This is a genomic window from Arthrobacter sp. C152 (assembly GCF_054890965.1).
In genome coordinates, this window is the sequence record NZ_JBTZSU010000003.1 from 114026 (window position 1) to 169763 (window position 55738).

55 protein-coding genes and 1 pseudogene (2 of these 56 cut by a window edge) are annotated in these 55738 nt (G+C 67.6%); 34 read left to right on the plus strand and 22 right to left on the minus strand.

Going from position 1 to position 55738, the window contains the following annotated elements:
* The 4 genes from ACYSM9_RS03215 to ACYSM9_RS03230 all read right to left on the minus strand — a co-directional run.
* Positions 1-63, minus strand: partial view of an FAD-dependent oxidoreductase gene (locus ACYSM9_RS03215; protein ID WP_461855560.1) — the 5' end (the start) only. Its footprint begins 1638 nt before the window's first position; 63 of the gene's 1701 nt are visible here — the first part of the coding sequence; it begins with the start codon at positions 61-63; its stop codon lies off the left edge, out of view.
* Positions 60-1142, minus strand: coding sequence for an alcohol dehydrogenase catalytic domain-containing protein (locus tag ACYSM9_RS03220; RefSeq protein ID WP_461855561.1), 1083 nt, complete (start codon positions 1140-1142; stop codon positions 60-62). Before ACYSM9_RS03220 ends, ACYSM9_RS03215 begins: the two co-directional genes overlap by 4 nt.
* A 6-nt stretch (positions 1143-1148) precedes the next feature.
* Positions 1149-1439, minus strand: coding sequence for a YciI family protein (locus ACYSM9_RS03225; protein WP_461855562.1), 291 nt, complete (start codon positions 1437-1439; stop codon positions 1149-1151).
* 175 nt (positions 1440-1614) lie between these two features.
* Positions 1615-2511, minus strand: a complete 897-nt coding sequence (locus ACYSM9_RS03230) for a LysR family transcriptional regulator (protein WP_461855563.1) — start codon at positions 2509-2511, stop codon at positions 1615-1617.
* Positions 2512-2654: 143 nt separating this feature from the next.
* On the opposite strand from ACYSM9_RS03230, the gene ACYSM9_RS03235 reads away from it, so the two are divergent.
* The 9 genes from ACYSM9_RS03235 to ACYSM9_RS03275 all read left to right on the plus strand — a co-directional run bounded on the left by ACYSM9_RS03235 (position 2655) and on the right by ACYSM9_RS03275 (position 13209).
* Entirely contained in the window at positions 2655-3557 is a 903-nt protein-coding gene (locus tag ACYSM9_RS03235) for a LysR substrate-binding domain-containing protein (protein ID WP_461855564.1), read from the plus strand.
* A 158-nt stretch (positions 3558-3715) separates the two neighbouring features.
* The gene (locus tag ACYSM9_RS03240) at positions 3716-5095 is read left to right on the plus strand and encodes an MFS transporter (RefSeq protein WP_461855565.1); all 1380 of its coding nucleotides are present in this window, start codon (positions 3716-3718) and stop codon (positions 5093-5095) included.
* A gap of 4 nt (positions 5096-5099) precedes the next feature.
* Positions 5100-6038, plus strand: coding sequence for a shikimate dehydrogenase (locus ACYSM9_RS03245; protein WP_461855670.1), 939 nt, complete (start codon positions 5100-5102; stop codon positions 6036-6038).
* Positions 6035-7159, plus strand: a complete 1125-nt coding sequence (locus tag ACYSM9_RS03250; RefSeq protein ID WP_461855566.1) for a Gfo/Idh/MocA family protein — start codon at positions 6035-6037, stop codon at positions 7157-7159. Before ACYSM9_RS03245 ends, ACYSM9_RS03250 begins: the two co-directional genes overlap by 4 nt.
* Positions 7160-7168: 9 nt before the next feature.
* Positions 7169-9235 (plus strand): oxidoreductase, encoded by a 2067-nt coding sequence (locus ACYSM9_RS03255; RefSeq protein ID WP_461855567.1) that lies wholly within the window; start codon positions 7169-7171, stop codon positions 9233-9235.
* A complete protein-coding gene (locus ACYSM9_RS03260) occupies positions 9232-10101 on the plus strand; it encodes a sugar phosphate isomerase/epimerase family protein (RefSeq protein WP_461855568.1) in 870 nt (289 codons plus the stop codon). The genes ACYSM9_RS03255 and ACYSM9_RS03260 overlap by 4 nt, the downstream gene beginning before the upstream one ends.
* Entirely contained in the window at positions 10098-10934 is an 837-nt protein-coding gene (locus tag ACYSM9_RS03265) for an aldo/keto reductase (RefSeq protein ID WP_461855569.1), read from the plus strand. The genes ACYSM9_RS03260 and ACYSM9_RS03265 overlap by 4 nt, the downstream gene beginning before the upstream one ends.
* A 12-nt stretch (positions 10935-10946) precedes the next feature.
* Entirely contained in the window at positions 10947-12725 is a 1779-nt protein-coding gene (locus ACYSM9_RS03270; protein WP_461855570.1) for an FAD-dependent oxidoreductase, read from the plus strand.
* Between the two features lie 4 nt (positions 12726-12729).
* Positions 12730-13209 (plus strand): nucleoside deaminase, encoded by a 480-nt coding sequence (locus ACYSM9_RS03275; RefSeq protein WP_461855571.1) that lies wholly within the window; start codon positions 12730-12732, stop codon positions 13207-13209.
* Between the two features lie 134 nt (positions 13210-13343).
* On the opposite strand, the gene ACYSM9_RS03280 is transcribed toward ACYSM9_RS03275, so the two are convergent.
* The 5 genes from ACYSM9_RS03280 to ACYSM9_RS03300 all read right to left on the minus strand — a co-directional run bounded on the left by ACYSM9_RS03280 (position 13344) and on the right by ACYSM9_RS03300 (position 16189).
* Positions 13344-14126: an ABC transporter permease gene (locus tag ACYSM9_RS03280; RefSeq protein WP_461855572.1), complete on the minus strand. Its 783-nt coding sequence runs from the start codon at positions 14124-14126 to the stop codon at positions 13344-13346.
* Positions 14126-14863 (minus strand): ABC transporter ATP-binding protein, encoded by a 738-nt coding sequence (locus ACYSM9_RS03285; protein WP_461855573.1) that lies wholly within the window; start codon positions 14861-14863, stop codon positions 14126-14128. Before ACYSM9_RS03285 ends, ACYSM9_RS03280 begins: the two co-directional genes overlap by 1 nt.
* The gene (locus ACYSM9_RS03290) at positions 14860-15429 is read right to left on the minus strand and encodes a TetR family transcriptional regulator (RefSeq protein ID WP_461855574.1); all 570 of its coding nucleotides are present in this window, start codon (positions 15427-15429) and stop codon (positions 14860-14862) included. Before ACYSM9_RS03290 ends, ACYSM9_RS03285 begins: the two co-directional genes overlap by 4 nt.
* Positions 15430-15524: 95 nt before the next feature.
* Positions 15525-15926: a type II toxin-antitoxin system VapC family toxin gene (locus ACYSM9_RS03295; protein ID WP_461855575.1), complete on the minus strand. Its 402-nt coding sequence runs from the start codon at positions 15924-15926 to the stop codon at positions 15525-15527.
* Positions 15923-16189, minus strand: coding sequence for a type II toxin-antitoxin system Phd/YefM family antitoxin (locus ACYSM9_RS03300; RefSeq protein WP_461855576.1), 267 nt, complete (start codon positions 16187-16189; stop codon positions 15923-15925). The genes ACYSM9_RS03295 and ACYSM9_RS03300 overlap by 4 nt, the downstream gene beginning before the upstream one ends.
* A gap of 251 nt (positions 16190-16440) precedes the next feature.
* Between ACYSM9_RS03300 and ACYSM9_RS03305 the strand changes: the two genes are divergently transcribed.
* Genes ACYSM9_RS03305 through ACYSM9_RS03320 form a run of 4 tightly spaced genes read left to right on the plus strand, consistent with a single transcriptional unit; the run spans position 16441 to position 18775 of the window.
* On the plus strand, positions 16441-16788 hold the full coding sequence (locus ACYSM9_RS03305; RefSeq protein WP_461855577.1) for a PadR family transcriptional regulator: 348 nt from the start codon (positions 16441-16443) through the stop codon (positions 16786-16788).
* 2 nt (positions 16789-16790) lie between these two features.
* Positions 16791-17165, plus strand: coding sequence for a DUF1048 domain-containing protein (locus ACYSM9_RS03310; protein WP_461855578.1), 375 nt, complete (start codon positions 16791-16793; stop codon positions 17163-17165).
* Between the two features lie 3 nt (positions 17166-17168).
* Positions 17169-18014 (plus strand): ABC transporter ATP-binding protein, encoded by an 846-nt coding sequence (locus ACYSM9_RS03315; RefSeq protein ID WP_461855579.1) that lies wholly within the window; start codon positions 17169-17171, stop codon positions 18012-18014.
* Positions 18011-18775 carry an ABC transporter permease gene (locus tag ACYSM9_RS03320; RefSeq protein ID WP_461855580.1) on the plus strand — a complete coding sequence of 255 codons (765 nt, stop codon included), beginning with the start codon at positions 18011-18013 and terminating at the stop codon, positions 18773-18775. Before ACYSM9_RS03315 ends, ACYSM9_RS03320 begins: the two co-directional genes overlap by 4 nt.
* 12 nt (positions 18776-18787) lie before the next feature.
* Here the strand turns inward: ACYSM9_RS03320 and ACYSM9_RS03325 are convergent, their stop codons facing one another.
* Together ACYSM9_RS03325 and ACYSM9_RS03330 are read right to left on the minus strand one after the other, a co-directional pair.
* The gene (locus tag ACYSM9_RS03325) at positions 18788-19090 is read right to left on the minus strand and encodes a YciI-like protein (RefSeq protein WP_461855581.1); all 303 of its coding nucleotides are present in this window, start codon (positions 19088-19090) and stop codon (positions 18788-18790) included.
* 247 nt (positions 19091-19337) lie between these two features.
* Positions 19338-20000 carry a TetR/AcrR family transcriptional regulator gene (locus ACYSM9_RS03330; RefSeq protein WP_461855582.1) on the minus strand — a complete coding sequence of 221 codons (663 nt, stop codon included), beginning with the start codon at positions 19998-20000 and terminating at the stop codon, positions 19338-19340.
* Positions 20001-20098: 98 nt separating this feature from the next.
* On the opposite strand from ACYSM9_RS03330, the gene ACYSM9_RS03335 reads away from it, so the two are divergent.
* Together ACYSM9_RS03335 and ACYSM9_RS03340 are read left to right on the plus strand one after the other, a co-directional pair.
* On the plus strand, positions 20099-20548 hold the full coding sequence (locus ACYSM9_RS03335) for a nuclear transport factor 2 family protein (protein WP_461855583.1): 450 nt from the start codon (positions 20099-20101) through the stop codon (positions 20546-20548).
* Entirely contained in the window at positions 20545-21426 is an 882-nt protein-coding gene (locus ACYSM9_RS03340) for an SDR family oxidoreductase (protein ID WP_461855584.1), read from the plus strand. The genes ACYSM9_RS03335 and ACYSM9_RS03340 overlap by 4 nt, the downstream gene beginning before the upstream one ends.
* 43 nt (positions 21427-21469) lie before the next feature.
* Here ACYSM9_RS03340 and ACYSM9_RS03345 read toward each other — a convergent pair whose 3' ends face one another.
* Together ACYSM9_RS03345 and pdxA are read right to left on the minus strand one after the other, a co-directional pair.
* On the minus strand, positions 21470-22243 hold the full coding sequence (locus ACYSM9_RS03345) for a DeoR/GlpR family DNA-binding transcription regulator (protein ID WP_461855585.1): 774 nt from the start codon (positions 22241-22243) through the stop codon (positions 21470-21472).
* An 84-nt stretch (positions 22244-22327) separates the two neighbouring features.
* Positions 22328-24691: a 4-hydroxythreonine-4-phosphate dehydrogenase PdxA gene (gene pdxA / locus ACYSM9_RS03350; RefSeq protein ID WP_461855586.1), complete on the minus strand. Its 2364-nt coding sequence runs from the start codon at positions 24689-24691 to the stop codon at positions 22328-22330.
* A gap of 191 nt (positions 24692-24882) precedes the next feature.
* Here pdxA and ACYSM9_RS03355 point away from each other — a divergent pair, with 191 nt between their 5' ends.
* From ACYSM9_RS03355 to ACYSM9_RS03405, 11 genes are all read left to right on the plus strand, one after another.
* Positions 24883-26457 carry an ABC transporter substrate-binding protein gene (locus ACYSM9_RS03355; protein ID WP_461855587.1) on the plus strand — a complete coding sequence of 525 codons (1575 nt, stop codon included), beginning with the start codon at positions 24883-24885 and terminating at the stop codon, positions 26455-26457.
* Positions 26458-26460: 3 nt separating this feature from the next.
* Entirely contained in the window at positions 26461-27396 is a 936-nt protein-coding gene (locus tag ACYSM9_RS03360) for an ABC transporter permease (RefSeq protein ID WP_461855588.1), read from the plus strand.
* Complete coding sequence (locus ACYSM9_RS03365; RefSeq protein ID WP_461855589.1) at positions 27393-28325, plus strand: ABC transporter permease; 933 nt, start codon at positions 27393-27395, stop codon at positions 28323-28325. The genes ACYSM9_RS03360 and ACYSM9_RS03365 overlap by 4 nt, the downstream gene beginning before the upstream one ends.
* Positions 28326-28327: 2 nt before the next feature.
* A complete protein-coding gene (locus tag ACYSM9_RS03370) occupies positions 28328-29257 on the plus strand; it encodes an ABC transporter ATP-binding protein (RefSeq protein ID WP_461855590.1) in 930 nt (309 codons plus the stop codon).
* Positions 29254-30081: an ATP-binding cassette domain-containing protein gene (locus ACYSM9_RS03375; protein WP_461855591.1), complete on the plus strand. Its 828-nt coding sequence runs from the start codon at positions 29254-29256 to the stop codon at positions 30079-30081. The genes ACYSM9_RS03370 and ACYSM9_RS03375 overlap by 4 nt, the downstream gene beginning before the upstream one ends.
* A 34-nt stretch (positions 30082-30115) precedes the next feature.
* Entirely contained in the window at positions 30116-31105 is a 990-nt protein-coding gene (locus ACYSM9_RS03380; protein ID WP_461855592.1) for an aldo/keto reductase, read from the plus strand.
* A 35-nt stretch (positions 31106-31140) separates the two neighbouring features.
* Entirely contained in the window at positions 31141-31923 is a 783-nt protein-coding gene (locus tag ACYSM9_RS03385) for an HpcH/HpaI aldolase family protein (protein ID WP_461855593.1), read from the plus strand.
* Positions 31924-31925: 2 nt separating this feature from the next.
* Entirely contained in the window at positions 31926-33164 is a 1239-nt protein-coding gene (locus tag ACYSM9_RS03390) for a sialidase family protein (RefSeq protein ID WP_461855594.1), read from the plus strand.
* On the plus strand, positions 33161-33841 hold the full coding sequence (locus ACYSM9_RS03395) for an SDR family NAD(P)-dependent oxidoreductase (protein WP_461855595.1): 681 nt from the start codon (positions 33161-33163) through the stop codon (positions 33839-33841). The genes ACYSM9_RS03390 and ACYSM9_RS03395 overlap by 4 nt, the downstream gene beginning before the upstream one ends.
* Positions 33842-34145: 304 nt before the next feature.
* Positions 34146-34349 (plus strand): antitoxin MazE-like protein, encoded by a 204-nt coding sequence (locus tag ACYSM9_RS03400; RefSeq protein ID WP_461855596.1) that lies wholly within the window; start codon positions 34146-34148, stop codon positions 34347-34349.
* Positions 34346-34672, plus strand: a complete 327-nt coding sequence (locus ACYSM9_RS03405) for a type II toxin-antitoxin system PemK/MazF family toxin (RefSeq protein ID WP_461855597.1) — start codon at positions 34346-34348, stop codon at positions 34670-34672. Before ACYSM9_RS03400 ends, ACYSM9_RS03405 begins: the two co-directional genes overlap by 4 nt.
* Positions 34673-34695: 23 nt before the next feature.
* On the opposite strand, the gene ACYSM9_RS03410 is transcribed toward ACYSM9_RS03405, so the two are convergent.
* From ACYSM9_RS03410 to ACYSM9_RS03430, 5 genes are all read right to left on the minus strand, one after another.
* The gene (locus ACYSM9_RS03410; protein WP_461855598.1) at positions 34696-35937 is read right to left on the minus strand and encodes a Wadjet anti-phage system protein JetD domain-containing protein; all 1242 of its coding nucleotides are present in this window, start codon (positions 35935-35937) and stop codon (positions 34696-34698) included.
* Entirely contained in the window at positions 35927-39334 is a 3408-nt protein-coding gene (locus ACYSM9_RS03415; protein WP_461855599.1) for an ATP-binding protein, read from the minus strand. The genes ACYSM9_RS03410 and ACYSM9_RS03415 overlap by 11 nt, the downstream gene beginning before the upstream one ends.
* Positions 39331-39963, minus strand: a complete 633-nt coding sequence (locus ACYSM9_RS03420) for a DUF4194 domain-containing protein (protein ID WP_461855600.1) — start codon at positions 39961-39963, stop codon at positions 39331-39333. The genes ACYSM9_RS03415 and ACYSM9_RS03420 overlap by 4 nt, the downstream gene beginning before the upstream one ends.
* A complete protein-coding gene (locus ACYSM9_RS03425; protein WP_461855601.1) occupies positions 39960-41402 on the minus strand; it encodes a DUF3375 domain-containing protein in 1443 nt (480 codons plus the stop codon). Before ACYSM9_RS03425 ends, ACYSM9_RS03420 begins: the two co-directional genes overlap by 4 nt.
* 163 nt (positions 41403-41565) lie before the next feature.
* A complete protein-coding gene (locus tag ACYSM9_RS03430; protein ID WP_461855602.1) occupies positions 41566-42786 on the minus strand; it encodes an MFS transporter in 1221 nt (406 codons plus the stop codon).
* A gap of 264 nt (positions 42787-43050) precedes the next feature.
* Here ACYSM9_RS03430 and ACYSM9_RS03435 point away from each other — a divergent pair.
* Positions 43051-43587 (plus strand): annotated as a pseudogene (locus ACYSM9_RS03435) (S8 family serine peptidase); the annotation flags it as partial.
* Between the two features lie 149 nt (positions 43588-43736).
* Here the strand turns inward: ACYSM9_RS03435 and ACYSM9_RS03440 are convergent.
* Entirely contained in the window at positions 43737-45032 is a 1296-nt protein-coding gene (locus ACYSM9_RS03440; RefSeq protein WP_461855603.1) for a right-handed parallel beta-helix repeat-containing protein, read from the minus strand.
* Positions 45033-45290: 258 nt separating this feature from the next.
* Positions 45291-46094: an alpha/beta fold hydrolase gene (locus ACYSM9_RS03445; RefSeq protein WP_461855604.1), complete on the minus strand. Its 804-nt coding sequence runs from the start codon at positions 46092-46094 to the stop codon at positions 45291-45293.
* A 139-nt stretch (positions 46095-46233) separates the two neighbouring features.
* Here ACYSM9_RS03445 and ACYSM9_RS03450 point away from each other — a divergent pair, with 139 nt between their 5' ends.
* Positions 46234-47220, plus strand: a complete 987-nt coding sequence (locus tag ACYSM9_RS03450) for a metallophosphoesterase family protein (protein ID WP_461855605.1) — start codon at positions 46234-46236, stop codon at positions 47218-47220.
* A gap of 24 nt (positions 47221-47244) precedes the next feature.
* On the opposite strand, the gene ACYSM9_RS03455 is transcribed toward ACYSM9_RS03450, so the two are convergent.
* On the minus strand, positions 47245-47973 hold the full coding sequence (locus tag ACYSM9_RS03455; RefSeq protein WP_461855606.1) for a hemerythrin domain-containing protein: 729 nt from the start codon (positions 47971-47973) through the stop codon (positions 47245-47247).
* Positions 47974-48160: 187 nt separating this feature from the next.
* Here ACYSM9_RS03455 and ACYSM9_RS03460 point away from each other — a divergent pair, with 187 nt between their 5' ends.
* Positions 48161-49420: a S8 family peptidase gene (locus ACYSM9_RS03460; RefSeq protein WP_461855607.1), complete on the plus strand. Its 1260-nt coding sequence runs from the start codon at positions 48161-48163 to the stop codon at positions 49418-49420.
* Positions 49421-49442: 22 nt separating this feature from the next.
* On the opposite strand, the gene ACYSM9_RS03465 is transcribed toward ACYSM9_RS03460, so the two are convergent.
* Positions 49443-51032 carry an alkaline phosphatase D family protein gene (locus ACYSM9_RS03465; RefSeq protein WP_461855671.1) on the minus strand — a complete coding sequence of 530 codons (1590 nt, stop codon included), beginning with the start codon at positions 51030-51032 and terminating at the stop codon, positions 49443-49445.
* A 185-nt stretch (positions 51033-51217) separates the two neighbouring features.
* Here ACYSM9_RS03465 and ACYSM9_RS03470 point away from each other — a divergent pair, with 185 nt between their 5' ends.
* From ACYSM9_RS03470 to mgtA, 5 genes are all read left to right on the plus strand, one after another.
* Complete coding sequence (locus ACYSM9_RS03470) at positions 51218-51997, plus strand: SDR family oxidoreductase (protein WP_461855608.1); 780 nt, start codon at positions 51218-51220, stop codon at positions 51995-51997.
* Positions 51998-52131: 134 nt separating this feature from the next.
* Complete coding sequence (locus ACYSM9_RS03475; protein WP_461855609.1) at positions 52132-52806, plus strand: hypothetical protein; 675 nt, start codon at positions 52132-52134, stop codon at positions 52804-52806.
* Between the two features lie 17 nt (positions 52807-52823).
* Positions 52824-53435, plus strand: a complete 612-nt coding sequence (locus tag ACYSM9_RS03480; RefSeq protein ID WP_461855610.1) for a hypothetical protein — start codon at positions 52824-52826, stop codon at positions 53433-53435.
* Between the two features lie 15 nt (positions 53436-53450).
* Complete coding sequence (locus ACYSM9_RS03485; protein ID WP_461855611.1) at positions 53451-54089, plus strand: class I SAM-dependent methyltransferase; 639 nt, start codon at positions 53451-53453, stop codon at positions 54087-54089.
* Positions 54086-55738 carry the 5' portion of a magnesium-translocating P-type ATPase gene (gene mgtA, locus ACYSM9_RS03490; RefSeq protein WP_461855612.1) on the plus strand. The gene runs 1071 nt beyond the window's last position, so only the first 1653 of its 2724 coding nucleotides appear in the window; it begins with the start codon at positions 54086-54088; its stop codon lies off the right edge, out of view. Before ACYSM9_RS03485 ends, mgtA begins: the two co-directional genes overlap by 4 nt.

Genomic DNA, 55738 nt, shown 5'->3' on the forward strand with positions numbered 1-55738 from the left:
GCCAGCCACTACCACGTCGTAGGAGCCGGCCAGATTCTCCACGGGAGTGGTCACGGAGTTCATGCCGTAACCGCTTCCCGGGCATTGGCAGCCGCTCCGGCAGCCTGCGCAGCGGGCATGTCGATGACGATCTTGCCCACCTTTTCGGTGCGGTTGCCCATCAGCGCAAAGGCCTCCGGCAGCTCCCTGAAGCCAAAGCGGTGCGTCATGAGCGCCCACGCCTGGCCGGGGTGCCGGGCCAGCAGCGCCAAACCGTCGGGAATCAGGTTCAGGCTGTTGCGGCTGCCCATGATGTCGAGTTCCTTGAAGGGGATGTCTTTCATGGAAAGCGTGACCGCGCGCGGCGAGATGCCCACCTGGACAATGCGGCCGGCGCTGGCTACGAGCCGGATGGCGTTTTCGAACGAGGACGGCACGCCTGTGGCCTCAATGACCAGGATGGGGCCGTTGCCGTCCGTCAGGGCATCCAGCCGCGCGCTTTGTCCGGCGTCCGGGAAAGGTCTGGCGGGATCCACCAGGAGGGTGTCGGCGGCACCGAAGGCAGTGGCGAGCTCCAAACGGTCCGGTTCCGTGTCGGCGGCAATCACCTGCACTCCCAGATCGGCCAGGTACAGGGTGGCAAGGAGCCCGATGGGTCCGCTGCCCAGCACCAGCGCAGTTTCCCCCGCCGTTGCCCGGCCGCGGTTCACGGCCTGCATGGCGATCGAGGCAGGTTCCCCCATCGCGGCGATCTCCAGCGGCAGCCCGTCAGGAACAGGGCACAGTTTCTCCGCGGGAACGCTGAGCAGTTCCACCAGGGCGCCGTCGGAATAGCAGCCGAGGCAGCCAATGCTGCGGCAGACGTTGGGCCGGCCCAGCCTGCACGGCTGGCATTGTCCGCAGTACGTCACGGGACTGACGGCCACCCGGTCGCCCACACTGATGCCGGCGCGGTTGTCGCCGATGGCCTCGACGACGCCGGAGAATTCGTGGCCCTGCACGATGGGCAGCTCGGTGGGATAGTCGTCCTCCCAGATGTGCAGGTCCGTCCCGCAGAGGGCGACGTGGTGGACCCGGACCAAGGCATGGCCTGCCTCCAGGGAGGGTTCGGCCACTCCCTCGTAGCTGATGGTTTCCTTGGCGATGGTGCGTGCGGTCAGCATCTTTCCCTACTTCCCGTCCGCGCCGAAGAAGATGTTCCACTGCCGGATGCTGCGTTCTTCGACCATGTTGTTCCGGAAGAACGGGTCCTGGTCCATCAGGGCCTCAACATCGGCCTTGGACTCACCTTCAATGACCAACAGCGCGCCAGGTGCCTCCTCCGGGCCGAAGGGGCCGCTCTTGAGGAGCCGGCCGCCGTCGAACTGCGTTTGGAGGAACTCCACGTGGCTGGGACGGTGCGTGTCGCGGGCGGCGGCGGTCCCGTTCGCGTAGGAGTAGGTGACGGCGAAAGTGGCCATGGAAAGTTCCTCTTCATTGAGTCGGGACGTGTGCCGGCTTGTCGGGCCGGTCCGGGTGATTCCATGGTGCTGACCCGATTGAGACAAGTCCAATACTTATTCGGTCAATGACTATGTGCAGGAATTGCATAGTCGGGGCCCCGTGTGGGAAGAGTCCCTGGGCCCCGCCCGGGCTCTAGGCTGAGGGCGTGGGAAGGACTTCTTTCGCCACTTGCAGCGCCAGCTTGAGGGCAGGGGAGACGAGGGCTGGATTCCAGGCAATGCCGGATTCCAGCCGCGGCGCATTGCCTGAGAGCGGAATGAACACCGTGCCGCCGGGCATGATCGCGGCGACCGACCGGGGCATGAGGCTTACCCCCACGCCGCCGGCCACCAGGGAGAGGGCCGTGTAGGGATCCGACACTTCCTGCGCGATGCGTGTGCGGAACCCGGCGGCCGTGCATGCCGACAAGATGGCTTCCCGAAGCGTGGAACCTTGTGCCTCGGGCATGGTGACGAAGCCATCCGCGGCCAGTTCCTGCAAAGCCACTGTTGACCGTCCGGCGAGCGGGTGGTCCACCGGGACGGTGGCGCCCAGCGGCTCCACCGCGATGCGCCTAGTCGAAAGGGCGGGCGCGTCCACCGGCAGGCCGATGAACGCCAGATCCATCGAGCCATTGTGCAGATGGCCCAGGGCGTCCTGCGTCAGCAGTCCGCCGCTGAGGGTGAGGTCCAGTCCGGGGTAGCGCTGGCGCAGGGCGCGGGTCAGCGGCGGTAACGTGGTGTGGTTGAGCGCGCCTGAGAACCCGATGGCCAGACGGCCGTAAACCGTCCCCGTGTCAGCGGTTGCGGCCCGCCGGGCGAGGTCCAGCTCCTCGAGGATCTTCCGGGCGTGGGGCAGGAACGACAGTCCTGCCGTGGTCAGCGAAACGGCCCGGGTATTGCGCTCGAACAGCTCCGCACCCAGGCTCTTTTCCAGCTTCTTGATGGTCTGGCTCAGCGGTGACTGTGCCATGCGCAGGCGGCTGGCCGCCCGGCCGAAGTGGAGCTCTTCGGCGACCGCCAGGAATGCCTCAATCTGCCGCAGTTCCATGTGCCTCCCGGTGGGCCGAGGCCCTGGCCCGATTGAGCGCTGATTCAACCTAGTTGCCCCGCTACTATAATCCCAGTGCACTTAAAGCATTCCCATGGATCCGGGTGGCCAGCCACAGCAGGCTGCCAGCAAGGGGCGCGTGTATGACCGAAATCCGGTGGCTTGAAGCCTTCGTCGCGGTTGCCGAGGAACTCCACTTCGGCCGCGCCGCGCTCCGCCTCCATACTTCCCAGTCCCCGCTGAGCCAGACCATTCGGAAGCTCGAAAACGACCTGGGCACCCGCCTGTTCGAGCGGAACACCAGGAGCGTGGCGCTCACGCCGGCGGGCCACGCCCTCCTTCCGCGGGCCTACCGCGTGCTCCAGGACATGCGCCTGGCGCGCGAGGCCGCACTGGCTGAAGTGGAGGGTATCCGCGGAAAGATTCTGATCGGATTTTCCGGGGCCGTGAACCATTTGACCCTGCCGCCGCTCACGCGCGCAGTGCGGCGGCGCCACCCCGACATTGAACTGGACCTCACCAGCAGGGTGCGTACCAGGGACGGCCTGGCAAGCGTTGCCAACGGAACCCTTGACCTGGCGTTCGTCGGCGTTGCCGAATCCCCGGATCCGTCAGTTGTGGCCCGGCTGGTTGCCCGGGAAGAAATCGGTGCGGTGCTTCCCCTGGACCATCCGTCGGCCCGGGAGAAGTCAATACCGTTGCAGAGCCTCTCGGGCGACGACTTCATTTCGCCGCCCACGGACGGCTCGTCCTCCATGACGGAAGTGCTGCTGGCGTCCTGCATGGCGGCGGGGTTCCGGCCGCGCATCGTCCAGGAACTGTCGGACCCCTACATGGTGCTGACGTTCGTGGCCGCCGGGGTCGGCGTCACCCTGATGAGCAGCGGAATCTCGAGCATCATTCCTTCCGGCGCAACCTATGTGCCGCTGGACGCTCCGCACCACTACATGAACCACGCGATTGCCTGGTCCGCCGACAATGACTCGGCCGTGCTGAAAGCCGTGCTCGACGTCGTCGAGGAGGTCTTCCCGCCCGTCACAGCCTGACCGGATATAGATCGATCGCAGCATAGTGCTAGATCAATTTAGTCGTGGACTAACTAAGTGATGGCACCCACACTGGATGGAGAAGCCGCCCCATGCGGCCACCCGGTTGCAGCGCACGCACTGCCTGCACAACCGTTCCAGTCCATGAAGGGAAGACCATGTCAGTGTCGACATCGGTGCCAGCACACCCAAAGAACAACGCCAAGATCGCAGCCGTTTCCGGATTCGTCGGCAGCGCGCTCGAATACTACGATTTCTTCATTTTCGGCTCGGCCGCCGCCCTGATCTTCGGAAAGCTCTTCTTCGCACCCGGCCCGTCCGCCATGCTGCTGTCCTTCGCCACGGTCGGTGTAGCGTACGTCGCCCGCCCGCTTGGCGCCGTGATCTGCGGACACCTCGGCGACAAGTTCGGCCGCAAGAAGGTCCTCCTGCTCACCCTGCTGCTGATGGGAACCTCCACCTTCCTGATCGGCTGCCTGCCTACGTACAACCAGATCGGCATGGCTGCGCCGATCCTCATCGTGGTGCTGAGGCTTCTCCAGGGGCTCTCCGCCGGCGGCGAATCGCCGGGCTCGAGCTCCCTGACCCTCGAGCACGCCCCCGACAGGAAACGGGCCTTCTACACCAGCTGGACCATGAGCGGGATCATGTTCGGCATCGTGCTCTCCACCCTGGTCTTCATCCCTGTGGCCTCCATGCCCGAGGAGCAGCTCCTGGCCTGGGGCTGGCGCATCCCCTTCCTTGCCAGCGCGGTGGTCACCGTCATCGCCTTCGTGCTCCGCAGGCTCCTCGAAGAGCCCGCGGTGTTCCAGGAAGTCCAGGCCCACGATGAAGTGGTCAAAGTACCGCTGGTCACGCTGTTCCGCCACCACTGGGTAACTGTCCTCCGCGTCACCGCCATGTCGCTCTTCACCATCATCAACACCATCATCAACGTCTTCGCCCTCAGCTACGCAACCTCCGTCGTCGGGGTGGAAAAGGGTTTGATGCTGACGGTGATCGCAGTGGCCAACCTGGCCGCAGTGGCCATGGGCCCCGTGGCGGGAATCCTTGCCGACCGCATCGGGCGCAAGCCTGTGTTCATCTCGGGGCTGGTCCTGCAGATGGGCATGATCTTCGTGTTCTTCGCGGCACTGACGGCCGCGAACGTACCCCTGATCTTCCTCACCGGAATCGTCCTGATCGGCCTTGCCTACACAGCAACCAACGCCATCTACCCCGCCTACTTCCCGGAGCAGTTCCCGGTGAAGGTCCGGTACTCCGGAATGGCCGTCAGCCTGATGTTCGGCCTGCTCCTGGCCGGCTTCGCCCCGGTGATTTCCGAGCTGCTGATCGGCGGCGACAAGGCAAACTGGGTTCCAGTCGCCATCTTCGCCGTGGCAGCCTGCGCCGTCTCCGCAATCGCTGCGCTGACGGCACCCGAGACAGCCAGGACTCCAACACCGCTGCTGGGGCTGAAGAATGCCGGCTCCCGGCTCCACGCGCCGTCGGCGCCGGCAGCAGACAAGGTCCAGGCAGCAGACAAGGTACAGGCCTGAGATGCTGCAAACCCTGGCAGGTCCGCAGGTGCTCCAGCCGCGTAAGCCTGATGTCCACCGCCGGTTCGTCGTGGGGCTGCTCGGCGCGGGCATCGCCGGCTCGCTCACTCCCGGCCTGCATGAAGCGGAAGCGGACAGGCTGGGCCTGGCCTACACCTACCGCATCATCGACCTGGAAGCCCTGGGCGGCCAGGCCGGACGGTCCGCGGAGCTGGTCCGGAGCGCAGCAGAACTCGGATACGACGGGCTCAACGTCACGCACCCGAGCAAGCAGCTGGTGCAGGAAGGGCTGGACGAGCTCTCGCCCGATGCCCGCATTCTCGGCGCCGTCAACACCATCACCTTCCACGGCGGGAAGGCCGTCGGCCACAATACCGACCACACCGGCTTCATCGGCGGCTTCCGCGCCGGGCTCCCCTCGGCGCAGATCAACTCCGTCGTGCAGGTCGGAGCCGGGGGAGCAGGGGCGGCCGTGGCCTATGCCCTCCTCAACGCCGGCGCTGCCCGCCTGGTCATTGCGGACATCGAACCCGCCAGGGCCGAAGGCCTCGCCGCCCGGCTGGCCCCCCACTTTCCCCACAGTGAGGTGGTGGCTGCCCGCACCGATTCCATCGCCGGACACCTCCGCACCGCCGACGGCCTGGTCAACACAACGCCCATCGGCATGACCGGCCATCCCGGGATCCCGGTGGATCCCGACCTGCTGCACCCGGGGCTTTGGGTGGCGGACGTCATCTACCGGCCGCTCGAGACCGCGCTGGTCATGGCCGCCAGGGAGAAGGGGTGCGCGGTCCTGGACGGCGGACGGATGGTGGTGGGGCAGGCCGCCGCAGCATTCGAACTTTTTACGGGCATCCTTGCGGACCCGGACCACATGCTGGCCGCGTTCCACCGGGCAGCGTCCGCCCCCCACTCCGACCAGAAAGATGGCATTCGCCGATGACCACCCCCTCACCCGCCACCTCCCGCCCGCTGCGCGTTGGAATCGCAGGATGCGGAGCGATTTCCCACAACCACCTGACTGCATTCCGTTCCATCGAGGACCTCGAAATCGTGGGTGTCTGCGACATCGACCCCCAACGTGCGGAGGCGACGGCACGGGAGTGGGGGATTCCCCACGCCGTCGGCACCGTGGATGCGCTGCTGGCACTGGATCTGGATATCGTCTCCGTCTGCACGCCGCATCCCACCCATGAGGAGGTGGTGCTGCAGGCGGCCGCAGCGGGAGTGCATGTGCTGTGCGAGAAGCCGATCGCCGTCGAGCTGGCGTCGGCGGAGCGCATGGTGCAGGCGTGCGAGGATGCGGGAGTGAAGCTGGGCGTCCTGTTCCAGCGGCGGTTCTGGCCGGCGGCCCAGCGCATCCGCGCCGCCATCGACGACGGGACCCTGGGCCGGCCCATCCTGGGCCAGTGCTCCGTGATGCTGCACCGCGACCCGGAGTACTACTCCCGGGACGCCTGGCGCGGGACCTGGGCGAATGACGGCGGCGGGGTCCTGATGACGCAGGCCATCCACTACATCGACCTGCTGCAGTGGTTCATGGGCGACGTTGCCGAGGTGTTCGGCAGGATCAACACCTACAAACACGGCGACCACATCGAGGTGGAGGACTCGGCGACAGCAGTCATCACCTTCAGCTCCGGCGACATGGCCACGCTTGAAGCGTCGACGGCGGTGTCCCCCAGCCTGGGCGTGCAGGTCCGCATCACGGGGGAGACGGGTGCCTCCGCCTCGCTGACCGAATTCCCGGAAGGCAGCGACGGCCGCGTGGACCTGTGGGCAGTGGGCGGCACCGTCAGCACGGAGCCCGCCCACCCGGAAGGAACGGAGCCAAACGTCCCCCTGGCCACGATCAACGGCCAGCTCATCCCGCACCACACCACCCAGGTCTGCGACTTTGTCCGGGCCCTTCGTGAAGGCGGCGAACCGGCCATCACCGGCCGCGATGCCACCAAGGCGCTGCGGATCCTGCTGGCGGTCTACGAATCATCCCGGACAGGCAGCCCGGTCCGCTTCACACCGCTGCCCGAAAGCGCACAATCCCTCGCACAGGTTGGGGGCTGAGGAAGAACTATGGAACAGAACACGCGCTACGCCGCCCGCCCCCTGACACTGGGGCGCAACGGCCGCACCCCCAGGACCCTCCGTAACCGGCTTGCTTCCGCTCCGATGGAACGCAACTACGGCACCACGGACGGGCGCATCACCGAGCAATACATCGACTACCTCGTGACCCGGGCCAAAGCCGGGCTGGGCATGGTCACCACGGAAGCCACCTACGTCCGTGCCGACGGCAAAGGCCGCACCCACCAGCTGGGCCTGCACAGTGACGCCATGATCCCGGGGCTGCGGAAACTCACGGACGCGCTGCACCGGGAAGGCGCGCTGGCCGCCGTCGAACTCAACCATGGCGGCCGGACCGCCCAGGCCGCCGTGTCCGGGTTCAAGAACGTGGCGCCGTCGCCCGTACCGTGCGAGGTGGCAGGCGGCGAAGTCCCGCGCGAGCTCACCAGCGACGAGTGCGAAGGGCTCGTCGAAGCCTACGCGCGGGCTGCCCGCCGCGCGGTGCTGGCGGGCTTCGACGTCATCAACCTCCACGGCGCCCACGGCTACCTGATCCACCAGTTCATGTCACCGATCTCCAACCAGCGGACGGACCGGTTCGGCGCCCCCGAGTACTTCATGAACAGGGTCATCGACGCGGTCCGGGCCGCAGTTCCGGACACCATCGTGGGGATGCGGGTTTCCGTGCTGGAGGGCCCGGCCGACGGCATCTCCGCCGAACAGCAGGTGGACATCATCGCCAAGGCTCACCTGGACAAGCTGGACTTCCTGGACATCTCGGCCGGCAGTTACGAGGCGGGTGAGTGGATCGTCCAGTCGGGGGAGTGGAAGCCCGGCATCCTTGCCGGCTACGCCAAGGCCTACCGCCAGTTCGGCATCCCCCTGGGGATGGCCGGCCGGCTCAACTCGCCGGCCATCATCGAAGAAGTCCTCACGGCAGGGACGTGCGATTTTGTCAGCCTTGCCCGGGCCATCCACGCCGACCCGGCCTTTGTAGGCGGTGTCCTCCGCGGTAAACGCTACCGCCCCTGCATTGCCTGCAACGTCTGCATCGACAACCTGGGCCTCGGCCAGGTGACCTGCACCGTCAACCCTGCGGTGGGCCGCTCCCGCGTCCCGGTCCCGACGCCGGCCGTCCGCGAGGGGACCCGCGTGGCGGTGGTGGGCGCCGGTCCCGCCGGCCTGACCGCCGCCCGGGAACTCGCAGTAGCAGGGGCGAGGGTGACAGTGTTCGACGACGGGGGGCGGCCGGGCGGCCAGTTCGCCTTCGCGGAGCGGATGAAGTCCACCCCGGACTTCCACCGCTTCACCGAATGGTCCGCGGCAGAGAACGCGCGGCTGGGCATCGACCTCGAGCTGGGATCGCACGTGGATACCACCCGCCTGGGTGCCCTGGTCCGCGAAACTGCGGCAGACGCCGTCGTACTTGCTACCGGTGGCCTCCGGCCGCACGCCGGCTTCCCCGGCGCAGACTGCGCGGACGTCCTGGACATCCGGGACTGGCTGGCAGGCCACCCGGAGGTGCTCGCCGAACCGGCGGACGGCGCCGTCATGCCGGAGGCCGTGACAATCTGGGGCGCTGATTCCGTTGCCATGAGCGTCGCCGATACCCTGGCCGACAGGGGCACAGCGGTCCTGCTGCTCGGACCGCAGGAAACCATCGCCCCCGAATCCGGCCGCAGGGCCAAGATCCTCGCCGTTCCCCGGCTCCAGGCCAACCCCCGGGTCCGGATCCGGCTGGACACCGTCATCGAGGAATACGACGGAACCCGGGTCCGGGTGTCCGGCCCGGGTTGCCCGCCCGAGGGGGAATGGCTGGACGCGCCGGGACCGCTGCTGGTCTCGCGCTCCGTGGTTCCGTTTGACGGCTCCATCGCCGCAGAAGTCCGCGATGCCGAACTGAGCCTCGAGGCCGGAGTGCCGGTGACCCTGGCCGGGACGGTCGTGGACCAAGCACCGGCGATCGCCTCCAACGCGGTCAAGAGCGGTTACGACGCAGCACAACGGATTGCGGCCCTGCTGTCCCGTGGCTCTCTTGGCACTACGAAACCCAGCCTGGACGGAGCACTCCAATGACGCACCACCTGCCCCGGCCCATCGGCCTGGCCCAGCTCTCCCTGCTTGACACCGCCCCGCCGGAGCTCGTCGGAATCGCCGGCCAGGCCGGGTTCGATTTCGTCGGCGTGCGGGTCCGCCCGGTCACACCCGCCGAACGGCCCTACGACCTGCAGCCGCGCTCGCCGATGCTGAAGGAGACCCTGGCGCGCATGCAGGACACCGGCGTCACCGTACGGGACATCGAATTCCTGCTGCTGGACGGCAGCGACCAGCGGGACCACTGGCTGCGGATGATGGAAGCGGGCCACGCCCTGGGCGCCAGCTCCCTCACTGTCGCAGGTGGGGATGCCGACAGCGGCCGGCTGCTCGACACCTTGGCCACCATGGCTGAGGACGGCCGCAGTTTTGGCATCACCCCCACCCTGGAAGCCATCTCGTACCAGCCGGTTGCGTCCATTGCCCAGGCAGCGGGCCTCGCCGGCCGGGCAGGCTGCACCATCGTGGTGGACACGCTGCATTTCAACCGCTTCGTGGGTGCTGGCGCCGGCGGCCAGTGGGACGCGCTGCGCGCCCACGCAGCCCTGGTGCCGTTGCTTCAACTGTGTGACGGCCCGGTGGCCCGGCCAGCGAGCCGTGACGCACTCATCTCCGAATCCCGTTCCGAACGGGAGGTCCCCGGCGAGGGCGGGTTTGACCTTGCCGGTGTGGTGGCGGCACTTCCGGCCGGCCTTCCCGTGAGCGCGGAGGCGCCGTCGGACCGGCGCGTCGCTGAACTCGGTGAGCTCGGATGGGCGCGGCGGCTCAAGGCCGGCGTGGACGCGGTGCTGGCGAAGGCCGATGCGCTGCGGGAATCAGGGGCGCCCACGAAGACGGGTGTGCAATGAGCACCACCGAGGACGGGACGGCCACAGAACTGGTTCCGGGCGTGACAATTCCGCTCATCGCTCTGGGGACCTGGCCGCTTATGGGTGAGGATGCGTCCGCAGCCGTTTCGCAGGCCATCGCCACCGGCTACCGGCACATCGACACCGCCGAAAACTACGGCAACGAGGAAGCCGTGGGTGAAGGAATCCGCCGCAGTGGCATTGACCGCGATCAGCTGTTCCTCACCACAAAGTTCAACACCCGGTGGCACAGCCGGACCGGTGTCCGCCAGGCATTCGCGGAGGCAACCCGGCGGCTCGGCACGGACTACCTTGACCTGTTCCTGGTCCACTGGCCCAACCCGGCCCAGGGACGGTTCGTGGAAGCCTGCGAGGGACTTCAGCAGCTGATGGATGACGGGTGCATCCGCGCCTGGGGTGTCTCCAACTTCAAGCCGGCGCACCTGCAGCACGTGCAGGCAGCGGGGCTGCGGGTTCCGGTGAACCAGGTCCAGGTGGACCCTGAACATGGGCAGCCGGCCCAGCTTGCCTGGCATGCCGGGCAGGGGATCCTGACCGCTGCTTACAGCCCGCTGGGCCGCAACGGCAGCTTCCTCAACCACGCCGCCGTAAGCGGCCCGGCCAGGGAACTGGGGAAAACACCGGCACAGATCGTCCTGCGGTGGCATGTCCAGCACGGCCGCGTCGCCATCCCCAAGTCGGCACACCGGGAACGCCAGCGCGAAAACCTGCACGTCTTCAACTTCACCCTGACGCCATCGCAGCTGGCCGCCATTGACGCACTCGAAACCGGTGCGCCGCCGCGCCTCGACTCCGACACCTACTTCCACTAAGAAAGCTTTTGCATGATGTCCCCTTCACACACTCCCTCTGAACTCCCGGGCCTGGACTGCGACGTCCTGGTGATTGGTTCCGGAGCAGGCGGCCTGTCCGCCGCCGTGACCGCCGCCTACCACGGACTGAAAGTCGTCGTCGTCGAAAAAGCCGACGTCTGCGGCGGTGCCACGTCCTGGTCCGGCGGCTGGGCCTGGACCCCCGGAAACCCGCTGGCCAAAGCCGCCGGCGTCGATGAAGACCCCGAGCTGTTCCGGACGTACCTCCGCCACCGCCTCGGCGCTCACTACCAGGAAGACCGCGTGGACGCGTTCCTTGAGGCGGTTCCGCACATGGTGGGTTTCTTCCACGACAAGACGAGCCTGCAGTTCGTGCCCGGAGCAAAGATCAAGGACATTTACGGGGACACCCCGGGAGCCGGAACCGGGCACCGTTCCGTGGGTCCAAAACCCATCAACGCACGCCGGATCAAGCCCGCGCTCCGGGCCAGGATGCGCCACCAGCTCTACGAAACCTCATTCCTGGGCATGGGCATCATGGCGGGACCGGACCTGACCAAGTTCCTCTCCGCCTCGCAGGGGAACATCCGGGGGATCTTCCATGCCGGCTGGCGGGTCGCCTTCCACGTCCTGGACCTCCTGACCCACCGGCGCAACATGCAACTGGTCAACGGCACCGCGCTTACCGGCCGGCTGCTCACGTCGGCGGACGACCTGGGCGTGGACATCCGCGTCTCCACCCCGGCCCGGCACCTGCTCACCGATGAGTCCGGGAAGGTGACGGGCGCCGTCGTAAGCTCCCCGCACGGCGAACTCCGGATCAATGCCGCCCGCGGCGTCGTGCTGGCCGCCGGGGGCTTTCCCAATGACGTTTCCCGCCGCAAAGCTCTTTTCCCCAAGACCCCCACCGGCCGGGAGCACTGGACCCTGGCGCCCAAGGAAACCACGGGGGACGGCATCACCATGGCCCAGGAGGTGGGTGCCCGCTTCGAGACCGCGCTGGCGTCCCCGGCCGCGTGGTGCCCGGTGTCGCTGGTCCCGTACCGGAACGGACGCACCGGCACCTTCCCGCACATCATGGACCGGGCCAAGCCCGGCAGCATCGGCGTGCGGCGCGACGGCAAGCGCTTCGTCAACGAAGCCAACGGCTACTACGACTACGTGGAAGGCCTGCTGGCTGCCACCCCCGAGGGCGAAGCCGCGGAAGCGTGGCAGATCGCCGACGCGGAGTTCGTGCGCAAGTACCCGCTGGGCATGGCCAAGCCGCTGCCGGTGCCGCTGTTCCCGTACCTGCGCTCCGGTTACCTGAAGAAGGGCAACACGATCGAAGAACTTGCCGCCGCCTGCGGCATCGATGAGGAGGGCCTGGCCAGGACTGTTGCGGACTTCAACGACAACGCGCGCGCCGGGGTGGACCCCGACTTCAACCGCGGCGCCACCGAATTCAACAGATACGGCGGTGACCCCAGGAACACCCCCAACCCCTCGCTGCGTCCCCTGGAGAAGGGGCCGTTCTACGCGGTGAAAATCGTCCCGGGATCCTTCGGGACCTTTGCCGGGCTGGCGGCCGACGCCAGGGCCCGCGTCCTGGATACCCACGGGCGCCCCATCCAGGGCCTGTATGTGGCCGGCAACGACCAAGCTTCCGTCATGGGCGGGCACTACCCGGCCGGCGGAATCAACCTTGGCCCTGCGCTCACGTTCGGCTACATCGCCGGACGCGACCTTGCCCGTGCCACCCACTACGAGGACGACGGCGCGCCCGCCCGTAACCAGCCCGTGCAACAATGACGCCATGACCCACGAACAGCCCCCATCCATCGCGCCGGCACTGGACAGCAGCGAACTTTCGGCCTTCGAAGCTGCCTATCAGGCCGCGCAAAAGAGCCTGTCCGAAGGCGGCATCCCCATTGGGGCTGCGATTGCCAGGGACGGCGTGGTGATCGCGAGCGGGCACAACGAGCGGGTCCAGAACGGCGACCCGATCGCGCACGGGGAGATGTCTGCGCTCCGCTCCGCGGGCCGGCAGAAGAGCTACCGGGACACCACGCTCTACACCACCCTGGCCCCGTGCGCGATGTGCGCCGGGACCATCATCCAGTTCAAGATCCCACGCGTGGTGGTGGGGGAGGCGAGGACGTTCGACGGCGAGCTGGAGCTTCTGCGGTCACGCGGCGTTGAGGTGGTGGTGCTGGATGACCAGCGCTGCGTGGAAATGATGCGCTCATTCCAGGCGGACAATCCCGGCCTGTGGGCGGAGGACATCGCGGAGTAGGCCCCGATCTTGCCGGACAAACTTGTCAGGGGACAAAGCCGAGCTGGCGGAAGCGTGCCAGGTTATCCTCAATGCCCCAGGCGCCGTCAATGAGCCCGTCCCGGAAGTCGTCCTTCCTGATGCTGCCGGCCTTCCTAGCCTGTGCTGATCTGCATGGTCTTCCACCAGTGCCCGGTGATGGCGACGCCGACGATGGAGACGGGGACACAGAGTAATAGCTGCGGCGCGTTGACTGTTTCGGCGGCCCCGGCACCGCCCATGCCCATCCACAGTCCCGGGGCTGCGTATGGGAACCATGCCCCCGATCCGAACGCCGTCACCACCTGGGTGACCACCACGAGCAGGATCAGGGCGCCGACGCCGGCCAGGTACCCGCGGGCCATGCTGGCCACCAAGGCGAGCGGCAGGGCGAGCAGGACCGTCAAAACCCCGGCACACATGGCCTTGGCGGCAACCATCAGATCGCCGGGGCCGGGAAGCCCCAGGCCGATAATGGTGCCGGCAAGAAAGGCCACCGCGAGGCTGGCCAGGCACAGCAGCACGGCCCAGAGGAGGATCACCGTGAACTTGGCGTAGGCAAGCCGCCGGCGTCCGACGGGCAGGGCGAAGAGGCGGGCCTCGGTCTTTTCGGTGAACTCGCGCCCGAAGCACCAGCACACCACGAAGCCGACGCCCATCAGGTCCCCGACGGACAGCAGCATGCCCACCATGGCCAGATACCCGTGCCAGCCCGTGCCCGTCATCATGGCCGCGGCCTTCAGGCCGATCTGGCTTGACCCGTCGGAGGTCGCGGCCACCATGAACGCTGCCGCGAGCACGGGCAGGGCGATGCCGATCAGCGCGGAAACGGTCCGCACCACGGGCGCCCGGCGGAATTTCAGGGCCTCGAACTCCAGCGCCTGGGCGGAGGCACCCATCACCGCTCCTGTCCGTGCATGTCCCACTGCAGTACCAGGTCAAAGAACACCCGTTCCAGGTCCGAGGTGCCGGGCTGGAGCGTGCCGATGATTTTTCCGCGGTGCAGCACGCTGATCCTGTCGGCCATCCGGGCTACCTCATCCAGGTGGTGGCTGGACACCAGGATCGCGGCGCCCCTGTCCAGGCAGGCCTCCCGGAGCAGTTGGCGCAGCACGATCACGCCGCGCGGGTCCAGGGCGTTGGTGGGTTCGTCCAGGACAACGACGTCCGGTGCGTGGACCAGGGCAGCGGCGAGGCCCACCCGCTGCCTGTTCCCCAGGGACAGGGACCCGGCACGCCTGTCGGCATATTCCTCCAGCCCCAGGCCGGCCAACGCCCGCACGGCGGCGGACGAGGCCGCGACCTTGCCCATGCCGTGCAGCCGGGCCGAGCAGTACACGTTCTCTCGGGCGGTCAGTTCCGGGTACGCGAACGGTGTCTCCAGCATCTGTCCCACCCGTGACCACAGTTGCGTCCCCGCGGCGGGAACCGGGACCCCGGCCAGGGACGCCGTGCCCCGGTCCGGCGCGAGCATGCCCAGCAGGATCCGCATCAGGGTGGTCTTTCCTGCGCCGTTGAGCCCCACAAGGGCGTGGATTTCGGCCGGTCCCACCTCCAGGGACACCCCGTCCAGGACGGTGAGCGCGCCCAGGCTTTTCGTTACCCGATCGGCCGTGATGGCCGCTGCCGCAGTCATGGCCGCCGTTCCGCCCTGGCTGCTTCGCCCAAGAAGTCCAGGGCCATGATGATCCGGTCCCGCAGCCCCTGCCCGTCCGGCTCCGATGCCCAGTCCAGCAGGGCGGCTGTCAGCCCGCCCAGGCAGGCTCCGGCGGCCACCCTCGCTTCAACGCGGTCGACGCCGGTAGCCGCCAAGGAGGTGACAATCAGGTCCTCGGTCCTTCGGTTGTTCTCCCAGATACCAGCCGCGAGCCGGGGGTGGCCGGCGATGAGCCTGATCTTTGCCCGCGTCGCGTCGGCGGTGGGTTCGGGTACCGCGGTCCACCCGGCCAGCAGGCCCCGCCGGACACGCTCCAGTGCCGGTAGCGAGGGGTTCTGGGCGGCGATGAGGTCCGCGATCAGGGGGTCATAGGGATCGTCAAAAACCACAGACTCTTTGGTGGGGAAATACCGGAAGAACGTCATGTGGGAGACGCCGGCCGCGTCCGCGATCTGGGCGACGGTGGTCCCGTCGAAGCCTTGGCGGACGAACAGCTCCATGGCGCGCTCCTGGAGGAGCGCCCTGGTGGCTGAGGCCTTACCCATAGCAAAATGTTAGTCACTAACATTCATCCGGACAAGAGGTCCGGCCGCCGGCAGAGCCGCCCGGCCTGCCCGGAAACCGGCCCAGGAACACCCGCTCAAAGCGGATTGCTGCCCGGCGTGACAGTCCGAACACCTGACTGGGTTGCCGCGCCCAAAAGCTCCTTGTCGAACGCGACCAGCTTGTCTGCCTCAAGTCGTATCGCTGCTGCCAAGTGGATAGCGTCGGCGCTCCGCAATTTCCCGGGCAGGGCCGCGGCGTAGGTAAGGTCGGAGCGGATCAGATCCACGAGGTTGATGCCGCTCAACACTGCGTTGACCAGTTCCGCCGGCAGGCCCCGGCGGTTGGCAGCACAGTGAAGCTCAGCGTGGAGGAGCATCGAGGCGACAAGCTGGTCGCCTGCCTGCGCCGCTGCCGAGAGGTACTCCGCCGTTGATCCTGATTCAGGCTCCTCGACTACCAGCTTCAGCGCGGCAGACGTATCAACGTAGATGATCAACGGCCACCACGGAGATCTGCAAGAATGTCCGCCGTGTCTGCACCGGACGTCACGCGCCGCAGTGTCCGGAAATCAATTGGTCCTTGCGATGCTTGCCGCACACTTCCAGACATGAGCAGTCGCTCGAAGGGAGAAGCCGCAGGCGGGATAAGTGTCGCGGCGACCTCACCGTTGTTGGTGACGTCGATAATCTCGCCGTTTTTCACCCGCTCGAGGATCTTGCTGCTTTGATTCCGTAGCTCACGATGGGGGATAGTTGTCATGACGAAACCTCCGTAGCAAGCGTAGCAGTCTGTGGTAGGTGCGCCAAGGCCCAGTCCATACGCCGTCGCCTCTGGTTGCGCGAGGCGGTCAGTTCTGCCGCTGTGTCAATCCCTTCCGTTCCGGGTCGGCGAACAGCGCTGAATAGCCCGAAAATTTTCCCGCGGGGTGCTATTTAGTATTGCTAGCTACCGGTACTCGTGATTACTATGTACCGGTAGTCAGTAATACCGACTAGCTGAAGGATGTTGCCATGGGTAAACAGATGACGGAGATGCTGAAGGGCACGCTCGAGGGCGTTGTCCTGGCGATCCTCGCCGAGCGGTCCGCATACGGCTATGACATCACCGCACGGCTCCGCGACCAGGGCTTCTCCGACATCGTTGAGGGCACGATTTACGCCCTGCTGGTCAGGATTGAACAGCGCGGCCTGGTTGACGTCGAGAAGGTCCCGTCGGAGAAGGGGCCCCCGCGCAAGGTGTACTCGCTGAACGCACTGGGCCGTGAGTACCTCGACGAGTTCTGGAGGACCTGGACTTTCCTCGCGGAACGGATCGAACAGCTTCACCACACCATCAAGACGCAGGAAGAAGGAGCCTGATCATGGCTGCAAAATGGATCGAGACGCTCACCGGCTCACTTGAGCAGAAGAAGCAGTACAAGCAGGACAAGGCCCGCATCGAGGGGCTTCCCGAACCCTACGCCACCGCGGCAGCCGCCATGCACCGGTACCTCATGTACTACGGCGGCGTCACCGACGGGGACACGCTCATGACCATGTTCGGGGACCTGGCCGACCTGTGGGAGCGGGCCGCCATCGACGGGACGCCAGTACGTGCGATCGTCGGCGACGATCCGGTGGAGTTCGCGGAGACTTTCGCGCAGGCGTACTCCGGCAAGCGGTGGATCGACAAGGAGCGCGAGCGTCTGCGCCAGGCCATCAATACAGCCGCCGGCGACAGCGGGAACGGGAGCTGACCCATGGTCCCGGGGCAGACCCCCGACCCCGCGATCCGGGTGCGGGGCATCGAGAAATCGTTCAAGGACGTGCAGGTCCTCAAAGGGGTCGATTTTGAGGTTGCCGCAGGGAGCATCTTCGCGCTGCTCGGCTCAAACGGCGCCGGCAAGACCACCCTGGTGAGGATCCTTTCCACAGTGCTCAAGCCCGACGCCGGCAACGCCGCCGTGCACGGTTTCGACGTCACCACGAAGTCCGCAGAGGTGCGTGAATCGATCAGCCTTACCGGCCAGTTCGCCGCTGTGGATGAAGTGCTCACCGGCCGGGAGAACCTGGTGCTGATCGCGAAACTCCGCCACCTGAAAGACCCGGCAGCCATCGCCGACGGCTTGCTTGCCCGGTTCTCTCTCACGGAGGCCGGCGATCGCAAGGCGTCGACGTACTCGGGCGGCATGCGCCGCCGGCTCGACATCGCCATGAGCCTGATCGGCAACCCTCCGGTGATCTTCCTGGACGAGCCAACCACCGGGCTCGACCCGCAGGCTCGCATCGAGGTGTGGCAGACCGTCAAGCAACTCGCCAGCAACGGCACGACTGTCCTGCTGACCACGCAGTACCTCGACGAGGCGGAGCAGCTCGCCGACCGGATCGCGATCCTGCATCAGGGCACGATCATCCAGAACGGGACCCTCGCCGAACTCAAGCAACTCCTCCCGCCAGCCAAGGTTGAGTACATCGAGAAACAGCCCTCGCTCGAGGACGTGTTCCTGGCCCTGGTCGGCGGTTCCGGGCAGCCCGGCGCCGAGCCTCAGCCCCTCGCCGGCGAACGGACCGGCGGCAACGCCCGGCCAGGAAAGGAACTTCGATGACCAGCCATGCACTCGGCGACACTGGCGTATTGACTGTCCGCTCGCTGCGCCACATCCTCCGCAGCCCCGACACCATCATCACCACCGCGGTCACCCCGGTCGCCCTGATGCTGCTGTTCGTTTACGTGTTCGGCGGCGCAATCAACACCGGATCCGACGAGTCCTACGTCAACTACATGCTTCCCGGGATCCTGCTCATCACCATTGCGTCCGGCATCGCCTATACCGCGTACAGGTTGTTCCTGGATCTGCAGGGCGGCATCTTCGAACGCTTCCAGTCCATGCCGATCGCCAGGCCCAGCGTGCTTTGGGCGCACGTGTTCACGTCCCTGGCCGCGAACATCGCCTCGGTGGCGGTGGTCATCGGCGTCGCGCTGATCATGGGGTTCCGTACCGGAGCATCAGTTGCGGCGTGGCTCGGGGTGGCGGGCCTGCTGATCCTCTTCACCCTCGCCCTGACCTGGATCGCCGTGATCGCCGGGCTCTCCGCCAAGACCGTCGACGGCGCCAGCGCATTCAGCTACCCGCTCATCTTCCTGCCGTTCATCAGCTCGGCCTTCGTACCCACCGACTCGATGCCCGGCCCGGTCGCCTGGTTCGCCCGGAACCAACCCGTCACCTCCATCGTGAACACCATCCGGGCACTGTTCACGCAGCAACCGGTCGGCGGGGACATCTGGACAGCCCTGGCCTGGCTCCTCGGCATCCTGGTTCTCGGGTACGCTTTCGCGATTGCCAGCTACCGCCGCAAAATCAGCTGAGGTTTGCACCGCTCAAGGGCGGACAGGTGTGGCTGCCTCACTCCCGAGCACCGTGGTCCAGGGGCTGGCGGTCCACTCCGTCACCACGCCGTTGATAACGTAGGGGTCCGCGGCTGCGAAACCTTTGGCGGCCTCCACCGGGTTCTCACCGGTGAAGATCAACAAGCCTTTGAACGGGCCTTCTCCAACAGCGCCGCCCAGCAGAAGCTCGCCGCGTTCGACCGCCTCCCACCCCGCGCGGAGGTGGTCTACGCGGTACTGTTCGCGGCTTTCGAGGTAGTCGTCTGCGTAGGTGTACTCCAGCACGGCGTGCATGCCTGTCTCCTTGTTCTTCGGGGGCGTTCGTTGCAGAAGTAGCCTACCCAAGCGGACCTAACCGCTAAACCGCCGCCACCAAGGTAGATCTCCTCGCGCCGCGGCAGCGGGCCGCCGCAGTGATTCCGTTGGCGTCTGCGCCGCCTTTCACACCCGGCTCGATTGCGCGCAGCGCCTCCCGTTCCCGGCAGGGAAGAAGGACGACAGGATGAGACAAGTGCCGTCGTCGTTCTTTCCCCTTGCCGGGTCAGTCTTCGGGCAGGAGGTGGGCGGCCATCGTCCGGGCCGTAAAGTGCCCGAAGCGGTCGGCGCTCCAGCCGCGTTTGAGGACGAGCGTCTCGTAGAGTTCGGCAGAGGTGCTCACGAAGAAGACATCGGCCGCCTCCTCCGCCGTCAGGCCGGGCCGCAAAAATCCCCGCCCGAGCACCTGGTGCGCGTTGTGCAGCATCCGTTGATACCGTTCGCCGTCCACCTCGCGCAGGAGGGCGGCCATGTCATGGTCCCCGCCCGCTGCGGCATCCCGGATGAGGAGGTACACGGGCGAGCCCAGCGGGCTGACCTCGGAAATGAACCGCCCGAACTGCTCCATGAGCTCGCGCGCGTCCGTGACCGTGGCCTGCGCACGGTCCGACCGCTCCTCCGCCGGGGTGCCGCCGCCTCCCACAAGGCTCTGCTCGTAAATAGCCCGGACGAGCCCCGGCTTTCCGCCGAACGCCTTGTACACCAGCTCTTTGGAGACGGCGGCCCCGCGGGCAATGGCGGCGATGGTGGTCCGGCCGTATCCGTTGGCCAGGAACAGCGACCGCGCCTGCTCGAGCACCCGCTTCCTGGACTCATCGGCGGCCTCCTGCCGGCGCCGCGAGTTATAGCTGCGGGGGCGGGGTTCCGCGCCGTTGACCGCCGGTTCCATCGGGCTTAAACTCCTTGTATCAGTTTGATACAGCTAACTGTATCAAATTCGGCGTACAACCCTCTCCGCCTCCCGCGACGGAAACTAAGGAGCAGATCATGGACGCTTCAGGAATCGAGCGCGTCCCCGAAGGCCCGGTCCGGCGCATGCTGGCCGCGGCCAACCGCCATGACCTTGAGGCCATGGTGTCCGAGTTCGCCGAGGATTACCGGAACACCACCCCTGTGCACCCGGCCCGCAGCTTCACCGGGTCCGCCCAGGTCCGGACGAACTGGACGGCACTGTTCGCCGGCCTGCCGGACCTCGCCCTCACCGTCCATGACGCGGCAACGGGTCCGGACGGCAAAGTCTGGATGGAATGGAGCAACCGGGGCACCCGGCCGGACGGGTCCGTGCAGCGCGCCGCCGGGGTGTCCATCCTCACCGTCCGCGATGGCAAAATCGTAGCCGCCCAGTTCTACCTTGAACCCGTGGACCAGGATTCCGGCGACGTGAACCAGGCCGTCAGAGAGGCAGCCTACGGTGCAGCGGGAGGTGACCGGTCATGATCCTCGTCGTCGGCGGCACCGGCCGCCTTGGCCGCGCCGTGGTTCCGCTGCTGGTGCAGGCCGGCCACCGGGTCCGCGTCATGGCCCGCGGCACGTCCCAGCCCCTCGCCACACCGGCGGGCGACGGCGTCGAACTTTTCCGCGGCGACCTCGCCTCCGAACCGGACTGCCGGAGCGCGGTGGAAGGCTGCACAGCGGTGGTGTTCGCGGCCTCGGGGTTCGGACTGAAGGACTCCGGCCCGCGCGAGGTGGACCGAGACGGCGCCATCCGGCTGGTGCGTGCCGCGGCAGCCGGCGGAGTACAGCACCTGATCATGATGTCCATGCATGGGGCCGCACCCGACGGGCCCATCGACTACCTGCGCTGCAAGGCCGCGGCCGAGGAAGCGGTCCGCTCATCCGGCATGGACTGGACCGTCATCCGGATGGGAGCGCTTCTGGAACAGCGGCTCGAGAACCTGACGGCCGCCTTCGCGTCGAAGGGCAAAGTGCCTGTTTTCGGCTCCGGATCCGCCCTGGTGACTTTTACCTCAGTCCAGGATGCGGCCGCCGTGGTGCTCCGCGCCCTCCGCGACCCGGCACTGCGGAACCGCATCATCGAATGGGGCTCGCAGACGCTCACCGGCAACCAGTTGGCGGAGGCCGTGCTGGCCGGGGCGGGACATGGCTCGGTTCAACGGATCCCGCCCGCCGCCTTGCGGCTGCTCTCCGTAGCTGCCCGGCCGTTTTCGCCGTTCCTCTCCCGCGTGGCTGGGGCCGGCGTCTGGGAAGAATCCGGGACGGCGGCCTTCGACGTTGCTCCCGGGCGCGCCGAGTTTCCCGACATCCCGGTCACCGGGCTGCAGCAGGTCCTGGAGGCTTCCGGCGCCCCGGGATAGCCGGCATAGGGATGGTCAAAAACGCCCGTCCTGGCAGCGGGCCTTACCCGGAAACGGAGGCCACCTCAACCTGTACCCCCGCGTCGCGGAACTTCTGCACCTGGGCGGGGTCGGCGCCGTCGTCCGTCACCAAGGTCCACGGCAGCGCCAGCCGCGCCCAGGCATGGAACGGCCGCAGCCCCAGCTTGGAGGAATCCGCCAGGACGTAAACGGACCGCCCGCGCCGGGCCATCAGCTCCTTGAGCCGGGTCTGGGCGTGGTCGGCCTCGCAGATGCCGTCCTCGGCGGTGACGGCGTCGGCGCCCAGGAACACCCGGTCGAAGCTCATCCGCTCCAGCGCCGCCTCCGCCAGCGGCCCCACGAAGCTCTGCGAGACACCGCGGAGCCGGCCGCCCAGGCAGTCCACCTCGATGCCCTCGGAATCGGCGAGCTCCTGCAGGGTGTTGATGCCCGGCGTCGTCACGGACAACGGGCCGAACCCGCGCAGCTCATGGGCCAGGGCACCCGCGGTGGAACCGGCGTCGAGCAGGATGTTCTCGCCGGGCTGGATCACGGACGCCGCCCACCGGGCGATCGCGTGCTTCTGCTCGAACGCCTCGCCGGTGCGCTGCCGCAGCGAGGCCTCGGGGTGCGCGCCCAGCGCCATCGCCCCGCCGTACGTGCGGGCCAGCCGGCCCTGCGAATTCAGCAGCGCCAGGTCACGGCGGATGGTGGAGGCCGTCACCTCAAACTTGGCGGAGAGTTCCTCCACGGAGGCCAGGCCGCTGGTCACGGCAAGGTGGTAGATCTCCTCGCGCCGCGCGTTTGCGCTGAGCATTCCCGGTCTCCTTCCCGTGGGCGTGGTAACCATGCTAATCACCAATGGGTTTCGACAAGCTCAACCACCGGGGTTTCGACAAGCTCAACCACCGACGACGGACGGCCGGGTGGCCATCTCCGCCGCCTGGTGCAGCGCCTCCACCATGGACCGGGAATCCGCAATGTTCTTCCCGGCGATGTCGAACGCGGTGCCGTGGTCCACAGAGGTGCGGATCACCGGCAGGCCCACCGTGATGTTCACGCCGGCCTCGATGCCCAGCACCTTCACCGGCCCGTGCCCCTGGTCGTGGTACATGGCCACCACCAGGTCGTAATCGCCGCGGCCGGCCAGGAAGAACAGCGTGTCCGCCGGCAGCGGGCCCACCGCGTTGATCCCGTCCGCCTGCGCCGCCTTCACGCCCGGCTCGATCTTCTCCGCTTCCTCGCCCTGCCCAAACAAACCGTTCTCACCGGCGTGCGGATTGATGGCGCACACGCCGATCTTCGGGTTCGGGATGCCCGCCCGGACCAGCGCCTCGTGGCCGCGGCGGATGGTGCGCTCCACCAGGTCCGGGTTGATCTTCCGGATCGCATCCATCAGCCCGATATGCGTGGTCACGTGGATCACCCGGATCTTGGGCGTGGACAGCATCATGGACACTTCCTCCGTGCCCGTCAGGTGCGCCAGCAGCTCGGTGTGCCCCGGGAAGATGTGCCCGGCGGCATGCAGCGCCTCCTTGTTCAGCGGCGCCGTGCAGATGGCCTGCACCTTGCCCGCCATCGCCAGTTCGCTGGCCACCCGGATGTACTCGTACGCGGCGTGCCCGGCCACGGGGGAGAGCTGGCCCCACGGCAGGTCCTCCGGCAGCAGGTTCAAGTCGATCACGTTCACCCGGCCCGGCGTGAACACCGCGTCCTCCACGTCCTGGATCACGGCGATGTCCGCCTGGACGCCCACGATTTCCGCGGCCTGCCGCAGCCGCACCGCGTCACCCACCACCACGGGCCGGCACTCGGCCAGGATGCCCGCATCCAGCACCGCCGGGACGATCACCTCCGGGCCGATGCCGGCGCCGTCGCCCATGGTCACGGCCACGTAGGGGAGGGGGTTCTTGGTTTCTTCAGTCATTGTTGCTCCAGATTGTTCGGAAGTCGTGCGGGGAAGGGTGGTGGCGGGAGCCGGCGCGGACCGGAGCTCCCGGATTGCGTCATACAGCTGCAGGAGGGCCAGGTCGTCGCCGAAGCTGCCGGGCTTGGTGCCCACCAGCGTCCCGTCATCGGCGCGGCTCAGCACGGCCCCGTGTTGCACCGCCGCGAGCGGCACCAGGCTGGAGCGGCCGACGGCGTCCAGGACTTCCCGGGCCGTCTCACCGCCGGTGAGGATCAGGTCAGCCGCGCTTGCCTTCGCTGCCTCGGCGGCGAACGAGGACAGGGCCTGGACGATGCGCGCCGAGTCAGACGGGCCCAGTTTTGAGGGGGCAAGTGTGATGGCTACGCGGCCGCTTGCCCTCAAATCGGCTGAAAGCTGGGCCAGTTTGGAAGCGTAGGCATCCTTGGCACCGGCGTGCTGGGGGTCCAGCCGTACCACCGTGAAGCCGTTGGCCTCCAGTTGGACCAGCTGCGCCTGCGCGGTCTGTGAAGCGGAGCCGACGACGGCGAGCACCGGCCGTGCGGTTTCCTGCGGTCCCGGGGTGGTTGCGTCAGCCGCAGCCGCACTTTGCGCATTTCGCGCAAGTTGTGGAGCCAACTGTTGGGCGAGGACATCGGCCGCCCCGCCGGTACCCACCAGCACGATGCGGCGGCCGCCGGCGGAGAAGTGCAGGTCCAGCAAGGCTTCGGTCACGGACTCCAGGTCCTGGACGGTTCCGCCGTCTGCGACCACGACCTGCGGCCGGTTGGAGTTCAGCAGCCCGGCCAGCCTGCTGGTCAGCGAGCCGGACCGGACCGCAGCCACATCCAGGACCGGGACCGAGGCCGGGTCCGTCGGGCGCAGCAGCGACGCAACGTCCGCCGGCGGGGCCGAAAGCTCGGCCTGCCACAGGTCCGTGTCCGCCAGGGGAATGCCGGCCACCAGCGGCCGCCCGTTCACCACGGAACGCTGTAGCTGGGGGAGTGCCCCCGCCACCACGGCATGGAAACCGAGGCTGGTCAGCGCGGAGATTTCGCTGCGGATGTTGCCGCGCCACAGGGAGTCCATCTTCTTAAACAGCACCTGGGCCCCCGATGCTTCGCGGCCGGAGAAGGCGTCCTTGACCAGCGCCTCGGCGGCCGGCTCGGCCAGCCCGCGGGAATGCGTATCCGCCACCACAACGTCGGTGGCGAACCCTCCCAAGGAGGCGCCGCCGTCGTGTGTTGCTGAAGTACCCGCGCCCAGCAAGACCTGCGCGGTCAGCCCATGGTCTACAAAGCAGTAGCCAACCTCGGCGGCGCCGGAGAAATCGTCGGCCTGCACAAATACGGAAGCCACGTTGCTCCTCTCGGTCGATAGTCGGCTGGTACCCGCTGAATGCGGGAAGCTCCCCATCATCATGACACGGTTGCGCGTTTCACGCTAGAGGGGTTGCGCAAATCGCGCAGGAGTGGCAAAGTGATGGACACAACATTCGGCGCGGCCAGTTCCGGCAAGCAGCCGTCCCCCAACCTACCGAGAGGTCAACGATGACCGTTCTTCCTCAAGGAAGTGAGATTTCCCGCCGCCGCCTGCTGCAGTTCGGCGCGGCCGCCGGGTTCTTGCTGGGCACCAGAAGCCTGGCCGGCTGCGCCGGACCCACCGGCCTCCCGGGCCCCAGCACCCTGACCCTGGCCCTCAACCGCTCCCTGGTCAGCCTGGACAACAAGCTCAACCAGTTCGACGCCGCCGTCACCGTGCAGCGCTCCGTCCGTCAGGGCCTCACCGCCATCGGCCCGGAAACCAAGCCCGTCCTGGTGCTGGCCGAACGCTTCGAGATGACCGGCCCCACCGAATGGACCGTCAAGCTGCGCGAGGGCATCCGCTACTCGGACAACAGCCCCGTGAAGATCGAGGACGTCGCCACCGCCCTGAAGATGTACAAGCAGGTGCAGGGCTCCTTCGTGGCCGGCTTCTTCCCCGAATTCCCCGAGGTTGTCCCCGTGGACGAGCGCACCTTCAAGATGGTCACCAAGAAGCCGGTCCCCATCCTGGACTCCCTGATGAGCATGATCCTGATTACCCCGGCCGCGCAGAACAAGCCGGAGGAACTGCAGGAAGGCCTGGGCACCGGCCCGTACGTGGTCACCAAGTTCAACCGCGGCGCCGGCACCTACAGCCTGGAACGCAACAAGAACTACTGGGGACCCGCCCCGCACATCGACAACGTGGAAGTCCGGTTCCTCCCCGAGGAATCCAGCCGCGTCATCGCCCTGCGCAGCGGCGAGGTGGACGTCATCGACACCATCACCCCGGATTCCCGCCAGCAGCTCGCCGGCCTGCCCGGCGTCACGCTCCAGGAATCCTCGAGCCTGCGCCTGAACCAGATCTTCTTCAACTTCCGCAAGCCCGCCGGCCACCCGATCGCCGACCCCCGCGTCCGCCAGGCCCTCAGCATGGCCATCGACGGGAAATCCCTGGTCAAGGACGTCCTGGTGGACTCCGTCACCCAGGCCGAGGGCGTCACCCCGTCCAGCCTCACCGGCTACCACAAGACCGGCGAATACGTGTACGACCCCGAAAAGGCCAAGGCCATGCTCGCCGAGCTCGGCGTCAAGGACCTCACCATCAAGATCATCTGGGAAACCGGCGAATTCGCCTCCGACACCTCCGTAATGGAAGCCCTCGTGGAAATGTTCGGCAAGATCGGCGTCAAGGCCGAGCTGCAGCAGTTCGAACCCGGCGGCAACATCATGGCCTGGCGCCAGGGCAAACAGGGCGACTGGGACCTCCTGGCCAACGGCTACCCCAGCCCCACCGGGCTGGCCATCACCATGCTCCAGGGCATGTACGCCGGCACCCCCGAAAAGGAAGCTACCCGCGACACCTACCAGGGCTACGTGATCCCCGAGGTCGCCGCCAAGATCCAGGCCGCCTCCGCCGAAGCTGACCCGGCCCGCAGGACCGAACTGCTCAACGACGCCCAGCAGGCCGTCTGGGACACCTGGCCCTGCGCCTGGGCGTTCGTCCCCAAATCCGTCCTCGCCCACCGGAACCGGGTGTCCGGGATCAACCTGGCACCCACCAACTCCTACCCCCTCGTTGATGTCCGGCTGGAGGCCTAAGCCATGACGAACTACATCCTCAAACGCCTGGGACAGGGCCTGCTCACCGTGTTCCTCACGGTGTCCACCGTCTTCATCCTGATCCGCCTGGCCCCGGGCGACCCCGCCGTCTCCTACGCCGGACCGCTGGCCACCACCGAACAGCTGGACAAGGTCCGCGAACAGTTCGGCCTCAACAAGCCGGTGCTGGAGCAGTATTGGATCTTCCTGCAGCAGCTGTTCACCGGCAACCTGGGCCAGTCCTACTCCTTCCAGGCCCCCGCCATGCAGGTGGTCTTCGAACGGCTGCCCTACACCCTGACCCTGGCGACGTCGGCAATCCTGCTGACCGCCGTCGTCGCCATCCCGCTCGGTGTGTGGATGGCCCGCCGCCCGGACACCGGACGCGAATTCGGCGTCAACGTGCTCACCATCGCCGGGCAGTCCATGCCCGACTTCTGGACCGGCATCATGCTCCTGACGGTCTTCGCCGTGCTGGTGCCCGTCTTCCCGGCCTCCGGGTTCGCCACCTGGGGCGGGCTGGTGCTGCCCACCGTCACCATCGCCATCCTGCAGATCGCCCTGATCTCCCGCATGGTCCGGCGCGAAATGACCAACAACTTCGCCGCCCCCTACCTCATGGTGGCCCGCTCCCGCGGCGTCCGCAGCTCCCTGCTCACCTGGCGCTACGCCATGGGCAACTCCGCCATCCCCGTCTTCACCGCCCTGGGCACCCGGTTCGCCGCAATGCTCAACGGCGTGGTGGTGGTGGAAGTGGTGTTCGCCTGGCCCGGCGTCGGCTCCCTCATTGTCCGGGCACTCGAAACCCGCGACTACCCCCTCATCCAGGCCACGGTCCTCATCACCGCGCTCCTCGCGGTGGCTGTGCAGCTTCTCATCGACCTCGCCTACCCGCTCCTTGATCCCCGCGTTCGTCTTGGAAAGGCGGCCACAGCATGAGCCTCGACACCGCAACCCCGGCCGGCACCCCTGCCGGTGCCCCGGCCCGGCAGCCCAGCCCCTCCGCCGTCACCAAGGCGGACCTCGCCCGGGCAGGTGCGACCCGCCGTCGTAAAGCCGCCCAGTGGAAGCTCATCGTCGGCACCGTCTGCACCCTGCTGGTGATCGTCCCGATCATCCTGGCCAACGTGCTCCCGCTGCCGGATGCCAACTTCCAGGACCTCGCCGCCCGGCGCCTGCCGCCCCTCACCGACGGGCACCTGTTCGGCACCGACCAGCTGGGCCGCGACCTGCTCTCCCGCGTGCTGCACGGCGGCCAGGTCTCGCTGACCATCGGCGTCCTGGCGGTCCTGGTTTCCGGCGCCATCGGCGTGATCCTCGGCGCGGCCGCCGGCTACTTCGGCGGCTGGGTGGACACCATCGTCTCCCGCCTCCTCGAAGCGCAGATGTCCCTGCCGCTGCTGATGATGCTGCTGCTGGTGGTGGCCCTGTTCGGCCCGTCCATCCCCGTGATCACGTTCGTGATCGCCATCGCCCAGTGGCCGGAAGTCGCCCGCCTTACCCGCTCCATGGTGCTGGTGGAACGCGAAAAGCCGTACGTCTCCGCCGCCCGGATCCTGGGCCTGCACCGCATCCAGATCCTCATCCAGCACATCATCCCCAACGTCATCAAGCAGGCGACCCTGGTGGTGCTGCTCCTGCTGGCCCAGGCCGTGCTGCTCGAATCCGCGCTGTCCTTCCTGGGCGCCGGCCCGCAGCGGCCCTTCGCCACCTGGGGCCGGATCATCTCCGACGGCCAGGACTACATCACCACCTCCTGGTGGATGGTCACCCTGCCCGGCCTGGTGATCGTGCTCATGGTGGTGGGCGTCAACCTGCTGGGCGACGGCCTGCGCGACCGTCCCCGCCGCAAGAAGAAGGGTGCCTGATCATGAATGCTTTCACAGAGCAGCCGAAGTTCACCGAGCAGCCGCTGCTGGAGGTCCGCGACTTCCAGGTGGAGCTCATCACGGACACCGCCATCATCCGCGCCGTGGACGCCGTCAGCTTCAGCATCCACCGCGGCGAGACGGTCACCATCATCGGCGAGTCCGGCTCAGGAAAATCGACGACGGCGATGGGCATCCTCCGCCTGCTGCCCGAGGACCTCGCGGTGCTGTCTGGCACCGTGGTGATTGACGGCGTCGACATCTCCGCCGACCCCAAGGCCATCGACAAGGTGCGCGGCAGGACCCTGGCGCTGATCCCGCAGGACCCGATGACGGCGCTGAGCCCGGTGCACTCGATCGGCAGCCAGCTGTTCGAGGCCATTCGGATCGCCGGCGCCGCGTCCGCGAAGGACAAGGCCGCGCTGCAGGCCCGGGCCGTGCGGCTGCTGGAGCAGGTGCACATTCCGACGCCGGAGAAGCAGCTGAAGAAGTACCCGCACCAGCTCTCCGGCGGCATGCTGCAGCGCGTGCTGATCGCGATCGCCTTGGCGTCCGAGCCGCAGCTGCTGGTGGCGGACGAGCCCACGTCCGCCCTGGACGTCACCGTGCAGGCCGGGATCCTGGACCTGCTGCTGGAACTTCAGGAACAGCGCGGCATCGGCATCCTGATGATCACCCACGACCTGGGCGTGGCCCGGCTCATCTCGGACCGCATCCACGTGATGAAGGACGGCTCCTTCGTGGAATCCGGCGAGGTCCAGCAGATCGTGGACCACCCCGCCACCGAATACACGCAGTCCCTGCTGGCCGCCGTGCCCGTGCTGGGGGAGTGGGACGAAACCCCCGCTGCTCCTTCCGCCCGGCACGCCGCCGGCGCCCCTGCCGGTGCCACCACTGACCCAGCCCTCACCGAGACCGGAGCCAAGCCATGACCAAGCCGTTCCTCGCCGTCGACAACCTGGTGGTGGACTACCACGTGCCCGGCGGCACCTTCCGGGCCGTGGACGACGTCTCGTTCTCCGTGGACAAAGGCAAGACCATCGCCGTGGTGGGCGAATCCGGCTGCGGCAAGTCCACCGTGGCCAAAGCGCTCATGCGGCTTGTGACCCCCACCAGCGGGAGCATCTCCCTGGACGGGACCGACATCGCCGCCATGAGCGAGGCCAAGCTTCGGCCGCTGCGCTCCAAGTTCCAGATGGTGTTCCAGGACCCGTACGGTTCCCTGGACCCGCACATGACCGCGCAGGAGATCGTGGCCGAGCCGCTGACGCTGCAGGGCATCCGGTCCAAGGCCGAGCGGCATGCGGCGGCGGCCAAGCTGATTGACCAGGTGGGCCTGCCTGTCCGGTCCCTGGAGAAGCGGCCCTCCGAGTTCTCCGGCGGCCAGCGGCAGCGCATCGGGATTGCCCGGGCGCTTGCGTCCAAGCCCGAGCTGCTGGTCTGCGACGAGGCCACCAGCGCCCTGGACGTCTCCGTGCAGGCCCAGGTGCTGCGGCTGCTGAAGTCCATCCAGGACGAAACCGGCATCACCTACGTGTTCATCTCGCACAACCTGGGCGTGGTGCAGGAAATCAGCGATACCGTCATGGTGATGCAGCGCGGCAAGCTGGTGGAACTCGGCACCACCGAGTCCGTCCTGACCGCACCGAAGGAGGACTACACCCGCAAGCTCCGCCGCGCGGCGCTGGACCCCTCCACCATGACCGGCCTGAAACCGCGGCACGTGGTCCGGTCCCTGGCCCTCGCAAACTCTTAACTCTTTCACGAACGCAACCACAAGGAATCAACGCATGAGCACGCAGCCCGACGGCACCCAGGTGGACGGCCTGAAACTTCCCATCTCCCGGCTGGTCCTGGGAACCATGACCTTCGGCGACACCGCCGATGAAGCCACTGCAGGCCGGATGGTGGAGGAGGCGCTCGCCGCCGGCATCACCACCATCGACACCGCCAACGCCTACGTCGGCGGGGTCACCGAGGAGATGCTGGCCCGGCTTTTGAAGGGAAAGCGCGACGGCGTCATCCTGGCTTCCAAAGCCGGCATGCCGCATGCGGACCACGGCACGCATTCGCCTTTGTCACCAGAGGGGCTGCGTGCCAGCGTCGAGGGCAGCCTGCGCCGGCTGGGCGTGGACAGCATCGACCTGTTCTACCTGCACCAGCCGGACCGGGCCACGCCGCTTTCGGAGACTTTGTCCACGGTGGCCGAGCTGGTGGCAGAGGGGAAGATCGGGGCGCTGGGCGTGTCCAACTTCGCCGCCTGGCAGATCGCCGACGTGATCCACACGGCGCGTGAAGTGGGGGCGCCGCGGCCCGTCGTCGCGCAGCAGCTCTACAACCTGGTGGCCCGCCGGCTGGAGGAGGAATACCTCGAGTTCGCCGCCACCCACAACGTGCACACCATGGTCTACAACCCGCTGGGCGGCGGCCTGCTCACCGGCAAGCACAGCTTCGAGGCCAAGCCCACCGAGGGACGCTACGGCGACTCCAAGCTCGCCGCCATGTACACGCAGCGGTACTGGGACAAACAGCTGTTCGACGCGATCGGCGAGCTGTCCCGCATCGCCTCCGACTTTGGTGTGTCGCTGGCCGAACTGTCCCTGCGCTGGCTCGCCTACCGTCCCGGGGTCGGGTCGATGCTGCTGGGCGGGTCCAAGGTGGAACAGCTGCGCGCCAACATCGCCGCCGTCGCCAACGGACCCCTGCCGGCCGACGTCGTCGAAGCCTGCGACGCCGTGGGCACTTCGCTGCGCGGCCCGATGCCCGCCTACAACCGCTGACTTTTCCCTCACCCGCTTTCTGACAAAGGACTCTGATGACCTCCGACCTGGCCCTCGAATTCGCCCGCAAGATCCGCGCCCGTGAGCAGGCGGTGGGCTACTGGGCGGTGCTGGACGCGCCCGTGGCCACCGAACGCATCGGCCGCCTCGGCTACGACTACGTCGCCCTGGACGCGCAGCACGGCCTGCTCGGCTACTCGGGCGTGCTTAACGGGCTGATGGCGATCGACGCCGGGCACACCGCCATCGGCATGGTCCGGGTGGAGGCCAACGACTTCACCGCGATCGGCAAGGCGCTCGACGCCGGGGCCGTGGGCGTCATCGTCCCGCTGATCAACAACGCCGCCGATGCTGCCGCGGCCGTTGCGGCAGCCAAGTATCCGCCGCTGGGCGGCCGCTCCTACGGCCCCATGCGCTCGGCGCTGCGCGTGGGGCCCGTGCCCGCCGAGGCCAACGCCACCACCCTGGTCTTCGCCATGATCGAAACGCCCGAGGGCCTGGCCAACGTCAAGGAAATCTGCGCCACCCCGGGCCTGGACGGCATCTACGTGGGCCCGTCCGACCTCTGCATCGCCGTGGGCGGGGCCTTCCCCGGGGATCCCGCCGTCGACGCCGAATTCAACGCAGCGCTGGACACCGTCGCCGAGGCTGCAGCCTCCGCGGGCATCGCCGCCGGCATCCACACGCCCGCAGGGACCGTGGCCAACCAGCGCCTCAAGCAGGGCTACACGTTTACCACCATCGCCTCGGACCTGACGCACCTGGAACAAATCGCCAAGTCCCACCTCGACGCCGCTACGTCCAAGGAAGACCAGTAATCATGACCACCACCACGGACAGCTACAGCACCATCACCCCGGACGGCGTTGTCAAAACGGCCGACGGCGCCGACTTTGCCTACCTGCCCGCGCCCACCGTGCAGAGCCACGCCGCCAACCTGCTCACCCTGCCGGACGGCCGGCTGGGCTGCGTCTGGTTCGGCGGCACCCAGGAAGGCGTGCCGGACATCTCCATCTGGTTCTCCACCCTGGAACCGGGCAGCACCCAGTGGTCCGTACCGGAGCAGCTCTCGGATGACTCCACCCGGTCCGAGCAGAACCCCATCCTGTTCACCAACACTGACGGCGCCCTGTGGCTGCTGTACACCGCGCAGAAGGCGGGCAACCAGGACACCGCCGAGGTCCGCCGTCGTATTTCCCTGGACAGCGGCCGCACCTGGGGGCCGGTTGAGACCCTGTTCCCGGCCAACGAGACCGGTGGCGTGTTCGTCCGCCAGCTGCCGGTGGTGCTGCAGTCCGGCCGCCTGATTATCCCGATCTTCCGCTGCATCACCACGCCGGGGGAGAAGTGGGTGGGCAACAGCGACGACAGCGCCGTGATGATCTCCGACGACGCCGGCGCCACCTGGAGCGAACACGTCCTGCCGGGCAGCCTGGGCTGCGTCCACATGAACATCCAGCCCGTGGCCGACGGCTCGCTGCTGGCCCTGTTCCGAAGCCGCTGGGCCGACTCGATCTACGAATCCCGCTCCACCGACGACGGCTCCACCTGGAGCGAGCCCGTCCCCACCGAGCTGCCCAACAACAACTCCTCCATCCAGTTCACTGCGCTCGCCGACGGCCGCCTGGCGCTGGTCTACAACCACAGCCGGGCGGGGGAGGGCACCGAGCGCCGCCTGTCCCTTTATGACGAGATTGACGACGACGGCCTGGCCGAGGAGCAGGGCGTCGCCGAACCGGACGCCGCGGCTTTCTCCTCCGACGACGGCGTAAAGCGCGCCTTCTGGGGGACCCCGCGCTCGCCGATGACCCTGGCCATCTCCGAGGACTCAGGCCGCACCTGGCCCATCCGCCGGAACCTCGACGTAGGGGACGGATACTGCCTGTCCAACAACTCCCGCGACGGGCTCAACCGCGAATACTCCTACCCGTCCATCCACCAGGGCCCGGACGGTGCGCTGAACATCGCGTACACGTACTTCCGGCAGGCCATCAAGTTCGTCCGGGTTGACCCGCAGTGGGCCTACGAGGGCAGCACCACGCCGGGCGGGGATTCATGAGTCTTTCCAAGCATGCGGTGGTGACCGGGACGAGTTCCGGGATCGGCAAGGCGATCGCGTCCCGGCTGCTGTCCGACGGGTGGAGGGTGACCGGGCTGAGCCGGACCGAGTCCGCCTTGGAGGGGAAGTTCGAGTGGCTGCAGGCCGATCTCTCGGAGCCGGAGTCGCTGGCTGCGCTGGTCTCTTCCCTGGAGCCGGCGGATGCTTTCGTGCACGCCGCCGGGTTCCAGCGGACAGCCCACCTGGGCTCCCTTGACCCGGAGGCGCTGGCGGGGATGTTCACCGTCCACGTCGCTGCGGCGTCGGTCCTGGCCAATGCGCTGGTGCCCACCATGCCCGACGGCGGCCGGATCGTCCTGCTGGGCAGCCGCACCTCCACGGGGATGCCGGGTAAGAGCCACTACGCCGCGACGAAGGCTGCGCTGATGGGGCTGGGCCGGACGTGGGCGCAGGAGCTCGCACCCCGGGGGATCACCGTGAACGTCCTCTCCCCGGGGCCGACCGACACCCCGATGCTGAACGACCCCGGCCGCGCCGCCACCCCGGTGAAGCTGCCGGCCCTGGGCGCCCTCGTGGACCCGGAGGACGTGGCCGCCCTGGCCGCATTCCTCCTGGGCCCGCACGGCAAGTCCATCACCGGCCAGAACTACGTGATCTGCGGCGGCGCCTCCCTCTGACGCCAGCAACGCGTCATCACCTCCTGCCCATTTTCCCGCGACGCCCGCTCATGTCTGGCAGCTTTTCCCCAAACCCCCCCATCACTTCACGCTGCTTTCCCTGGGACGCGTCATCACCTCCTGCCCCTTTTTCGGGGGACGCGCTATCACGTCCTGTCCTTCTTGGGGGGACGCGTCATCACCTCCTGCCCCTTTTGGGGGGACGCGTCATCACCTCCTGCCCTTTTTCGGGGGACGCGCTATCACGTCCTGCGGCCGCCATGAGGCGATGACAATCGGATGCGTTACATGTAACGTTCATGCTATGAGCGTTAGGGATCGCGTGGCGAGGCACAGGATGGCCATGCGTGAGCGGGGCTTCCGGCAAATCCAGATGTGGGTTCCGGATGCGCGTACCGACGAATTCAAGCGTGAGGCAGCACGCCAGGCGCGCGCGGTCGCCGCATCCGATCGTGCATCGGACGATCAGGATTTCATCGAACAGATCGCGGAAGACTGGCCGGAGTGAACCGCGGAGAGCTGTGGGCGGTATCGGGCGGAACCTACGCCCAAAAGCCCCGCCCCGCGCTCATCATCCAAGACGACCTCTTCGAGGAATCAGAATCGGTCACACTTCTCCCGCTAACGTCGCACCTCACGGACGCGCCGCTCCTGAGATTGACTTTAGAACCCGGCAAGCTGAACGGCCTGGACCGGGCCAGCCAAATTATGGTGGACAAGCTTACGACCGTACGCCGATCCAATGTGGGGCAGCGGATCGGCCGGATCGATTCCGAAACCATGGTTGCTGTCGAGCAGTCGCTCGCCGTCTTTCTGGGCTTGGCGCGCTGACCGCAACCCATCATTGAAAAGCGTCACCTGTTACAGCTGATGCGTTCGACCGCCCAATCCCAGCTGATGAGCTCCTGCTCGAGGCGGACGCTCGATCCAAAGGTGTCGTCACGCAGTGCTTCATAGAGCGCCGTCTCCGCTGGCTCCAGCCGCGTTAGAACAGCACGTGAAGGAGTAGGCTCGCTGCCCCACGCGTCCTGGTGCGCAAGGAGCGTAGCCTCATCCATCAACACGCTCTCAACATGCGGATGAATCGCCCGCAACTGGTCCAGGATCCGGAAGCCATGGGTATCGATGTCTCCCCAATACTGGACCTTGCAACGTCGCAGCCAGGCGGCGTCCCGCAGTGACGAGAATCCGTAGCCGCCGCCATATAGCGCTAATGTTCCCGGCTGGTCGGGCAGCGCCAGGAAGTTCACCTGGTTCTCGGTGGCGATCAGTGTGTGCACCGGCAGGCGCAGGGAACTGAATGCCTCGGCTGTCACCGTGATGTCCCGTGCTCCGCCCAGCAGCTCAAGCTCGGGATCCAGAACGCGGAACCGGACCAGCTCCGGCGGATGCAGGAACCCGTGCCGCCTTGCGAACCTTGCCGCCGGCGTCCGCCCAGACCCGTCGTCGAGGGCCACGTCCTCAGCGACATACACCGACGCGTCGTCCCCACCGTCCGCCGTATCGCTTTCAGGAACGCGTCCGACGGCGGACAGCAGCTGGTCGATGACCTGGCGGTTCCGCTCGACGAACTTCGTGTGCACCCCAGGCAACCCCAGCTGACGGACATAGATTCCCGGGGCAGGATTCTCCCGCAGCCACAATGCCACCCGCCCGGCAGTCACCGCATCCGCACCCAGCTCCAGGAGCTTCAGAGGCCGCCGCGCTGCCCAGCCCGAAAACCGGGAATCCAACGCACCAAGATCTGCCGCCAATGATTGAAACCGTGCCGCTTCCCGGGCCTTCCCAATGAACGCGATCTCATCGTGCACCGTGGCGAACACAGCCGCGGCCGGAATCCGGTTGGAGCCAACCGTGCGCCTTCCTGCCTCCACTGTCTCCAGCGAGAAAGCCCCGGCCGCGGCAGAAAGCTCCGCCGCCCACTCACGAACCGCCGCGTAATCGCTCAACAGCTGCGCCGCCGTCGGACGTTTCAAAGGTCGCCGCCGCGGATAGATACCGGAGGGCTCCAGTAGTTCCCTCAACAAAGCCCCGCTGTTCCAGGCCTTCAGCGACTGCGCCCGCAGGTCCGCGGCGGAAGTCCAATCAGGAGCCACGCCGCTCCTTTTCGTCGCGGTACTCCTGGATGGTCATGTTACGAAGTTGCGAGTCGTCGCCGTTGGTGTTGGCCACGAAGCCCACGTGCGAGACGAACGGTTCGATCACGTGGATCTTCTGCAGCGGGGTGACGATCAGCAGCTGGAGCTTCATCCGCTGGAACAGCTCCAGCCCGTACCGTGCAGACTCGTCCGAGCCCCTGCCGAATGCCTCATCGATCACCACGAACCGGAAGCTCCGCCCGCTCCCGGCATTGCGGCCGGCCCCCTTCCCGGAGCCGAGACTGAACTGGAACGCCAACGCCGCGGCGAGGATGGTGTACGCCAACTTCTCCTTCTGGCCGCCGGACTTGCCGCCGGAATCGGTGAAGTGCTCGTACTCCTCTCCGGTTTCCGTCCACTTCTCGGAGGCAGAGAACGTGAACCAATTTCGCACATCCGTGACCTTGGCCGTCCAGCGCCTGTCCAGCTCGGTGAGCCCGTCCCGGCCCCGGAACCGCTCGATCAGCCGCTCCACCTGCAGGTACTTCTGCTCCGAGTACTGGTCCTCATCGCCGATGGTTCCTTCGGAGCACGCCCGCAGGTCGCTGCCGAATTCGCGCACATCCTGGTCCGATGTGCTCTGGTACTCCAATTGGATGTGCCGGCCCGTGTTGTAAGGGATCCCGGCCAGCGAGGTGTTGATTTCGCCGATCCTGGTGACGATGTCCTGGCGCCGGCTGTCCAGGAACGCGTTGAACGCCACCACCTCGTGGATGGTGTTCTGGTTCAGCGATTCCTTGAACCGAGCCTCGAACCGCGGCAGGTCGTTGCCCACCAGTTGGTCCAGCAGCCGGTTGTAGTCGGCCGCGGCCTCCAGCGACGCGTCAATGTCCGTGGTTTCGTTCGGGTACTTGTTCCGGAACTCCGCCATCTGCCGGATGGTGCCCTCCGCCGCCCGTGCAATCCGTTTGGTCAGCGCGTCGATCCGGTCGGTCAGCCCGGAACGCACAGTGCTCTCCACTGTGCCGGTGTTCCGGTAGGTGAGCGGCTTGTCGCCGAGCGCCTCTTCGGTGAGGCGTCCGACGGCGGCCAGCACCCCGGCGTCGTCCGTCACCGGCGTCTCGGCCAGGAGCGCCCGGCATTCGGCGATGGCCTCGGCGATGTCGCGGGCGTCCTTTTCGTTGGCGCCCAGCCGCTGCTGCAGCTTGGAGTTTTTCTCGTCCAGCCGGTCCACGGCCTTCGTCACCTCGGTCTGCTTGGCCATCAATTGCTGCAGGACATCGCTGGTGGATTCCAGCGCCCGCTTCTCCGCCTTCAGGTCCTCGATACCGCGCGCCGTGAGCTGCCAGCCGATCTCACCGAACTCGGCGACGGAACGGACGATGCCCAGCTGTGTCAGCTGCCGGCCGGCGTTGCCCAGGGCGGTGTCCAGCTTGCCCAGCTCGGTGGCCGTGACGCGCAGCCGCCCCTGCACCTCGTCGTGGTCGGCGCGGATGCGGGCTATCTTGTCGTGATTGTCCCAGCCCAGCACGTAGTTGCGCCGGTCCGTGAGATCGCGGCGGTCATCCTTCTCGTGCCGGCCGCGCCCGCCCTTGAGCTGGCCGTTCGCAGTCAGCGCCTTGGGGTACCGGCGGAAGTCGGCAAGGGTGTCGCAGCAGAAGTAGTCGAACCGGCTGCTGAGCTCATCCTGCAGGAAATCCCGGAACGGCGTGCCCTGCTTGATGGCGATTTTGGCTGCCAGCGTGCCGGGTTCGGGCGCCTTCGCAGCAGGAGACTCACCGATCCGCAGGTACACCAGCCGCCCGCGCAGGTTGTTCGAATCCACCCACGTGCTTACCGCAGCGTAATGCTCCGCCGGGACAAGGAGCGAGAGGGCGAACCCGTGCAGCGTCCGTTCCGCGGCACCTTCCCAGGCGGACTCCCCGTCACGGACCTTCAGCAGCTCCCCGGCATACGGCAGCTCGGAGGACGGGATTCCGGTGCCGTCGCAGAGCCGTTCGCGGAGCTGCAGCTGGGGGAGGGGCAGCAGGTTGCGCCGGGACTGCAGGCTGGTGAGCTCGGCCGCCAGGTCGCTGGCCTGGCCGGTCAGGACGGTGCGGGTCATGACCAGCTCGGTGCGCCGGTCCTGCAGGTCCGTGGACCGGGAGGCCAGCTCCTGCTCCACCTCGGCCAGCCGGGCACGGTTGGCGTCGAACAGCACCCGGTCCTCCGGGACCTGCAGCCCGAGTTCGGCCTCGGCGCCGGCGTAGTTGTCGAACCGGGCCCGCTGGCTGCGGGATTCGGCATGCAACCGGTCAATCTCGGCGTCGATGGCCGCCAGCCGGCCGCCGCCATTGGTGCGGATGTCCTCCTCTATGGCGGTCAAGTCCCGGCGCAGGCCGCTGACCTCGCCCTTGAGCCGGGCGGCGTCCTCAGCCAGGCGGGTGCCGGTCCGCTCGAGTTCCGCCTGGTGCTCCAGGCTCAGCCGGAGCTTCTGTCCCGTGAACCAGGGGCGCAGCTGGTCTCGCTGCAGGCGGGCCTGTTCGTCGTCGGCCGTTAACGTGGCGTACTGCGCGGCGCCCTCGGTGATGGGCGTGAGCAGGCTGATCTGGTCCTTGGCCCGGAGCACTGCCTGGTGCGCCTTTTTCAGGTCGTCGAAGTGGTGGATCAGGTTGGCGATCCGGGTGTCGACGTCGTCCTCCTCCAGCATGTTGCTGCGTACGAACGAGGTGATGTTCTCCACTTGTTTCATGGACACGGTGCGGTGGAAGAGCTCCATGGCCTGGTTGCCGCTGATCCCGAATTGCCGCTTGAACGCTGCCGCGTACGGCTCGAACGTGTCATGGACGGACGCGCCCGCAGTCCGGAGCTTCTTCTTCAGCTTCAAGGGGTCCTGGCCAAAGTTGCTGAAGTCGGCGGCGATGGACTGGTCCGCCTCCGCCAGCGAGTAGAACCGGTTGGGCTGTCCGGCTTCCTGGGTGGCCCACAACGTGATGCCCAAGGTGGCAGACTTCCCCAGCACCGCGTTGTGGAACACGCCCAGCACCACGGTCAGCTGGCCGGTCCCGCGCAGCGCCACCGGCTTCGAATATTCGCCGCCGGTGCTGCGGGCGCTCTTGTGGAAGCCCCGCACGTAGGACATCAGCGAGCGTTCCTTTTTCTGCGCACCCGCGGCTTTGTTGTACTCGATCTTGTGCGCCGGCAGCAGCAGCGTGGTGATCGCATCCACCACGGTGGACTTGCCGGAGCCGATGTCTCCGGTCAGCAGGCTGTTCGCCCCGTCCAGCCGGAACGTCCGGACGCCCTGGTGGAACGTGCCCCAGTTGAGCAGCTCGAGCCGGTGCAGCCGGAAGCCCGGGGGAGTGCCGGCGTCGTCCGCTGTTTCGTCGAGGCTGAACAGGCTCTCCTGCAGGTCGCTGCCAAGCTGTGCGGTCACTTGTCCTCCCCAATCTCATGGGCTCCGGCGGGCCCTGTTCCCGAGAGCGTGCCGCGGTAGTCCGCCAGCCGCGCGTCGAATTCCTCCAGCCACTGTGCGTCCACGTAGGCCTTCAGGATCCGTGCCACCTCGTAGGTGTCCGCCTGCCCCTTGAGCTTCCGGAGGAAGCCCAGTTCCACCACCTTCTTGATGTCCGCACCCAGCCGGTCGAGGACCTTGGCCTCATTGCTCGACTCGGGAAGGAACACCGAGACCATGTCCGCAATGTCCTGTGCTGTCATGATGAGCCGCAGTTCGCTGCTGTTGGTGTCGAACTCCAACATCCGGCCGCGCAGAAGGGCCAACAGCAGGCTCACGTTGAACGTCAGCGTACGGCGGGCGATCAACCGCGGAAGCGTGCCGTCCGGGTCTTCCCGGGAACGCAGGAAAGCGTAGCCCTCGGATTCGTCCAGGATCAGGTCCAGGCCGAGCACGGCCACGTAGTCCCGGACCTGGGAGGTCAGGCCCAGCAGCGACTGCCACACCTTTTCATCGGTTTCGGCGTAGAGCACGCCTTTGAACAGCCGGGTGACGACGCCGGGCAGTTCCTCCGGTGTGCTGGTTTCCGTCTCATAGGTGGCGGGGTTCATGCCGGCCTTCCGAAGATGATTTGTTCGATGGTGGCCTCGCGGATGGTGCCGTCCGGCAGTTCCCAGGCAAGGTGCTGGGATGCCTCCGGATTGATGCTGGCCCAGTCCGATTCGGTGGCCAGCTGGTAGTAGGCCACCACTTCGGCCAGGCCCTGCGTGAGCGGGTACGTCTCGGTGATCTCGGCCAGGGTGGCTTGCTCCGCTTCGGCCAGGACGGCGTCGATGTTGGCCTGCAGGCGTTCCTTGTCCACGTGAAACTGGTTGAACAGTGCGCCCGCGTCCACGCCTGTGTCGTCTGCGGTTTCGACCGCGTCCTCGACCAGCACCTTCCGGCTGGGCTCGTAGAGCGGCCGCTCGAACGGCAGCGCCACGTCCACCGACTGCGCATCAATGGCCATGAAAACGCCCGGCGGCGGCGCTTCCCGGGTGCCCAGCGCACCGGATTCGATGCTGCGGATCAGCTGCATGATGCGCTTGTTCTCAAGGAACACCTTGTCGTCCAGGAGCCGGCGCATCTGCTGGGACAGCTGTCGGACGGTGGCCTGGGTCTGTTCGACGGCCGGCAGCCAGTCCTGGTGCAGGGTGGCTACCGCCTGCAGGCTGTCGGAGGTTGCCAGGGCCTCGATCCGGCTGGCCCGCTGCAGCAGGTCCTGCAGCTCGGTGCGCAGCTGCGGGGACATCAGGTAATCCCAGAAACCCTGGAACGTGCGTCCTTGCAGCGAGCTGCTGATGTCCTGCTGGTTGGCGAAGATGGAAGCGAGCAGTTCGCCCTGCGTGCCGTCCCAGGTGGCGATCTGTTCACGGACCTGGCGGTCGAGTTTGCGGAAGTTCTGCTCAACCTCGCGGAAATCGGACAGCAGGTCCTTCGCCAGTGAGGTGAGCTGCTGCAGGTGGTCGAGGGCCTCAGGCGCCGTCATGACGCGGAGGTGGCCGTCCCTGATCCGCTGCATCTCGGCGTCGATCCCGTCCCGCTGCCGCTGCAGCTCGGCGAGCCGGACCTCGGGGTCCGTTTCGGATTGCTGCACCAGCTGCTTCAACACGGCGAAAATGCTGGTAAGCCGCGACTGGGTGGCCACGAAGTCCCGGCCGCGCAGGTTCTCCACCCAGCGGACCACGTCTTCAGTGGCCGGCGTCAGGTCGTAGTGGGGCTCGTCCTCGCCGACCGGGTAGTACTTCCGCAGCCACTGGCGTTCATCGCCTGCCCAGTCATCCAAGTACTCGCCGGCGCTGCGCGGAAACCGGTTTTCGCCCTCGCTGTCACGCAGTCCAAAGAGGACGTCATCCAGCACGTCGATGAGCTGCTGCCGGCCCAGGTTGCGCTGGTTGGGTCCGGTGAAAGCTGCCATGAAAAAGGCTAGGGCCAGGGGTGCGTTCTGGGCGCGAAGCAGGGCCCACCCTGCGTGGTTGTCGCGCAGGGAGCTGATGGCGTAGAAGTCCATGCGGGTCCCGTGTCCTGTGGGCTCGTTCCTGTGGATTCACTCTAGGGGACAGGCCCGGTATTTCCCCAGCTACCCATTGCACCTGAGTCGCTGAAACGTTGCCGGGACGCTGAAGCGGAATGGCGTCCCGGCACCGTTCCGGCGTCGCGGACAGCGGCGAGAGTCAGCTGGCCTGCTCCTGTGCCGGCTGCCTGGCGGCAATGGCGTGCGGTACCGTCACGAGCGCCAGCACGGCCAGGGCGCCGGCCGCTGCGAACACGTAGAAGCCCCAGGGGTAGGCGATGCCTGCGGCGACGAGACCACCCGTCACGGCGGGCCCGGCGATCGCGCCGACGCGGCCCACACCGGCAGCGAAACCGAGAGCGGTGGCGCGAAGGCGGGCCGGGAACAGCTGGCTCACCCAGGCGTAAACGAGGACCTGGGAGCTGAAGACGAACACGCCTGTGACGAAGACGAGGGCGTTAAGCAGGAACTCGTTGCCAACCTTGATGCTCAGCAGTGCAAGGCAGGCGGCGGACAGGCCGAACCACAGCAGCACGATGGGTTTGGTTCCGTGCCGGTCGGCCAGGATGCCGGCTATGATGAGGCCTGCCACGGCTCCCAGGTTCAGCACCAGGAGCAGGGAAAGGCCCGCCGTGACCGGGTAACCGGCCGACGCCATCAGCTGGGGCAACCAGGTGTTCAGGCCGTAGACCAGCAGGAGACCCATGAATGAGGCGGCGGCAATTGCCGCGGCCACCAGCGGGTACGGCTTCTTCGCCAGGTCGCGGAACCTGGTCGGCTCCTGCTTTTGGCCGGTGCCCGCCGTCGCTACCGTTTCGGGCAGCTTGAACCACAGGAAAGGCACGAGGGCGAAGCCCGCGAGGCCGCCGACCACGAACATGGTGCGCCAATCGGGGATCACCATCAACGCCAGGAAGGCCGTCGCCACCGCGCCTGCGTGGTAGCCGGTCATCGTCCGGGTGGTTGATTTGCCTGCCGACCCGGCGGGTGCGTAGTCATTCATGTAGGCCAGTGCCACCGGGAGGCAGGCGCCGAGGCCCAGGCCGGCCAGCAGGCGGAAGGCGCTGAAGATTGCCACGTTGGGGGCCCAGATCACGGAGATCGTGAAGATCGAGAACCAGAGTACGCAGACGACCAGCAGTTTGCGGTGCCCGAAGCGGTCTGACAAGGGTGCGATGAAGAGGGCTCCGAGGCCTACGCCGACCAGGGAGATGGTTGCGGCGAGCGTGGCCCCGACGGCGTCGAAGCCAAGTTCGCCGGTCTTGATGAGCGTGGGGATGACGGTGCCAAGCACCACCAAGTCAAAACCGTCCAGGACCATGGCGAGCCAGCAAAGCCAGACCGGCCAGCGCGACGCGCGGGTGGAGGGAAAAGTTGTCATGTAATCCTCATTGATCAGGAAAGAGAAGGCATCCCGCGCTGCGAGCTCCGTCACGAGGCGGAGTGATCTACGGCATGCGTACTACACGAGGCTACCGCTAAGTTCATTCGACGGACAACTGTTCGCAATACGAACGAAATGAAGGGTGGGCAGTGCCGGGTGCTGCGACGCTTTGGCGTGGAAAGCACGACGGCGGCGCTCGCTCGGCGGTGTTCGGCCGGTATCGTCACCGCGATCGCCGACAATTAGACCGGCGTCGCCGGTGTCTGTCCTGCCTGCAGCATCCTCGACGTCAAGGTGCTCAACGACAGCGGGACCGGCTCCAGCTCGGCCATCGCCAAGGGCATCGACTGGGCGGCCACGCATGGCGCGCAGGTGATCAACATGAGCCTGGGGCAGAGGGTGTCCTCGCGCACCCTCGAGGCTGCCGTCAACAGCGCCTGGAACAAGGGCCTGGTGATCGTGGCCGCCGCCGGCAATGCCGGGACCCAGGCCCAGGTCTACCCGGGTGCCTACCCCAACGTCATCGCCGTCGCCGCGACCGACAACAACGACGCCAAGGCATCCTTCTCGACCTACGGAAGATGGGTGGATGTTGCGGCGCCGGGCGTCAGCATCTATTCGACCTTCCCGAACCACCTGTTCACACTTGAAACCCAGAACGGCCGTTCCGAGGGCTATGACATCCTCAGCGGCACATCGATGGCTTCACCGGTTGTCGCCGCGACGGCAGCGCTGGTCTGGCGCACTTCCGCAGGCACCTCCAACACCTCCGTCCGTGCCAAAGTGGAATCGACAGCCGACCCCATATCCGGCACGGGCTCCTACTGGGCCCACGGCCGCGTGAACGCTCGCGCAAACGCCGGAACGGTGCCAGGACGCCGGAACGTTCCGGCGAGTTCGCACCGTTCCGGCGACCCGGGCGAGCCGGGGGCGGGGCTGCGTGGTGCCTACCCCTGCTCGTGTCCGGTGCGCGAGCGCCAGGCGTCCAGCTGCTCGATCGTTTCGGGATTCTGGTACGCGATCTTCTGTCCGCTGGCCAGCGAGATGGTGTTGCCGTGGGTCTTGATGCCCGCCGGAATCTGCCGGCCGGTGCCGCTGGAGCGCACGAAGTTGTCCTTGGCGCCGATGAATCGGTTCCGGGTGATCTCGATGTCGCAGGGCAGCTGCACGTCATACGTCAGCAGGTGCGTGCCCATGCCCGCCTGGTCCGGACGGATGTCGGCAGCCCAGGAGATCCCGGCGTCGCGGCACTCGTTGTCGGTGAAGGCGCAGCGGATATGGCCGGTGCCCGCGGCCGGTGTTCCCCGGGACCACACCTCCAGGCTCTGGTTGCAGTTTTCGATCGTGTTGCCAACAAACCGGCAGTCCGTCCAGGCAACGTTGGATCCCTCGACGTTGCCCTGCATGGTGGTGCCGGTGTCGTAGGTCTGCCGGATGGTGTTGCCTTGGACGAGCACGTTCGCGCAGCCAATCCAGATCTCCACGCCGTTGCCGTACCGGGTGGTTTTTGAGATCCGCGAACCGCCGATTTCCTCGATCAGGCAGTCGGTGAGCTGGGCGTTCCGGGTGCCGTAAAAGCCCACGCCGTGCGCGCCGTGGCCGACGATGTGCAGGTTGGAGGCGCTGGTGTTGGAGGAGGGCCGGAAGCCCTGCTGCTTCACGGCGATTTCGACGCCGGCGCCCGGGGAGGTGCCGAGCCGTACGTACACGTAGGTGGCGTCGCTGTAGAAGTCCCAGTCCTGCGCCAGCTCGGCCAGGCTCCACCGCTTCCAGCCGTGGATGGCGCCGCCGGCCTTGAGGAATCCGACATCGGTCGAGGTTCCGGCCGTATTGCCGGTGTACTGTCCGGACCCGGCGGTCAGGTCGAGCTTCCATACGTTGGGGCTGTGCGGCGTCCACGCGTCGCTGCTCACCTTGTAGCCGTTGATCTGCGGCAGGGCGCCGGTGCCGTAGGCGCCAAGGGTGAAGACCCCCGCGGCACCTTGCAGCGCAGGAACCTGAAGCGAGCCGGGGAAGACGTCGCCGCGGCGCAGCAGGACGGAATTGCCGCGCCCCACTTCACCGGCGTCCAGTGCGGCCCGGACCCTGGCCAGGGTCTGCCAGGGTGCCGCCTGGGTGCCCGGGTTGGCGTCGTTCCCGCGGCTGCTCACATAGCGGGCGTTCGGGTCCGCCACGAAGGAAGCCGGGGCAGCGACGGGGGCGGCGTCCGGCGCGGGCGCGGGATCGGGGCCCCGGGCAATCATGCTGGGAATCCCGGCAGTGATCGCTGCAGCCCCGATCCACTCAAGGAATGTCCGTCGCCCTATCAGCATGTCGTTCCGGGCATGGTGATGCGAAGGTTTTTGGAAAAGGGCATCCATAGATTGTAGTCGAACCGTTATACAGACGACGATTCGGCTGCGCGGCGGTGTGTTAATGGAGGGTAATACGGCGTACGACGGCGGCCCCCGGCCCGGGCGGGCCGGTCACCTTTCGCTGTCCTCACCCCGCGAGGTGGCATTTCACGGCAGTTTGGAGGCCATGGACTGCTGCGAACTGTCCTCTCGAGGGGCAGCGGCTGCCCAGTGCCGCCGCAGCGCCTCCGCCATCCGCCGCGGTTCCGCCCGGTGCGGGGGATCGAAGTGGTGCCGCGCGGGAAAGACTTCGAGGTGGAAATCGGGAAAGAACACCCTGGCCAGGCGGGCCGCAATCTCGCCAAAGTCATCAGGATGGCTGAGCCCGCCCAGGGCGAAGAACACCGGCTTGCTGAAGGCCGCGAGCCGCGACCTGTCCAGGTCGTAGTCTTTGAAGGTCTCCAGGAAGGCCCTGATTCCGGCCGGCCGCTTGGCCATCCACGGCGGCGGGGGACCGTCCTGCCCGGGCGGCAGGACGGCGTCGGGCCTCACCTGAAGCTGCATGAAGGCGCGCATGAACTGCTCCGGTGGCAGCCCCTCCAGCTCCCCGTACTTCTTCCAGTGCGCCGCGTAGGCCGGGCTCCAGTCCCAGCGCCCTGCCCAGGCCGGCTCCCCCAATGCCAGGCTCTGCAGCCGCTCCTGGTGCCTGGCAGCGAAGGCCAGCGCCGCAGCTCCGCCGCCGGAGTAGCCCAGGAGATGGAACGTCTGCCAGCCCAGCTCGTCGGCTGCCCGCAGGACGCCGTCAACCTCCGTGTCCAGGCTCCACCCCGGCGGGACGTGGTCCTCCCGGTAGAGCTCCAGGTCCTTGGCCACCGCATGGACGTCCGGGCCGAGGGCCTCGATCAGGGGACCGTAGGCGATGTCCGCGGGGACGACCGAACCAGGAAGAAAGAGGGCCCGAATCGGTTCCATGCAAGAACCATACGCCCCTGCGGCCCGGACACAATGGGGAGCCGGGAACGCAGGTCCGTTGTGGCCGCCCGCCCCTTGACAGCATCTCCGGGCGTTAGGAACATCAGAGGTTCCGCCGCGTTTTCGAAGGGGAAATCGGATGCAGCCAGCACGCCTTCGCCCGAGCCCCTTCCGGCGTGCAGCCGCCGCGGCGGCGGCAATGGCGGCGGTCCTCATGGCGGCTTCCACCGCCGGGTGCACGCCACCTCCGGCTGACGTCCGGATCGCCGCCGTCGGCGACATGAACGGAGTCCGGACTTCAGCAGCAGACAGCGCCTCCGGCCGGAACGGTGCCGCCATCGCCCGGCTGGTGCAGGACAACGGGATCGACGCGTTCCTGGGGCTCGGAGACTTCCAGTACAACGAGGCGCGGTGCGAGGACTATGTGCGGTACTGGACCAAGCTGTGGGGCGGCACGAAGTCCAAGCTGTACTGGGTGTCCAGCCCCAACCACGACTGGAAGCCCGGCCGCAACGAAGACCTGGACGACTTCATGAACGGCCAGTGCCCGGGGGCTCCGGACAAGGCCGCCATCAACCAGGAACGAGGATTCATCTCGAACGGCCAGCCGTACTCGAAGGACTTCGGCCGGTGGCACTTCGCGTTCCTGTCGTCCGCGTACTGGGCCTACAACCCGGAGCAGGCTGCGATGGTGACCACGTGGCTGGACAGCGACCTCACGGCCGCCCAGGAGCAGGGCAAATTTCTGGCGGTGGTCTACCACGAGCCGTACTTCACCTCGGACACCGAGGAACACGGGCGGGCCCTCGCGCACAAGCCCTGGATCGACGTGATGTGGAAGCACCGGGTCCGCCTGACCCTCTCCGGCTCCCAGCACAACTATGAGCGGTCATGCCCGGTAAACAACGCCGACCAGTGCGTCAGCGACGGGATGACGGCGTTCCAGGTGTCCACCGGCGGGATTGGCCTGCGCCCTTTCACCAGCGACCCGCCGTTCATCGAGAAGCGGTTCGCCGACACCCACGGGTTCCTCCGGCTGACGCTGCACCCCGATGGATCGTTCGACTGGAACTTCGTACCCACGAAGGGCACCAGCACGGACTCGGGTACGCGCCCGGCGCCCTGAAACCGGGCGCCCTGACGCACGCCCCTACAGTGTCTCTGGCACCGGCCGGCCCGGGAACAGCGTCGAGTACTGTTTCCGGTACATCCGGCGCCCCACCAGCTTGTAGGCCAGCCGGACCGGCGGCGGAATCTCCTTGAACAGTTCAGCCCGGTCGGTAGGCGGATTGGTGGCCAGCACCATGCCGAGGTAGCTGACCATGAACTTCTTGTCGAACTGGTCAATGCCGTGCTGGCCCACCGCGGCGGCTTCCTTGTCCGTCAACACCCGGTCCACGGCAGGCATCACCTCGGTGACCTCGCGGCGCAGGTGCACGTTCAGGACCGCGGCCAGGTCCTCGTAGCGTGCGGCAAGCTGCGCCCCGGTGTCCGGGTCCGCCGTCTCCATCCAGCGCTGGCGCAGCGGCCCGATGTGCTCCAGACGCTGAGTCACCTGCCGGTGCTGCTCGAGCATCAGCCCCACGTGCAGGGCGCAGGCGGGCGCCCGCTCCTTCAGTTGCGGGTACATGAGCAGGTCCTCGCCCTCGTGGTGGATGTGGAGCACCTTGTCGAAGTTGCCCAGCACTTCCCCCACGTAGGCGGCGCGGGCCGTGTCGCCGGCGGCAACCGAGCGGACCAGGCCGGGAGCCTCGTCGTAGGCCCACAGGAAGAACCGGTGGATCCGCCGCATCGCCGCGGTGCCGGTGCAGAGGACGGGTCCGGGCGGCAGGGGAGCTGCGGTCTCACCGGGTTGCATGGTGAAGAAGTCTGCGGTCATTGCATGGCCCCTATCGGTCGGGCGAAACCAGGACTTCTCCCCGCGAGCATCGTAGCCCCGGGTATTACGGTGCACAATGGGCAGCCAGGAGTACGACGGCGGCACGCCACTGGGGTGCGCACGGCGCCAACGCCGGGGGGGCTTTCCCCCTATCCAGCGGTGCAGGCCGGCGGTAAAGATTGGCCCCATGAGGAAACTGTTAACCGCCGGTTTCACGGCAGCGGTCATGGGTTTTGGCGGCATCATTTTCGCGGGTCCGGGCACGGCCGCGGCGGAATCTTCGCCAGCGCCATCGCCGGTCGCGGGGCAGGTCATCGTAAAGTTCCGGGACGATTCGCGGGCGTCCGGTGTCCTTCGGCAGCTTAGGCTGACTGACGGCCCGGGCATCGGCAGCACCGGCGCCCACCTCATCAAGGTACCCACGGGCAAGGAACTGCAGCTTGTTGATGCCTTGGCCCGGAACCCTGTGGTGGACTACGCGGAGCCCGACGAGACAGTAGCCGCCGCCACCTCCGACCAGTTCTTCCCCCGGCAGTACGCCCTGCAGAACGACGGGCAGGCCTTCACCAACAACAACCCCGACTACCCGATCACCGTGGCCGCCGGCACCAAGGACGCGGACGTCGACGCCGTCGAGGCATGGAACGTCACCACCGGCAGCGGCATGGTGGTTGCGGTGCTGGATTCCGGCGTCGCCACGGACAACCCCGACATCAACCCGAAGGTGGCAGCCCGGAAGAACTTCAGCTCTGCCGCAACGAATGAGGACAACTACGGCCACGGCACCCATGTGGCCGGCAACGTTGCCGCCACCGTGAACAACAGCATCGGGGTGGCCGGTGTCTGCCCGGGATGCACCATCCTGGCGGGCAAAGTCCTGAACGACAGCGGCGTGGGATCAAGCTCCGGCCTCGCCAGCGGCATCGACTGGGCGGTGGCCAACGGCGCCAAGGTCATCAACATGAGCCTCGGCGTGCGGGCCTCCCGGACCCTCGAAACGGCAGTCAACACCGCGTGGAGCAAGGGCGTGGTGCTGGTGGCCGCCGCGGGCAACGGCGGCAACCAGACCAAGATCTACCCGGGCGCCTACCCCAACGTCATCGCCGTCGGCGCCACCGACAACAACGACGCCAAGGCCTCCTTCTCCACTTACGGCTCCAGCTGGGTGGACATCGCCGCTCCCGGCGTGAACGTCTTCTCCACCTTCCCGAACCACCCGTTCGTCCTGGCCTCGCAGAACCACCGGGCCCTGGGCTACGACGTGGGCAACGGAAGCTCGATGTCCTCGGCCATCGTTTCCGGTGTGGCCGCCCTCGCCTGGAGCTCACACCCCGGCGCCGCGAACACCGCAGTCCGCGGGTACGTGGAATCGTCAGGCGAGGTGAAGGCCGGCACCGAAACCTACTGGGCCCACGGCCGGGTGAACGCCTACAACGCCGTCAAGTGACCGCCGCCGGACGCAGGCTGGTTCAGGCGCGCCGCTGCAGCCCCGGGACGCCGTCGCCGATCTCGAAGGAGGCCTTCGTGGCAACCGGTGCGCCCGGCGTGGTGACGTGGTCCAGCACCCGGAAGTCCGCCGTCATCGAATCCCTGGTGATGCGCGTGGTCACATAGCCGCGGTTGTCGTTGTAGAACTTCAGGTGCGGGTTCCAGGCCATGGTGGCGTCCGTGGTGGAGCCGGTGCCGTTGCCGGTGGAGGTAATGGAGGTGCAGACCAGTTCGGAACCGACCACGGGGGAGGCAGGGTCCTTGTAGTCCACCTTAAGGTCGGTGGCCCAGTGGCGGTGCACGTCCCCGGTCAGCACGACGGCGTTGCGCACCTTCGCGTCGATCCACCCCTGGGTGATGCGGCGGCGGGAGGCGGCGTACCCGTCCCAGCCGTCCATGGAGACGTCGTCCACCTCCAGTGCCTGGGCGCGGTCGCGCTCGGCGAAGAAGACCTGCTGGCCCAGGATGTCCCACCGCTGCGTGGAGTTCCGGAAGCCGTCCAGCAGCCACTTCTCCTGCTCCGCGCCCGTGATGGTCCGGTTTTCCGCCAGCCGTTCGGCCACGTTCTTCTTCCAGCCGTCGCCGGCGAGCTGGTCGTCGCGGTACTGCCGGGTGTCCATCATGTGGAAGTTGGCCAGCTGGCCCCACTGGATCCTCCGGTAGATCTTCATGTCCGGACCGGCGGGCAGTGAGGACGGGCGCAGGGGCATGTTCTCGTAGTACGCCTGGAACGCGGCGGCGCGGCGCTGCCGGAAGTGTTCTGTGCTGTCGTTGAGCTGTGCCGCGTCGCTGTTCTCCGGCACGTCGTCCGCCCAGTTGTTGTCCACCTCGTGGTCATCCCAGACCACTGCCCAGGGTGCGATGGCGTGTGCGGCCTGCAGGTCGGCGTCGGCCTTGTACTGGGCGTGCCGCTGCCGGTAGGTCTCCAGGGTGACGGTCTCCGGGCCCTCGTGGTCGCGCGGGTTGCCTCCGCCGATCACGTAGCTGCCCTTCTTGTATTCGTACAGGTAGTCGCCCAGGTGCAGCACCAGGTCCGGATGATCCTCCGCCAGCCGGCGGTATGCGGTGAAGTAGCCGTGCTCGTATTGCGCGCAGCTGGCGAACGCCATGGCCAGCGCGGCAGGAGTCTCCTGCGGGGCCGGGCTCGTCATCGTGCGGCCCACCGGGCTGATGTGCCGCCCCGCGCGGAACCGGTAGAAGTACTCGCGGCCCGGCTTCAGGCCCCGCAGCTCCACGTGCACGGAGTGCGCCGTCTCGATCCGGGCCTGCTCCACGCCGCGGGCCACCACGGTGCGCATGGCCGCGTCCTCGGCCACCTCCCACTGCACGGCCACGGGGCGGGACGGCATGCCGCCGAGGCCGTCCCCGGCCACCGGGTTGAGCGCCAGCCTGGTCCAGAGGACGAAGCCGTCCGGCCACGGCTCGCCGGACGCGATGCCGAGCATGAAGGGATCGGTGCGGAGGCCGGCGTCGTCAGTGGTGGAAACCGCGACGGCGGCACTTGGCAAAGCGGCGGCCAGTCCGGCCCCGAGGCCGGCGGAGATGAGGGTTCTGCGGGAGATGGTGTCCATGGCTTGCACGCTATTTCCAGCCGTTGTACAGGTTCCGAGAGGCATGTGAATGGCCGGTTAACGGTGTGACAAGAGCTGTTGAGTGACATGCCCAGCGGTGTGTGCAGGCCTTTCGACTCTGGCCGGACGCCGGGCGGCCCGGCACAGTGGGGACCGGACCCCTCCGGCCAGCGAAAGAAGACGCCATGCCCCGCACCTCCGTCATCACCGGCGCCGCGTCCGGCATCGGCAAGGCCACCAGGGAACTGCTGGAGCAGCGCGGGGAACGCGTCATCGGCGTGGACCTCCATGACGCCGAGGTTGTGGCAGATCTTTCCACCGCGGACGGGCGTGCCGGCATGGTGGATGTGGTCCGGGAGGACAGCGGTGGCAGGATCGACGCGATCTACGCCGTCGCGGGGCTCGCCCTGCCGGCACCCCCCACTGTGGCGGTGAACTTCTTCGGCACTGTGGCGACGCTGGAAGGCCTTCGTCCTCTGTTGGCGGGATCGGACGCGCCGCGCGCCCTGCTGGTCTCCTCGATGGCGGCCCTCATGGCCAGCGACGACGATCTCGTGGCCCTGCTGGCCGCTGGGGACGAACCGGCAGCCCTGGCCCGCGCCGAAGTCCTGGCCAAGGAACCGGCCACCGGCGGACTTATCTACTGTTCCACCAAACTTGCGCTCTCCCGGTGGGTCCGCCGCCAGGCCGCCACGGCAGAGTGGGCCGGTGCCGGGATCCCGCTGAATGCAGTGGCACCCGGTGTCATCGCCACACCCATGACGGCAGAGCTGATTGCCACGGAGGAGGCGCGGGCGGCACTGCTGAAGTCGGTTCCCATGCCGCTGAACGGCATTGCCGAACCCATCGTCGTGGCCCGCCTGCTCGCCTGGCTCAACAGCGGGGAGAACACGCACCTGTGCGGGCAGATCGTCTATGTCGACGGCGGCAGCGACGTGGTCCTGCGCGGCGACTCGGTCTGGTGAGGCGTCCCGCCCGTGCGGCTGACCGACGCGGACTTTAGCCCCTGTTGTGGACTAACCCCCCGGGCGTAGCTTGAATGTGGGTCCCGCAGCCGCGGGCCCACGTTCAAGGGGGCACCATGGCCAGGCCCAGGTTCTTGGCACTCAGCGTTCTCGGCCTTAGCGGCCTGATCGTGCTCACGGGCTGCTTCGGCCCGCCGGCCCCGAGCCCCACCACCAGCTCCCCGGCAGCGACGGCCAGCAGCGCCAGCCCTACGATGACGGCGACCTCCACCCCCACAGCGACCCCGACTGCCTCAGCCAGCAGCCCGGCCGCGCCCACCTCCACGGCTGCCGCGCCGCCGTCGTCCGCCCCCGCCATCCCGCCGCCGACCCAGGAGCCCGTCCCGCCGGGCCTTCCCGAACAGACCGCGCCGCTGACCGTCTACTACGTGGCCGTCGACGACAACGGCGTGTCCGGTCCCCGGATCGGGTGCGGCGACAGCCTCGTCGCCACCACCACGGCGCCCGTGACCTTCCGCGACCAGGTGGGCCCGAGCATTAACGCCCTGCTTGCCAACAAGAGCCGCGACGTCGGCCTGTCCGGGCTCATCAACGCCCTGTACCAGTCCAGCCTCACCTACCTCGGCGGCGAGCTGGACGGCAGCACCATCACCATCTGGCTCTCGGGACAGTTCATGCTCGGCGGCGTGTGCGACATCCCCCGGGCGAAGGCCCAGCTGGAATACACCGCCATGGCGGCCTCCGGGGCCACGAGTGCCCAGGTGTTCATCAACAACCGCCCGATCGACGAGGTGCTGAGCCTCAAATAGCGGACCAAGGACCAACCATGAAACGCTTGCCCGCCGGACTGTGCATGGCGGCCGCCATCTCCCTGGCGGCGGCGCCGGCCGGGGCTGCTCCGAACATCCACCCCATCGTGTCCACGCACGGGGCCGCTACCGTGGTCACGACTGAGGGCTGCCGGCAGACCGAAATCTTCGTCTCCTCCAGCCTTGCGATGTACGCGGACCAGCCGGACCCGGTGGGCAGGCAGGGAAGCACCGCCGTGGCCGTCCGCGTGACCGACACATGCTCCCAGCCGGCCGGCGGCGGCACCGTGCTGTACGAGGCTGACGCACGGAACTTCGCGCCCCTGGTGGCTGACCCGGGGCTGGCCTCCGCGTCCGTCACCACGGACCTGCCCGGCACCGACGGGGCTGGAAACCCGGTGACGGTAAGCCTTGAGGCCACCTGGGCCGGCACCGGCCCGCTCTTCCACGATCCCGTGGCCGACATCACCAGGATGGGTGCCACCGCCCGGGTGTCCGTCATGGTCGGCGCCCTTGCGGCCTCCGGCACGGACAGCAACGCCATCCTTGAACAGGTGGCGTCCCGGTGCATCGAACCGGCTCGGCCAGGCGTGGAGGACTTCTTCCCCTGCCCCGGGTTCCCCGGGTAGCGGTACAGTCACGGAATGGACCGCCTCCAGCACCCGCTCTTTGCCCGGGCCTTCGCCAGCGCGGTAGGTGAAATGGACCGGCGCGGCGCCCGTGAACACCGCCGCCGGATCGTGTCCGGCCTGCAGGGTTCGGTCATCGAAATCGGTGCCGGGGCGGGATCGTCCTTCGCGCTTTACCCGCCTGCTGTCACCCACGTCCTGGCCCTGGAACCCGATGACTACCTCCGGGATGTTGCCACGCAGGCGGCCGCGGAAGCCCCCGTCCCAGTCACCGTGGTGGACCCGGCCGCCGAGCATATTCCCGTCGACACCGGCAGCGCCGACGCCGTGGTGGCCAGCCTCGTGCTGTGCAGCGTCCAGGACCAGGCCGCCGTCCTTGCGGAGATCCGCCGGGTCCTGCGCCCCGGCGGCACGCTGGCCTTCTACGAACACGTGCGGTCCAACAATCCGGTCCTGGCGGCGGTGGAAGACCTGCTCACTCCCTTGTGGGGGCGCTTCATGGGCGGCTGCCACCTGAACGGGGACACCCTTACTGCCATCGCGGCCGCCGGGTTCACGGTGGGGGACAGCTGGCGCTTCAACTTCGCCGTGGCGCGGCTGAACCCTCCCATGGCCCATATCCTGGGCACCGCCACGAGCCCCGGCCCGGCATGACCGACCTGCAGGTCCGGGAGCACACCGCGCCCCGGCTGTCCCTCACCGACGCCGCCGCCCTGTCACCGGGGCAGGCACTGGAACGGCTCGGTTCCGGCCTGCGCGGCTTGTCGGAAGACGAAGCGGCGGCCCGACTGGCGCAGCTGGGGCCGAACGCCGTCCGAACCCACCGGGCCAACGCCTGGGCCGTGCTGGGACGCCAGTTCGCCAGCCCCATCCTGATCCTGCTGATCGCCACCGCCGCCCTGTCCCTGTTCCTGGGCGACGCCACCAACTCCATCGTCATCGGGGTCATCCTGCTGGTCAGCGTGGGCCTCGGCTTCGCCAACGAATACCGGGCCGAGCTTGCCTCCGAAGCCCTGCATTCCCGCGTGACGCACCGGGCCGCCGTCGAGCGTGGCGGAACCGTCCGGGACGTGGACGTGACCGCCCTGGTTCCCGGCGACGTCGTCCACCTCTCCCTGGGCGCCATCATCCCCGCGGACCTCCGCCTCCTGGCCACCCAAGACCTCCTGTGCGACGAAAGCATCCTGACCGGCGAGTCCCAGCCGGCCGCCAAGGACCCCGCACCGGTGCCTGCCGGCGCGGCCCTGGCGGACCTCACCTCCTGCGCCTTCATGGGCACCGTGGTCCAGTCCGGCAGCTGCAGCGGCGTGGTGGTGGCCACCGGCGGCCGCGCCGAGTTCGGCCGGATCGCGCTGGGCCTGGGCGAACGGCAGCCGCAGACCGAGTTCCAGCTGGGACTCAAGCGCTTCTCGTTCCTGCTGCTGCAGGTGGCCATCGTTCTCACGTCCCTGATCTTCATCGCCAACATCCTGCTGCAGCGGCCCCTGCTGGAATCGCTGCTGTTCTCGCTGGCCATCGCCGTGGGCATCACGCCGCAGCTGCTGCCCGCCGTCGTCAGCACCAGCCTGGCCGCCGGCACCCGCCAGCTGGCCAGGCGGAAAGTCCTGGTGAAGCGGCTGGTCTGCATCGAGGACCTGGGGGACATGGACATCCTGGTCACGGACAAGACCGGCACCCTCACCGAAGGGAAGATCAGCTACACGGGTGCCCTGCCGGCCTCCCCGGACGTGTCCGACGACGGCCTGCTGACCCTGGGGCTGCTGGCCACGGAGGCGGACTACACGGAAGCGAAGGTGTCGGCTGCCGGGCAGAACCCGCTGGACGCGGCGCTATGGGAGAGCGCGGGCGCGGCAGCCTTCGACCCCGCCCGCTTCGAGCGGCTGGACCTCATCGGCTTCGACCACCGGCGGCGGCGCACCACCGCGCTGGTCCGCGAAGCGGGCGGCCCTGCCCGGCTGGTCACCAAGGGCGCACCGGAGGACGTCCTGGCGCTGTGCGGGCCCATCCCGGCCGCTGTGCAGGCGCTGCTGGAGGAACAGTTCGACGCCGGCGCCCGGGTGGTTGCCGTGGCCACCGGCCGTGCCCCGGGGCTGGCGCAGCTGGTCCCCGCGGACGAAAAGGACCTCACCCTGGCCGGTTTCCTCGTGTTCCTGGACCGGCCCAAGGCGAACGCCCGGCAGTCCCTGGACCGGCTGGAAGCGCTGGGCATTGCGGTGAAACTGGCCACCGGGGACAACGCGAAGGTGGCGGAGAAGGTCTGCGCGGACCTGGACGTCAGCTCCGGCGGCACGCTCACCGGCGCC

Coding starts and splice junctions, on each gene's coding strand:
- ACYSM9_RS03365 (WP_461855589.1), top strand. CDS start 27,393: ATGAGCCTCGACACCGCAACCCCGGCCGGCACCCCTGCCGGTGCCCCG.
- ACYSM9_RS03485 (WP_461855611.1), top strand. CDS start 53,451: ATGGACCGCCTCCAGCACCCGCTCTTTGCCCGGGCCTTCGCCAGCGCG.
- ACYSM9_RS03335 (WP_461855583.1), top strand. CDS start 20,099: ATGGACGCTTCAGGAATCGAGCGCGTCCCCGAAGGCCCGGTCCGGCGC.
- ACYSM9_RS03465 (WP_461855671.1), bottom strand. CDS start 51,032: ATGGACACCATCTCCCGCAGAACCCTCATCTCCGCCGGCCTCGGGGCC.
- ACYSM9_RS03310 (WP_461855578.1), top strand. CDS start 16,791: ATGGCTGCAAAATGGATCGAGACGCTCACCGGCTCACTTGAGCAGAAG.
- ACYSM9_RS03280 (WP_461855572.1), bottom strand. CDS start 14,126: ATGGGTGCCTCCGCCCAGGCGCTGGAGTTCGAGGCCCTGAAATTCCGC.
- ACYSM9_RS03315 (WP_461855579.1), top strand. CDS start 17,169: ATGGTCCCGGGGCAGACCCCCGACCCCGCGATCCGGGTGCGGGGCATC.
- ACYSM9_RS03395 (WP_461855595.1), top strand. CDS start 33,161: ATGAGTCTTTCCAAGCATGCGGTGGTGACCGGGACGAGTTCCGGGATC.
- ACYSM9_RS03320 (WP_461855580.1), top strand. CDS start 18,011: ATGACCAGCCATGCACTCGGCGACACTGGCGTATTGACTGTCCGCTCG.
- ACYSM9_RS03380 (WP_461855592.1), top strand. CDS start 30,116: ATGAGCACGCAGCCCGACGGCACCCAGGTGGACGGCCTGAAACTTCCC.
- ACYSM9_RS03430 (WP_461855602.1), bottom strand. CDS start 42,786: ATGACAACTTTTCCCTCCACCCGCGCGTCGCGCTGGCCGGTCTGGCTT.
- ACYSM9_RS03275 (WP_461855571.1), top strand. CDS start 12,730: ATGACCCACGAACAGCCCCCATCCATCGCGCCGGCACTGGACAGCAGC.
- ACYSM9_RS03345 (WP_461855585.1), bottom strand. CDS start 22,243: ATGCTCAGCGCAAACGCGCGGCGCGAGGAGATCTACCACCTTGCCGTG.
- ACYSM9_RS03385 (WP_461855593.1), top strand. CDS start 31,141: ATGACCTCCGACCTGGCCCTCGAATTCGCCCGCAAGATCCGCGCCCGT.
- ACYSM9_RS03325 (WP_461855581.1), bottom strand. CDS start 19,090: ATGCACGCCGTGCTGGAGTACACCTACGCAGACGACTACCTCGAAAGC.
- ACYSM9_RS03225 (WP_461855562.1), bottom strand. CDS start 1,439: ATGGCCACTTTCGCCGTCACCTACTCCTACGCGAACGGGACCGCCGCC.
- ACYSM9_RS03390 (WP_461855594.1), top strand. CDS start 31,926: ATGACCACCACCACGGACAGCTACAGCACCATCACCCCGGACGGCGTT.
- ACYSM9_RS03230 (WP_461855563.1), bottom strand. CDS start 2,511: ATGGAACTGCGGCAGATTGAGGCATTCCTGGCGGTCGCCGAAGAGCTC.
- ACYSM9_RS03270 (WP_461855570.1), top strand. CDS start 10,947: ATGATGTCCCCTTCACACACTCCCTCTGAACTCCCGGGCCTGGACTGC.
- ACYSM9_RS03300 (WP_461855576.1), bottom strand. CDS start 16,189: ATGACAACTATCCCCCATCGTGAGCTACGGAATCAAAGCAGCAAGATC.
- ACYSM9_RS03255 (WP_461855567.1), top strand. CDS start 7,169: ATGGAACAGAACACGCGCTACGCCGCCCGCCCCCTGACACTGGGGCGC.
- ACYSM9_RS03450 (WP_461855605.1), top strand. CDS start 46,234: ATGCAGCCAGCACGCCTTCGCCCGAGCCCCTTCCGGCGTGCAGCCGCC.
- ACYSM9_RS03440 (WP_461855603.1), bottom strand. CDS start 45,032: ATGATTGCCCGGGGCCCCGATCCCGCGCCCGCGCCGGACGCCGCCCCC.
- ACYSM9_RS03220 (WP_461855561.1), bottom strand. CDS start 1,142: ATGCTGACCGCACGCACCATCGCCAAGGAAACCATCAGCTACGAGGGA.
- ACYSM9_RS03375 (WP_461855591.1), top strand. CDS start 29,254: ATGACCAAGCCGTTCCTCGCCGTCGACAACCTGGTGGTGGACTACCAC.
- ACYSM9_RS03455 (WP_461855606.1), bottom strand. CDS start 47,973: ATGACCGCAGACTTCTTCACCATGCAACCCGGTGAGACCGCAGCTCCC.
- ACYSM9_RS03285 (WP_461855573.1), bottom strand. CDS start 14,863: ATGACTGCGGCAGCGGCCATCACGGCCGATCGGGTAACGAAAAGCCTG.
- ACYSM9_RS03400 (WP_461855596.1), top strand. CDS start 34,146: ATGAGCGTTAGGGATCGCGTGGCGAGGCACAGGATGGCCATGCGTGAG.
- ACYSM9_RS03330 (WP_461855582.1), bottom strand. CDS start 20,000: ATGGAACCGGCGGTCAACGGCGCGGAACCCCGCCCCCGCAGCTATAAC.
- ACYSM9_RS03290 (WP_461855574.1), bottom strand. CDS start 15,429: ATGGGTAAGGCCTCAGCCACCAGGGCGCTCCTCCAGGAGCGCGCCATG.
- ACYSM9_RS03250 (WP_461855566.1), top strand. CDS start 6,035: ATGACCACCCCCTCACCCGCCACCTCCCGCCCGCTGCGCGTTGGAATC.
- ACYSM9_RS03260 (WP_461855568.1), top strand. CDS start 9,232: ATGACGCACCACCTGCCCCGGCCCATCGGCCTGGCCCAGCTCTCCCTG.
- ACYSM9_RS03470 (WP_461855608.1), top strand. CDS start 51,218: ATGCCCCGCACCTCCGTCATCACCGGCGCCGCGTCCGGCATCGGCAAG.
- ACYSM9_RS03460 (WP_461855607.1), top strand. CDS start 48,161: ATGAGGAAACTGTTAACCGCCGGTTTCACGGCAGCGGTCATGGGTTTT.
- ACYSM9_RS03420 (WP_461855600.1), bottom strand. CDS start 39,963: ATGAACCCCGCCACCTATGAGACGGAAACCAGCACACCGGAGGAACTG.
- ACYSM9_RS03480 (WP_461855610.1), top strand. CDS start 52,824: ATGAAACGCTTGCCCGCCGGACTGTGCATGGCGGCCGCCATCTCCCTG.
- ACYSM9_RS03355 (WP_461855587.1), top strand. CDS start 24,883: ATGACCGTTCTTCCTCAAGGAAGTGAGATTTCCCGCCGCCGCCTGCTG.
- ACYSM9_RS03340 (WP_461855584.1), top strand. CDS start 20,545: ATGATCCTCGTCGTCGGCGGCACCGGCCGCCTTGGCCGCGCCGTGGTT.
- ACYSM9_RS03240 (WP_461855565.1), top strand. CDS start 3,716: ATGTCAGTGTCGACATCGGTGCCAGCACACCCAAAGAACAACGCCAAG.
- ACYSM9_RS03360 (WP_461855588.1), top strand. CDS start 26,461: ATGACGAACTACATCCTCAAACGCCTGGGACAGGGCCTGCTCACCGTG.
- ACYSM9_RS03235 (WP_461855564.1), top strand. CDS start 2,655: ATGACCGAAATCCGGTGGCTTGAAGCCTTCGTCGCGGTTGCCGAGGAA.
- ACYSM9_RS03305 (WP_461855577.1), top strand. CDS start 16,441: ATGGGTAAACAGATGACGGAGATGCTGAAGGGCACGCTCGAGGGCGTT.
- ACYSM9_RS03425 (WP_461855601.1), bottom strand. CDS start 41,402: ATGGACTTCTACGCCATCAGCTCCCTGCGCGACAACCACGCAGGGTGG.
- ACYSM9_RS03370 (WP_461855590.1), top strand. CDS start 28,328: ATGAATGCTTTCACAGAGCAGCCGAAGTTCACCGAGCAGCCGCTGCTG.
- ACYSM9_RS03445 (WP_461855604.1), bottom strand. CDS start 46,094: ATGGAACCGATTCGGGCCCTCTTTCTTCCTGGTTCGGTCGTCCCCGCG.
- ACYSM9_RS03265 (WP_461855569.1), top strand. CDS start 10,098: ATGAGCACCACCGAGGACGGGACGGCCACAGAACTGGTTCCGGGCGTG.